The organism is Endozoicomonas sp. 2B-B, from assembly GCF_053470045.1.
Genome location: NZ_JBLZMU010000001.1, coordinates 5,988,357 through 6,046,027 on the forward strand (window position 1 = coordinate 5,988,357; position 57,671 = coordinate 6,046,027).

Sequence of the window (57,671 nt, forward strand, 5' to 3'; positions counted from 1 at the left end):
GATATTACAGAACAAAAAAAACAGGCTTTCTTGAACGCCGGGCTAGTTGATTATGATATTGAGAGCCTCACAGAAGTAGGAACCACGCCAGAAGAAGTCCTTCTTTTTGCTCAGGATACCCCAACAATCAGTCCAGACATTATTTACTATTATACTCACTTCAACATTACTCCGGGCGTTGCCGCAATGTTTCATCCCAGAGTCATTTCCAAGCCATTTTTTATTGCAGATATTCTCGAGGCAGGACTAACTCCTCAAACGGCTAATAGCTACATCGAGGCAGGGGTTAATCGTGCCAGCTCTATTATCGCTTACGTTAAACATGGAATACCTCCCAATCTTGCAGACACCCTAAACAGAAACGGCTTGTACATCGCCACGGATACTGAACAGAGAGATTTTCATGAAACATTCGAAAAAGGCTTAACAACAAAAGACCTGCCCAGATACATAGGGCTCGCCCGCACACCCTTTGAATTAAAAAAACTCTACTCTTCAAAAGTGCCTACATCTTTTATTCATGAAGCCATGAGCAAAAACATAACGCTGAGTGATGCAACTTCCCTCTACTTCCATGGCATTGACCTGGACACTTACCCTTCTCTAATCACAGACCAGCCAACCTGCAGTGTATACCCCGCTAATCATCTTGAATTTGAGTACATCGGTAATCTGGCGGGCTACCAGAGTAAAAAAGAGCCCATCCCTCTACCAAAAGATTTATTCTCCCAGCTTAACTCAATATACGTCTATAACAGCATGAACGTTTTTTCAACAGACGACCAAACGGAAATTTTCAAGTACGTTGAAAACATAGCCAAATATGTAAAAAGACCAACGATCTATAATTTGCTCTACCTGACAGCTCATATCGTTTCGCAAAAGCTTGACTACGATACCGTGGATGAAGGTGAGCTGGCATTGACTTTCCCGAAAGAGTGTTCAATCGCTGAATATTGGCGAAGGGAGATTGGCGACTGTGATAAATACACGGTACTGGGAATGGTTGTTTTTGCCCAACTGAAACAGCTGTTTCCTGACGTACTGGCAAATGTTTACCTGACCAGGGCATTGTTTTCACCCTACAAAACACATGCCTGGAATACTGTCGTTATTGCAGAAGAAGATCGCCTGATTTTCTCCTACATTGATATAACAAACTTCGACAATGATGCCGATAATCCAAACTCTGATTACCGGGATTTTCTGGAACAGAAAGAACTAGCTTACAAAAACCCGTTCAGAGACAGAAACGAAGCGCTGGGAGCCATGACCACAAAGTACTTCGATCATCAGTACTTTCTTAGCGAGTACGAGAAATATTTCTGTAAGCCTACGCATTAATTGAACAACGCTGGACATAAAAAAAGTGGCATTGAAGCCACTTTTTTTATTTTCCATTCTGACTGACCGATCACTTGCCCATATCGTCGAAGAACTTCTTAACCCCTTCAAAGAAAGAGGTTTTCTTAGGAGACTGACGATGCTCCCCTTCGGCAGCAAAGGTTTCCTTCAACTCTTCCATCAGCTCTTTCTGGCGTTCAGTCAGATGCACCGGTGTTTCTACCACAACACGACACATCAGGTCTCCACGACTACCGCCACGCACCGGTGTGACGCCTTTATCGCGCAGACGGAACAACTTGCCAGTCTGGGTTTCTTTTGGAATCTTGAGTTTTACCCGACCGTCGAGGGTCGGAACTTCCAGTTCGCCACCAAGGGCTGCATCAACAAAGGTAATAGGTACTTCACAGTAGAGGTGCTTGCCATCACGCTGGAAGATCCGATGGTCTGCTACGCTCACCTGAACGTACAGATCACCGGCTGGACCACCATTGAAGCCCGCTTCACCTTCACCAGCCAGACGAATACGATCACCGGTATCGACGCCGGCAGGAATTTTTACAGACAGAGTCTTATATTCCTGAACCCGACCTTCACCATGACACTCACGACAAGGGTCTTTTATCATCTTGCCGGTGCCGTGACAATCAGGACAGGTTTGCTGAACAGAGAAGAAACCCTGCTGCATACGCACCTGACCCATGCCTCCACAGGTGGTACAGGTAACCGGAGAAGTGCCTTTCCTGGCACCAGAACCGTCGCAGGACTGACAGGCTACCAGGGAAGGAATCTTGATTTTCTTGGTAGTCCCCTTAACCGCTTCTTCCAGACTCAGCTCCAGCTGGTAGCGCAGATCAGCACCTCGCTGAACAGAGCTGCGGGAGTGGCCGCCGCCACCAAAGATGTCTCCAAAAACATCACCGAAGACGTCACCGAAACCGCCAGCTCCACCGAAGCCGCCAGCTCCACTGCCGCCCATATTGGGATCGACACCGGCGTGACCGTATTGGTCGTAGGCGGCACGCTTCTGATCATCAGAGAGGATTTCGAAAGCCTCGTTTACTTCCTTGAAATTCTCTTCTGCCTCTTTGTCATCAGGGTTACGGTCAGGGTGGAACTTCATAGCCATGCGGCGGTAGGCCTTCTTGATCTCCTTGTCAGAGGCCCCCTTTTCTACGCCCAGTACTTCGTAAAAATCACGTTTTGCCATCAGTAACACCCTGTGGTCAGGTTCCGTCAGATCACCTGACCGAAATAATCCAAATCGCTTTCATACATCGGGATCGATCCCGATTTATTGAATCAGAGACTGTTTGGAAAATCAGCGAAACTTTTCAGACAGCCTCTTAAACACAAGAGCGCGGGAGAAAGCTCCCGCGCCGCCAAATCAACTCATACCGCAGCGCGGAATGGGTTTACTTCTTGTCATCTTTCACTTCTTCGAACTCGGCATCTACGGCGTCGTCCGCAGCGGAAGAAGATTCAGCTTCCTGAGCACTCTCAGCACCCGGCTGCTGGGCTTCAGCGTACATCTTCTGAACCAGACCGGAAGAAGCTTCAGAGAGTGCCTTGGACTTCTCTTCAATCAGATCCTTGTCGTCACCCTTCAGCGCTTCTTCCAGAGCAGTCAGAGCTTCGTTGATCGCACTCTTCTCTTCTTCAGTGGCCTTATCACCGGCTTCTTCCAGAGTCTTGCGGGTAGCATGTACCAGACCATCGCCCGTATTACGGACAGCCGCCAGCTCTTCAAACTTCTTGTCTTCAGCCGCGTTAGCTTCAGCGTCCTGAACCATTTGATCAATTTCATCGTCAGACAGGCCGGAAGAAGCCTTGATCACAATGGACTGCTCTTTGCCAGTAGCCTTGTCCTTGGCAGAAACATTCAGGATACCGTTGGCATCCAGGTCGAAGCTGACTTCAATCTGAGGCATGCCACGTGGAGCCGGTGGAATGTCAGACAGGTCAAAACGTCCCAGAGACTTGTTGGCAGAAGCCTGCTTGCGCTCACCCTGACAAACGTGAATGGTTACAGCACTCTGGTTGTCATCAGCAGTAGAGAACACCTGAGACTTCTTGGTCGGAATCGTGGTGTTCTTTTCAATCAGGGCAGTCATAACTCCACCCATGGTTTCGATACCCAGAGTCAGTGGAGTGACGTCCAGCAGCAGCACGTCTTTAACGTCACCCGCCAGAACCGCACCCTGGATGGATGCACCCATGGCTACCGCTTCGTCAGGGTTCACATCTTTACGAGGTTCCTTGCCGAAGAAAGCAGCAACTTTTTCCTGAACCATTGGCATACGGGTTTGACCACCCACCAGAATGACTTCGTCGATGTCAGACAGATCCAGGTCGGAGTCCTTAACCGCCAGACGACATGGCTCCAGAGAACGCTGAACCAGGTCTTCAACCAGAGACTCCAGTTTAGAGCGGGTGACTTTAACGTTCAGATGTTTAGGACCGGTTGCATCGGCAGTGATGTAAGGCAGGTTAACATCAGTCTGCTGAGCAGAAGACAGCTCAATCTTGGCTTTTTCAGCAGCTTCTTTCAGACGCTGCATGGCCAGAGGGTCACCTTTAAGGTCGATACCCTGGTCTTTTTTGAACTCTTCTGCCAGGTAATCGATCAAACGCATGTCAAAGTCTTCGCCACCCAGGAAAGTGTCACCGTTGGTGGCCAGTACTTCGAACTGGTGCTCGCCGTCAACATCGGCAATCTCGATGATTGAGATATCAAAAGTACCACCACCCAGGTCGTATACAGCGATGGTCTGGTCACCCTGCCTCTTGTCCATGCCGTAGGCCAGAGCAGCAGCAGTTGGCTCGTTAATGATACGCTTGACATCCAGACCGGCAATACGGCCAGCATCTTTGGTTGCCTGACGCTGAGCATCGTTGAAGTATGCAGGTACGGTAACCACCGCTTCAGTAACAGACTCGCCCAGGTAGTCTTCAGCGGTCTTCTTCATTTTCTTCAGGATTTCAGCAGAAATCTGAGGCGGCGCTTTTTTGTCACCTTTAACTTCAACCCAGGCGTCGCCATTGTCAGCTTCAACAATCTTGTAAGGAACCATCTGGATGTCTTTCTGAACCACATCGTCTTTGAAACGACGGCCAATCAGACGCTTGATGGCAAACAGGGTATTGTCAGGATTGGTAACGGCCTGACGCTTGGCTGGCTGACCTACCAGAGTCTCACCATCGTCAGTGAAGGCGATGATAGAAGGCGTTGTACGACCGCCTTCAGCATTTTCCAGAACCTTGGCTTTTTCACCATCCAGAATAGATACACAAGAGTTAGTGGTACCCAGATCAATACCGATTATTTTACCCATTGTTCAATCTCTCCATTGCCCTGATTCCAGGACGAAATTCTTTAGTTCAATTCTTTAATTCTTCAGCTGAGGGCTGCTTGCCAGTGTCTGGTGAGCAGCTGTTTTTGGCCTTTGAAATCAATATGGGATCAATCGATTTGATTTCAAGGCTGTTGAAATATTCTTTTTTGAATATTCCTCAGCAAAATCACTTATTTGGAAACAACAACCATAGCCGGACGAATCAAACGACCATTCAGCTTGTATCCTTTCTGGAAAACATCAATCACGGTGTTGGCTTCAACATCGGGATTCGGAACCATCGACATGGCCTGATGGAAGTTCGGGTCAAAAGGCTGACCACTGGGGTCTTCCTGAACTACCGCGAAGCGTCCCAATGCATCCAGGAACTGCTTCAGAGTCAGCTTCATACCTTCTACCAGGGCTTCGTGAGACCCTTCTGCCTGTTCGGCACTTTCAATGCCTTTTTCCAGGCTATCAACCACTGGAATCAGTGCGTCAACAAATTTTTCCAGAGCAAATTTGTGAGCCTTTTCAACATCCTGCTCGGCACGACGCTTAATGTTCTGCATTTCAGCAGCAGTACGCAGAGTCTGATCTTTCGCCCTGGCAAGTTCTTCGTTGAGTGCTTCCAGCTGACTCTCAAGGCCGTCGGTCAGATTACCTTCACTGTCGAGTCCAACACCACCCTCTTCGTTCAGCAGGCTTTCTTCTGCCTGCTGCTCTGTGGCTTCTTCCGTTACCTGCTCTTCAGGTTTGCTGCTTTCTACTGTCATTCCAGAATCTCCGACCGGGAGGCAATCATTTAGATGAAACGTATATTGGGTCACGAATTCCGGATTCAAGACCTGAAAAACAGTTTTTTTAACGCAAGCGATCATTTCGCAAAACACCGGGCCGCAAAACAAAATCACAACGGCCCCCATCTCATTCAGTTCAGGATCAGTGGATTTTTTCAGCTCTGACTTTACGAATCGCACACTTCAGGTTACTGTATATATAAACAGTAAAGCTACAGTAGCGGGTATTTATCATGCTGACCCAACTGTCCATCAGCAACTTCGCCATCGTTGACCAGCTGGATCTGGACATCCATTGTGGAATGACTGTCATTACCGGCGAGACCGGTGCCGGTAAGTCCATCATGCTGGATGCTCTCGGTCTGGCAACGGGTGACAGAACCGATAGTCACTGTGTTCGTCAGGGTACTGACAAAGCTGAGATTCACGCTTCTTTTGATATCAGCCAGTGCACTGCGGCAAAAGCATGGCTGCAAGAAAAAGATCTGGCCAGTGATGATGAGTGCATTCTCCGAAGAGTCATTACCAAAGAGGGACGGTCCCGTGCCTATATCAATGGGACTCTTTCTCCCCTTGCGGATCTTCGGGCCATTGGTGAACGGTTAATTGATATCCATGGCCAGCATGAAAGCCAGTCGTTACTGAAAAAAAGCAACCATCGACTGCTTCTGGATGATTATGCCGATATACAAAAACTGGCCTCCGAAGTGGCTCGCACTGCCCATCAGTTCAACCAGACACATGATGAACTGACCACTCTCAGCCATAATCGCAGGGAGCAGGATGAACGAGTGCAACTGCTCAGCTATCAGCTTCAGGAGCTGGAACAGCTATCACTTCAGGAAGGAGAGCTGGAACAACTTGAGCAGGAACTCAAACAGTTATCCCATGCTGAAGGCACTCTTTCCGTGTGTCACGAAATCAATGCTATCTGCTCAGACAACGAGGCAGGTAACATTCTCCAGAAACTCTCCACCTGCCTGCAGCGCCTGAGCGATCTGCAAATAGATCACCCAGCCATCAACAACACAATTGAAATGATGTCCTCTGCCCAAATTCAGGTCGAGGAAGCGGTAGGAGAAATCAATCACTTTATCGATCATTTTGATGCCGATCCCGCCAGAATGCGGGATGTGGATGAACGCCTCAGTGCTATTTACGACCTTGCGAGAAAGCACAGGGTTCAACCCGAAGCGTTATTGGAAAAACAAAGCACGCTTGGCTCTGAGCTGGAGAGCATCCAGTTCAGCGATGAACGGGTTGAAGCATTACAACAAAAGCTGATCGAACTAAAATCCGAGTTTCAGAACCAATGCGAAAAACTCTCCAGAAAACGTCAGTCTGCTGCCAGACAACTTGAAAAAAAAATCACTAGACGCATGGCTTTGCTCGGCCTGCCACACGGAGAGTTCATCATTGCCCTGACACCGATAGAGGGCAGCATGCTCTCAGCCAATGGTGCTGAAGAGGTCGAATTCCTGGTGACGACTAACCCGGGTCAACCACCCAGAGCACTGGCTAAAGTGGCCTCTGGTGGTGAACTATCGAGAATCAGTCTGGCCATTCAGGTGATAACCGCTCAAACCTCTCACATTCCCAGCATGATCTTTGACGAAGTGGATGTCGGCATTGGCGGTGGCACCGCAGAAATTGTCGGAGCCATGCTCAGGGAGCTGGGAGAAAGAAGTCAGGTAATTTGTGTCACCCACCAGCCTCAGGTAGCATCCCAGGGGCATCAGCATTTGCATGTCAGCAAGAAGGTTCGCAATGCTAAAACTTCCACTGAGATCGTCGGCCTGAAAGGCGATTGTCGTGTTAAAGAGGTGGCCCGAATGTTGGGCGGTGTAGAAATGACCGAGTCCACACTCAACCACGCAAAAGAGATGCTTAGTCTCTGTGTTTCAAGGTCTGCCGCCTGAAATTACCTTTGCAGCTCCTTAATCAGTAACCCCATTCCTTTAGCCAGTTCCTTCACGGCTTTGGGTGCATATTCTATTTCAACCCAACGTTCATCCTTATCGGGATATAAAATCCAGCAACGCTGCTCAATACTGGAACAGTCTGACTCCAAAGTATGGCCAACGCCGAACACTGTCAGGGTGTTATTGTTTCGGACCAGCCCCCGCTCCAGTTGCTGATGCCGAGTCACCACCAACTCCCCTTCCCGGTTGGCTCTTACAGAATACTCTATGGATGAGTTTCTGGCTCCACCTTTAATTGCGTTAGCCTTGAGCAGGCTGTTCAAATAAGACTCCAGCACGAGATCAGCCACAGCCGGATCAAAATCCTGCTGCATCTGCTCAACAAATGATTGGGGTTTTTCGGCAGGCTTCAGTTCCATTACCTTCTGCGCTTGTATTGCAAAGGGTAATAGCAGCAAGCCTGTAAGGATAAGTGTTTTCATTATTATCTGACTGTTCCACTGTCACTTCACATATTAATATCGAATAGTCAGTGGGAGACTGCAACCATTTCTTCTTAAAGCTGAGTCAATCAATGCTGCTGGTCTGGTGTCACTCTCATCACTTCTTCGATGGTTGTTAATCCTGTTGCTACTTTCTGAGCTCCGGAAAGGCGAAGACTGTACATACCTTCTTTGATGGATTGACGACGAAGGCTTTCTATATCAGAAGTCTCTGCCAGCATGTCCTTAAGAGATTGAGACATAGGCATTAACTCATAAACACCCGCTCGCCCCCTGTATCCGGTATCCCTGCATTCCAGACAACCCACAGGTTGAAAGATCTGCGAAGGCGCGGGGGCTGTCCAGGGACGAGTCAGGGATTTCCAACCAGACTTATCGAGTTTTACAGGCTGTTTGCAAGAAGGACACAGTGTTCTGACCAGCCTCTGTGCCATAACTCCCAGAACCGTTGCTTTGATCAGATAGTGGGGAACACCGAGTTCCAGCAGACGGGTTATTGCAGACGGCGCGTCGTTGGTGTGTAAAGTGGAAAGCACCAGATGCCCGGTCAGCGCCGCCTGAATCGCCATTTCAGCGGTTTCCAAATCCCGAATCTCACCCACCATAATGATATCCGGATCCTGACGAAGCAGCGCACGCAGGCCGCTGGCAAATGTCAGATCAATATTATGCTGAACCTGCATCTGATTGAAGCTGGACTCCACCATTTCAATAGGATCTTCAATAGTACAAACATTCACCTGATCAGAAGCCAGACTTTTCAGCGTCGAATAGAGCGTAGTAGTTTTACCTGAACCAGTAGGGCCCGTGACCAGAACAATCCCGTTGGGCTGCGCGGTCATATGAGTCCAGCGACGTTCGTCTTCTCTGGAAAAACCCAGCTCGCCAAATCCCTTGACCAGAACATCCGGATCAAAAATCCGCATCACCAGCTTTTCCCCGAAGGCGGTCGGCAGGGTTGAAAGTCGCAGTTCAACTTCATTGCCATCCGGGTTGCGGGTTTTAAGTCGGCCATCCTGTGGCTTTCTTTTCTCTGCCACATTCATACGACCCAGAATCTTAAGGCGACTGGTTACGGCAGCCGCCACCTTGGCAGGCATCTGGTAGATCAGGTGTAGCACCCCATCAATTCGAAAACGCAGGTGAGTCTGCTCTCGTCTGGGCTCAACATGAATATCACTAGCCCTTTGTTCAAAGGCATACTGGAGCAACCAGTCGACAATATTAACTATGTGCTGGTCATTGGCGTCCGGAGCCTTCATATTGCCCAGCTCAAGCATCTGCTCAAAGCTGTTCAACTGAGTGGACTGGACGCCGTTGTGTTCATTAGCACCCAGGACAGACTTTGCCAGTCGATAAAATTCCGAAGTGTATCTTCGAATATCGGTTGGATTGGCGACCACCCGCCGGATTTCCTTGCGGTTAATATGTCTGAGATTATCCTCCCAGCCAATGTGCCACGGCTGTGCTGAAGCGATCACAAGCTCGTCAGCCGAGACTTCTACTGCCAGAATCTGATGACGTATGGCATAAGCGTGAGACATGACCGGAGTAATGGCAGTAGCATCAATTTTCAGAGGGTCAATGTGAAAATACTCCTGGCCTGACAGATCTGCCAACCAATGCATCAGGGTATCGAGATCGAGAGAGCCGCCACTGCGGGCGTCCTTCAGATCCTGTGAGGCAATGTACTCCAGAGGGTGAAGCTTAAGTTGATCAGCATTTCGATGACGAGCCAATATTTCATTGGCTTCCGATTGCCTGATCCGACCCGTCTGAATCAGATCAGAGACCACTGTCTGCAGATCCAGAAGGAGTTCTCTGTTGTTGAGTGAGGCCCTGAATTTATTGGCGTTTGACTTCGGCTCACGGACACTGGACACTGTCGTTTCCTTTTACCTTGAAAAGCTTTCCATCTCGCTATTCTCCACTAAACCGTCAGCTTATGCCTATAAGAAAATTCAGGCTTTTAAGCAGAAGTTCAATTCAGCAATGGTTCAACTAAGTATATCGCCAGAATAAACCGCGACTGATGTCTGTTATAAATGGCTTTCTGGATACGAGGTGACCCATTCCCCTCTATACTGACTTTTACTCAATACCATTCTCTCAAGACACTCCGCTGTGGCCCCATCAATACTGCATAGTTTTCTGTTCATCCTTTCACTGACAGCCCTCATTCTGATATTGATTGGTCGTCTCAGGTTTTCGCCATTCATCGTCTTGCTGCTCAGTGCTTACGCCACAGGTTTTTTTTCAGGCCTGCCGATCTCTGAACTGACTCCCCTCATATCCCGTGATATGGGCAAGACGTTCGGCGACGTCGCTCTGCTCATCATTTTTGGGGGATTACTGGGAAATATTCTGGAGAAGTCGGGCGGAGCCGTCCTTCTCGCAGAGAAGCTGATTCTCTCTATCGCCAGGCGCTTTCCTGCGTTAGCCATGGGTATAGCCGGATATATTATTTCTATTCCCGTTTACTGTGACTCTGGATTTATCCTGCTCAACAGTATCAGGCAGTCTATTGCCCGGAGAGTGCAGTGCAACCCGATCTCTCTCAGCGTTGCTCTGGGTGGAGGCCTGTTTGCAACCCATTCTCTGGTCCCTCCCACACCCGGGCCCGCAGCGGCAACCCTGATTTTGGAAATATCTCCGAGCCTGACAATTCCCTGGGCGCTGGGAGTGGCTCTCCTGGTCACTTTTGTAGCTATTCTCTGGGGTAAATGGGTCACCCGCTGGCTGAATGATGAGAGCCAAGTAGTCAGTGACCCTCCTCAATCCCCCCCTGCTCATCAAAAGAATGTCTGGACAGCGATTATCCCTATCCTTCTGCCTTTGCTACTGATGTCCATGGCTAACTTTCAAACAGGCAATAAAGAGCAAAGCTGGACTGCTTTCCTTTCACAACCTGCCAATGCTCTGTTCCTGGGTTTGCTGGCCAGCCTGCCTTTGATTCGACACTGTAAGACCGGACTGACTGAGATGTTCAGTGAGAGTATTCACTCATGCGCGATGATTATCTTGATCATTACAGCCGGTGGGGCGCTTGCGGGAATGCTGGCTCAGACCGGACATATAGCCAGAATTGCTCAAGGACTGCCAGAGAGCCTTGGACTGATTTTGCCTTTTCTCGTAGCCGCTCTCTTCAAAACCGCCCAGGGTTCTAGCACCGTGGCCTTAATCAGTGCGGCTTCGATGATGGACCCCTTGCTGCCTGGCTTGGGTCTGGACTCCCAAAATGGTCGACTGTTGACCTTTTTGTCGGCGGGATGTGGCTCCATGATGGTTACCCATGCCAATGACAGCTATTTCTGGGTAGTCACCCAGTTTTCCGGAATCAGCCCGGCCACAGGCTTTAAGTCATTCACCCTGGCCACCCTGCTTCAGGCTTTTACTGGGCTGGCAACCGTGCTGGTGCTGGCTGGATTCCTGAAGATCTGAAGCAGTTCAAATCCTCTCTCGGCCTTGCTCTTGTCTGCAGGCTTCAAATCAATGGTTTTTGCCAGTTCATCGGCAATCATTTGCAGTGCATTTTCATCACCCTTCACCAGCTCGAGCTCCAACTCACAGATGACACTGCTCTCATCTCCTGAGCGGACAAACCCGTAATCCAGAGCAACTTCAACCCTGGCATCTGGCTCAGACCACTCCACCAGCCAGCAGGTACGATCAAAATCGGTCGAGAAAAGCGGTATCAGGGACTCTGGGGGAAAAGCTCCCAATGATTCTGGCCAGACTTTTTTTAACCCTTCCATATCCAGTTCCGGTCGCTCTATTGACCACTCCCACTCCCCCCGGCGAGTCAGTCCGTCAAGACTCTCACCTTTGGTTTTAAGCGTTTGAAAAAGCTGACCATTTTTCTCTCTGATACGCAAGGCAACCCGAGCCTGATTTAGTGTCAGAGAGGCCGTGTCAAAGTAGGTATTGCCCAAATGAAAGGTTTCAGGTGACGAGCTGGCGAACTTTTTCCAGAAAGTCAGTGTCTTAAGAAGAGGTATCTGCTCTTTTGGCAGCGACAACTTTAACTCTGTTTCAGTATTCATGGGTTATCTGACCGACGGCTTAAAAGGGTCATTTTACCTGTAACAACAAGGGCTTGTTATGAAAAATGAGCGTCAGAATGGCCACAGCACTTCCAGTGCAGGTGGCGTTTCAATGCATAATTTTCAGCCAGCTCCTATAATTTTTGGTCAGCCGCCCTCTTCCAGGGAACGGGATGCGATGTTAGTTCTGTAAGTCGTTCGCCGCAAACGACGAGGAGTCTGACCCCTAGAAATTTAATCCGACAGGTCTGCGACTATGCCAACCAGCAATCTACTCTCGAGTGTATTTGGCCGATCTCCTATTGGTCCGATACAAAAACACATAGCCAAGGCACACGAATGTGCCATACAGCTGGAACCATTTTTCAAAGCAGCATTTGATGGCGACTGGCTGGAAGTTGAAAGTATTCAGCAAACCATCGTAGAGCTGGAGCACGAGGCTGATCTCATCAAAAAGAACGTTCGACTCTCCCTTCCCAAAAGCCTGTTTTTGCCAGTGCCCAGAAATGATCTTCTGGAGATAGTGACGGTGCAAGATAAAGTAGCAAACAGGACCAAGGATATTGCCGGCATTGTGCTGGGCAGACAAATGATGATCCCCCAGGAGATGAGGGAGGCTTTTATGGACTACCTGAAACGCTCCATTGCCACTTCAGCGCAAGCAGTCAGGGCCATGGATGAACTGGATGAACTGCTGGAAACAGGCTTCAGGGGAAGAGAAGTCAATCTGGTGGAAGAGCTCATTGAAGAGCTCGACCAGATAGAAAGCGATACCGACAAGCACCAGATTGAAGTCAGAAAAATTCTGTTCAAACTGGAAAAGGACCTCCCCCCTGTGGAAGTCATTTTTCTCTACAAGATTATCGACTGGGTCGGTGACCTGGCAGATCGAGCCTCAAGAGTTGGCAGTTATCTTCAATTGCTGCTTGCCCGTTAACTCTAATGATTGGAAATAACATCCATGAGCATTATCGCTGAGTATGGAACGATACTGCTGATTCTCGCCTGCCTCTTTGGCTTTTTCATGGCCTGGGGCGTGGGAGCAAATGATGTCGCCAACGCCATGGGAACCTCGGTCGGTTCCAAAGCTCTGACCATCAGACAGGCCATTGTCATTGCTGTCTGCCTGGAGTTTATGGGTGCCTACCTGGCCGGTGGATCGGTTACCGATACGATCAGAAAAGGGATCATCGATCCCGACATGCCATTACTGCTGGAGCATCCACAGCTGCTGGTTTACGGAATGATGGCAGCCCTGCTGGCTGCGGGCACCTGGCTGTTAGTTGCCACCCATTATGGCTGGCCTGTGTCGACAACACACTCTATTGTCGGGGCAATTGTCGGTTTTGCCGTTGTCAACGTCTCGGCAGATGCCGTGAACTGGGGGAAAGTCAGCTCAATCGTAGCCAGCTGGATCGTCTCTCCCATCATGTCCGGCTTTATTTCTTTCATGATTTTCATGAGCGTCCAGAAACTAATACTGGATACCGACAACCCTTTTAGAAATGCCAAAGTTTACGTGCCCATTTATATGTTTCTGGTTGGCTTCATGATGGCTATGGTGACCCTGACTAAGGGGCTCAAGCATATTGGCCTGCCGCTGGATTATCAGGAAAGCAGCCTGATCTCGCTACTGATTGGCCTGCTGGTCATGCTGGCCGGAAAAATAGCGCTTTCCAAAATCAAGGAAGATGCACAGGCCGACAAAGCTTTCCATTTCTCCAGTGTCGAGCGAGTCTTTGGCGTAATGATGATCTTCACCGCCTGCTCGATGGCTTTTGCCCACGGTTCCAACGATGTTGCCAATGCAGTAGGCCCTCTGGCAGCAGTGGCCAGTATTGTTCTCAGTGGCGGAGAAATCGCAGGCAAGGCAGCCATGCCAAGCTGGGTTTTGCTTCTGGGGGCTGGAGGTATAGTGGTGGGTCTGGCTACCTATGGATATAGAGTCATGGCGACCATAGGCACAGCGATTACTGAGCTAACCCCCAGCAGAGGTTTTGCAGCAGAACTGGCAGCAGCGACCACCGTCGTTCTGGCCTCAGGGACCGGGCTTCCTATTTCCACCACACACACTCTGGTGGGTGCCGTGTTAGGGGTTGGCCTTGCCAGAGGAATTGGTGCACTTAACTTGAGAGTCATCGGCACTATTTTTATGTCCTGGTTAATCACACTGCCCGCCGGTGCCTTCCTTGCTATCGTCTTCTTCCATATTTTGAGGCTTATTTTTGGTTAACTAGAGGGCTCTTCTACGCATCCTCTTCCAGCATTTTCGTTTCAGTCTCTCGTACCTATCCCGAGGCAGGGCTGTTATCATGCTGAAAAAGGCTGTTAATTTCGGCACTGGAAGGTTGACAGCCAGATGATCTGGCAGATTTGATTTATGCCTATCCAATTTTCCAACAATTAGAACCAGGGGCCTGATAATGTCTGGAATCCAGCAACCTGATCTGAAAGCAGTCCTGTCGCGGTTGATAGAGATTCCCTCTGTCAGTTCCACACAGCCTGAGCTGGATATGAGCAATATGCCGGTGATTCATGAACTGGCAGGCTGGCTTGAAACCATGGGCTTTTGCTGTGAGATCATACCCATTCCGGAAGCACCGCTGAAAGCCAACCTGATTGCCACTCTGGGCTCAGGTCCTGGTGGATTAGTTCTGGCAGGCCATACCGATACCGTGCCATACAATGAAAATCTCTGGCAATTCGACCCTTTCTCACTCAATGAATCCGATAACCGGTTTTACGGTCTGGGCATCTGCGATATGAAGGGATTCTTTGGTCTCGTCATGGAAGCAGTAAAAGATTATCTGAAAGCACCTCTGAAGGCCCCCTTGATTATTCTGGCAACAGCAGACGAAGAATCCTCCATGAGTGGTGCCCGGGCCCTGGCTGCTGCAGGTAAACCCAGGGGGCGTTATGCGGTGGTGGGTGAGCCTACCGGTATGCAACCAGTCTATATGCATAAAGGTATCATGATGGAACGCATTCGGATTCTCGGACAGTCCGGTCATTCGAGCAACCCGGCCCTTGGCAGGAATGCAATGGAAACAGCTCATAAAGTAATCACTGAAATCATGGCGTTCCGGGAAGAGCTGGCCGGTAAATACAATAATCCCGGATTTGCTGTGCCTACCCCTACCATCAACCTCGGTTGCATTCATGGTGGCGACAACCCTAACAGAATCTGTGGCCACTGTGATCTGGACTTCGACGTGCGCCTTCTGCCTGGTATGGACAGCCGGGAGCTGAGAGAAAGCCTGAAACAGCGTCTTCTCCCCATCGCCAGAGCCGATAATGTAAAACTTTCTCTGAACGCGATTCACGACAGTATTGATCCATTTACAGGCTCTGCCGACTCTCCCCTGGTGAAAACCTGTGAAAATCTAACCGGCTATTCAGCAAAATCCGTTGCTTTTACTACGGAAGCGCCTTTCTTCAGCCGAATGGGGATGGATACAGTCGTGCTGGGTCCGGGTGATATCGATCAGGCTCATCAACCTGATGAATACCTTTCCATGGACAGAATTCACCCAACCATTGAGCTATTGAGATCTTTGATACGGCAATTCTGCCTCTGATTAACAGCGGGATGAAGATAAACAAACAGCCATGAACTTGAACAAGAACTACGTAAAATTTTTCCGACAGAGTTCGCCTTACATTCATGCCCATCATGGCAAAACGTTTGTCATTACTCTGGGCGGTGAAGCTCTGGCAAGCCCTAATCTGAACAATATCATCAACGATATTGCCCTGCTCAACAGCCTGGGCGTTCGACTGGTTCTTGTCCACGGTGCCCGACCTCAGATCGAGGAGCGTCTCAGAGCCAGAGGCCTTGAGTCCAGATTTCACAACGAAATACGGATTACGGATCGTCAGTGCCTTGAATGCGTGATGGACGCTGTGGGTAATCTTCGCGCACGAATTGAATCCAAGCTTTCACTCGGTCTGGTTAACTCTCCCATGCACGGGGCCAGCATTCGAGTCATCAGTGGCAATTTCGTCACCGCAAAACCTCTGGGTGTGATCGATGGGCAGAATTTTCTCCACACCGGTGCTATTCGCAAAATAGATAAAGAAGCAATCCAGCAGCAGCTCGACAGTGGCTACATAGTTCTTCTCTCCTGCCTCGGTCATTCACCGACTGGCGAGCTTTTCAACATGGAGGTGGAAGAAGTCGCTACCCACACAGCCATCCACCTTGAAGCCGAAAAACTACTTTTGTACTCAAGGTTTGAAGGTGTGCAGGATCGACAGGGGCAACAGATCAGCCGTCTTTCCCCCCAGGAAGCTGAAAAAGTCCTCAAGGACCTTCATGGTGAGGACAGAAGACTGCTTTCCTCAGCCATTACCGCCTGCCACGGCGGTGTGGAACGCTCACAGCTGATCAGCTTCGAGCAGGACGGTTCTCTGCTAATGGAGCTTTTTACCCGTGATGGATCTGGCACGATGGTTTCTCGTGATCGTTATGAAGAAATTCGTATGGCCAGCATTGAGGATGTGGGGGGAATCCTGGCGCTTATCAGGCCTCTGGAACAAAAAGGCATCCTCAGAAGGCGTTCAAGAAAAGAGCTGGAGCGTGAGATTCGGCTGTTCCGGGTCATTTCTCTGGACGGCATGATTATTGGCTGTGCGGCTATCCATTTGTTTGCGGGAGAAAAGGTCGCGGAGCTGGCCTGTCTCGTCGTACACCCTGATTACCGGAAGAAAAACCGTGGCGATCTTCTTCTCAGTGCTATAGAAGAACAGGCTGCCCAACAGGGAATGGATACGCTGTTTGTATTAACGACCCAGACCAGCCATTGGTTTCTGGAACGAGGTTTTTCTGAATCCACCCAGAAGTCTTTGCCTATGGAGAAGCGCAATCAATACAATGAGGAGAGACAATCCAAAGTTCTGGTCAAGAAACTCTGAGACACAAGAAAGTTTATTGCCCTCAAATAGAGGTCTGTGGGGGAATAATATGGCTCATTTTCTGATCCCAGGAAGCGGTTTTGGTCATAACGCTCTCATAGTATTTACCAATAGCTCCCATCATCATTTCAGAAATGATTTGATGGTGATATTGGCGTCGTAGAATTAACACAGCTGCCTCCCGATCATCCATATGATCAAACATGGGGGAGCCTGGGGTAATCTGACTCAACTGCTGTTGGAGCCTGACTTCTTTCATGATGTCTTTATGAGAGTCATGCAGTTTCAGCATACGATCAACAAAGTCTTCCAGCTGATCTTTAGCCAACCTTCTCATGGTATTCATTTCTTCCCGTCCGGTTCTTTTTCTCTGACCCTGCCAATCCCAGACCATACTTTTGCCTGTCTTCTTTCCAATAATACGTTCAAATCGCTCTTTGTTTACTGCCTCGTTGTAACGATCAACAAAAAGATCTGCCAGAAAGAAAAAACCAAAGATAATTAATCCGTCAACGGTGGGCTTGGGCACGTGAGGTGAAATTTCCAATGCTGGCCTCCTTTCGGAAGCATGCCAGACCACTTTAAAGCCATGAAGCATGGTTGATTTAATGGCTCCCTTCAACCAGACATTTAAATAAGTTCTGACACCATTCTCAGCCAGTATCAGTGCATTGGCCACCCTGTCGGCATGAGTGTTAAAGCGACTCTTTTCTTCTTCGCTCAGCTCTATATCGGGCATTTCTTCTGCCAGTATCCGCTCCAGCTCCTCCACAGCCTCTTTGGAAGTAATAGAGCCGTCACCGGTTAAATCATCGGTCATTTTCGGGAAGACTTTTTGCAGCCATCCCGTCTGTCTGGTCTTGAAGTGGTATGACTTGCCGATCACTCGAGGATCATTGGCCGCATCACTGAACAAGCGTTCTCTTTTCTCCGGGTCCATGTTTTTGAATTTACCGTTCCACAGCTGATCCAGAACCGGCTCCCATTCTTGATCCATTCTCTCAACGTCGCTGACGGCTGCTGTGTAGAAGCGCCTGTAGAGTTTGAAAGCATCTTGCAGGTTGCGTCTGCGATACAGGTATCGAGCTTTGCCTTCCTCCAGACGTATCACGGCTTCAAGATTGCTCTCATCTTTCTCTCTTTCCATCTCCAATCTCATCTGAGCGTCTTTTTCCAGCGCAGAATAGGCAGTGAAGATGCGGGTTAAGGTTTCATGACTGCAGATGTATCTCAGGCTTTTCAGGAAGACCCGAAATTTCTTGTCATCCATCTCTGACAAGACACCCAGATCATTCACCTCCAGTTTGTAATCAGCGGATGCTTCTGCCCTCTGTAAAGCCCTGATCGCTTTGGTCATCCGAATCAGCTCAGTACCACCACTCCATACACCGTACCAGGCAATATAACTGAATAGAGCCGCTGCAGCGGCAATCCCCCCTGACACCAGACCTATCAGCACGGTACTGACCACTATGGCAGCAGAATTAAGACTAAAGAACCTTTTATTCCTGAGAAAATGGCGTTTGATCCTGTCACGGGTATCCGTATTCTTTAGCTTGATACCCCCCCCTTTATCCACAACATTCTGAATATGGGTCCTGTCGACTTTATCCAGGTGGTAACGAGTCGCTTTGGGTCTTTCAAGTCCGGGAGGGGTTGCTGCAGGATTAGAAGGGTCAAACCTGCTGACGGGATCTTTTCCTCTTCTGCCCGGTGCCTGTTTGACCGGTGCGTGAGTCTCTGGTGCAAACCGCCAGCGCACCGCATTCTTGATTTCAAGAATACGTTCAAACGTGATGTCCGTATCGTTGAGCAGCCCTGTATCCTGTGCCAGTTTGACAATCGTAGCTTCCGCTGTGTCAGCATCCACATTGAAGTCTCTCACGGTGCTCTGAATTAAGTCCGGTATCAGAGCCCTTTTCAAAAAGCCAACGGGCAGAGTTCGATCTTCTGCAAGGTATTTATAAGTCAACTCAACGGTAGAACAGGAAACGGTTTTTCTGACTTCGGTGAGAACCTGTTCACTGATTTTTTCACTGCCTCCTGACAGCACCAGTTTCAATGCTTCGCCTTTTTTCTCTTCACCCAGCACACAAACACGGTGATAGGCCATGGCGCAAGCAATATGGTAGTCACGCAGACTGCGCTGGACAGGGGAAGAGAGTTCTTCGTGGGCAGCATAGCGGAATGAGTCGTAAACCCTGAGTGCCTTTGCTGCTGAGGGACCTCCGCCAAATAGACGCTTGATAAAACCGCCTATGCGCGAGAAAACAAAGCGCCCCCGCCATCGACCGTAATCAATCTGACCCAGGCTGGAATCTTCTGAAGTTCTAACGGTCTCTGTTCGCTCTGTAGCAGAGAGAGGAGAACCTCTTTGGTTCCTGATCTCTGATGGCATGCCTCTCAATCCCTGAGAAATAGATGATGAATCGAAACGTTTTTTATTAGATAAGATGATTAAAAAATACAAAAGCAATAATATTTAAACTATAGCCGCCTCAGGGCTGCTGTGGTTTTGTTTTACGCTTGTAATCACTAAAAACAGCTGTAAATAAGAAAAGCCAACTTGATTTAGCTGGCTTATACGGCAGGGAGACCAGGACCTCAGACGGACTTGCGATCGAGCACCTGATAACTGAACTCCAGGGCCTGATCATCTTCAGAGACCTGATCTTCCCTGGCGGTAATATCCCATTCACTGTCATCGATTTCCGGAAAAAATGCGTCACCATCAAACGATTTGAAGACTTTGGTCAGATAAAGCCGATCAGCTCTGTCCAGGGCCTGACGATAAATCTGCTCACCACCAATCACCATGATTTCTTCATTGCCATTGATCATGGATACATCTTCCGCCAAAGAAATGGCATCCTCAAGACTGTGCACCACCCTGACCCCCTCATGATGCCAGTCTTTGTCACGGGTAATGACAATATTGGTTCGACCCGGCAGAGGCTTGCGCAGTGAATCAAACGTCTTGCGTCCCATAATTACAGGCTTACCCATGGTGACAGCCTTGAAATAGCGGAGATCTCCGGGCAAGTACCAGGGCATTTTATTATTGATGCCGATGGCATGGTTTTTGGCAACGGCGGCAATCATGGCAATTTTCATCATCTTATCGGTTACTTTTTCCCTGGGTTGTAGACGCCGACATTCTCATGCCCTTCGTCACGAAGGTGCATGGCGTGCAACTGACTCATCACCCCTTTTTCGCAGTAGAGCAGGTAGTGCTTATCTTTATCCAGTTCAGCAAATTTTGTCCTGAGCTGATAGAAAGGAATCGTCAGTACTTCTCGGTCATTGAGATCAAAGGGCTTGATCTCTTCTTCATCCGGATGGCGGATATCAACAACAATGTCGTCTTGTTCCGCAGTCTCGAACACCTCAACTTCTTCACGAGTCAGGTCATCGGCAATGATATCAGAAACGGAAACCTTACGACGATCGACTACCGCCGCATCCAGAATGGAGAAATCAAAACGGGCTTCTTGCGCTGCAATTTTTTCCGGCTTGGCCCTGGTGGTCGGATTTTTCGAGATCACCGCACAATACTCGGGAATATTTTTTACCAATTCCTCTGAACCGATCCTGACTGAGATATCAATGATGTCCTGCTTATCCATGGCAATAAGCGGACGCAAGACCAGATGATCGGTAGCCGAATCAATAACCGCCAGGTTGGTGAGTGTCTGGCTGGAAACCTGGGCAACGGCTTCTCCGGTGACTACGGCTTCAACATACATCTCTTTTGCCACCCGGGTTGCAGCTCTCAACATCATCCGCTTGAGAACAACGCCCATCTGGGAGTTATCTACCTTGGTCAGAATCTCTTCGACAACCCCTTCAAAAGGAACCGTAACAAAGTTGACGTTATGGGACGAGCCAAAGCGGCTCCAGAGATAATAAGCCACCTCTTTCACCGCCAGCTCATGGGCATGGCCACCCAGATTGAAGAAACAGAAGTGGGTTCTGATACCCCGTTTCATGGTCAGGAAACTTGAAACTGTCGAGTCAAAGCCACCAGAGATTAGCGATAATACAGGCTCCATAGAGCCCAGTGGGTAGCCACCCAACCCATTACCACGGTTCGTGACCAGGAAATAACGGTCGCCCCTGATCTCAATTTTTACGACAACGTCCGGATTTTTGAGCTTGACACCCGCCGCTTCAGTTCGGGCATTCAGGCCACCACCCACGTATCGCTCCACATCAATAGACTGAAAGTCATGTTTACCTGAGCGTTGACAGGTAACCCGGAAGGTTTTCCCGGCCAGCAATTCACGATTCACTGCCAGAGCATTATGCATAATGTCATCCAGGTCAGTCAGCGGATACTCAACCACCTGTTGCCAGTACGCTATACCGGGAATATGGCTCAACAGATCGGAGACCTGAGCCACCAGCTGAGAATCATCATGACCAGTGGCCAGCTCGATAAAATCCCAGGTGCCAGCCACCTCAACGTCTTCATCAACCCGTTTGAGAATGGTACGAATATTCTTGCGCAGCTGCTTAATAAAACGCTTTCTCACCGGAGGCGTCTTAATGGTAATTTCAGGAAACAGCTTGATGATGAACTTCATAGAATTGTATGTCCGGTGCTCTCCCATCGGAAAAATGTCACCACAGAAAAGTGCCACTGCAAGTCAGGAAGAGAACCCGGTCCAGATGCCAGTTAGGAAAATTAAGAAACGAATCCACACGATTATACAGAAGACTCCCAGACACCGTTAACCCCGGCTGGTAGCAGACAATTCGCTTAGACACCTCGTAAAGGCCACATGGTTGTTAGTAGTCCCTGCAGATTCACGCTACACTGGGCTCCGCCTGGGAATGGTTTTGCGGATATTTAACGGGCAAATGCACCAAACCGAAACGCTCTCAAAGTCTGGCGCACTTTTTTTGTGCGCTTATTCGATTTAATGAGATTCTTTTCGGTGCAACCACCTGCATTCGGCTTATACTCAGGCATGTTCACGTTTTAGAACTCAGCAAAATCAACCGGTTTTCGATACTGGCACAGCAATTGCTGAGACGGTGTCGGCACAGCCGCCAATGCGGCACAATACGACTAAATGTTGGTAAACCGCCATAACGATTGACAAGTCTCTAGGAGCCTGACCGAGAATAGCGCCCGTAGCGAGGACGGCAGAAAATTGAGGATGAAAATTCGGTTTTGTGAGGAGAATAGCGAGCTATTTGACGAACAAAAGCGGATTTTCAGACCAATTTGCTGCCGCCGCAGTAGGGCAGTCTATTCTCGGTCAGGCTCCTACAATCGACCTGCGGTGCTCAACGAGAGCTATAGTCCTTTGGAGGAATAATAAATGTCCAAGACCCTGAATTTGATCAAGGATCACGATGTAAAATGGGTTGACCTTCGTTTTACCGATACCCGTGGTAAAGAACAGCATGTTTCCCTGCCGGTCGGCGAAGTCGATGCCGAATTCTTCGAGCTGGGTAAAATGTTCGACGGTTCCTCCATTGCTGGCTGGAAAGGCATCAATGAATCCGACATGATCCTGATGCCTGATGACAACAGCTCAGTCATCGATCCTTTTACTGACGAAACTACTCTGAACATTCGTTGCGACATCATCGAGCCTTCAACCATGCAGGGCTACGAGCGTGACCCACGTTCTGTTGCCAAGCGTGCTGAAGAGTACCTGAAGTCTACTGGTATTGCTGACACGGCTTTCTTTGGTCCGGAGCCGGAATTCTTCGTATTTGACGATGTTAAGTGGAACGTTGACATTTCCGGTGCTTCATACCAAATCAACTCTGAAGAAGCGGCCTGGTCTTCCAGCAAGTCTTTCGAAGGTGGCAATATCGGCCACCGACCAAAAGTTAAAGGCGGTTACTTCCCGGTTCCTCCCGTCGATTCACTGCACGATATTCGTGCTGCCATGTGCACAGCGATGGAAGCTCAGGGCCTGGGCGTTGAAGTACATCACCACGAAGTAGGTACTGCGGGCCAGTGTGAAATCGGTGTTAAATTCAACACCATGGTAGCCAAGGCTGACGAAGTTCAGATCCTGAAATACGCCGTACACAATGTTGCTCACGCTTACGGTAAAACTGCCACCTTCATGCCCAAGCCTCTGGTGGGTGATAACGGCAGCGGTATGCACGTTCACATGTCCCTGAGCAAAGATGGTGAAAACCTGTTTGCTGGCGATGGCTATGCCGGTCTGAGCGAAAACGCTTTGTACTACATTGGTGGTGTCATTAAACACGCTAAAGCGATTAACGCTTTTGCCAATGCTTCCACCAACTCCTACAAGCGTCTGATCCCGGGCTTTGAAGCACCTGTTATGCTGGCTTACTCTGCCCGTAACCGTTCTGCTTCCATCCGTATTCCTTACGTAAACAGCCCCAAGGCCCGTCGTGTAGAAGTTCGCTTCCCTGACCCAACAGCTAACCCATACCTGGCGTTTGCTGCTCTGTTGATGGCTGGCCTGGACGGCATCAAGAACAAGATCCACCCTGGCGACGCTGCCGACAAGGATCTTTACGACCTGCCTGCAGAAGAAGCGGCTGAAATCCCGACCGTTGCAGAAAGCTTCGAAGAAGCTCTGGCCGCTCTGGATGCCGACCGTGAATTCCTGACTACCGGCGGTGTATTCACTGACGACATGATCGACGCTTACATCGAACTGAAGAAAGAAGAGTGTGTACAGGTAAGCCAGACCACTCATCCTGCTGAGTTCGATCTCTACTACAGTGTGTAAACGAATAGGGCAGTAACTACTCCTGTTATCAAAAGCCCAAATGCCGGAGTGTCTATCGCTACAGATAGCACTCCGGCTGTTATTCAAGTCCCCTCTATTTCATATCCCCAATACTCGCTTTAAAGTCCTTTCATCGCCTTTTTTTGTCCTTTCTTTGTCCTTTCTTGACCGCACGGATGCAAACAGGTGCGCTCTACAGTACTCTAGGAGAACCCGGAATCAGCCTTAGATCACCATGAAAAGAATAATATTTATGTTATTGCTGGCCCTACCCCTGCCTGGACAAGCCTCTGAAATTTATAAAACGGTCGACAAGAATGGCAATGTCACATTCACTGACAGCCCTGGCGCCCGTGAAAAGGCTGAGCCGGTAGAACTCACTCCCATTACCAGCATACCCTCTACCCAGACAACAGGTCGCTCGTCCATCAAGCCGTTGAATAACCATAAAGAGGGCATTTATCCAGTCTTCACGATTACCGAACCTGCCAATGATTCAACCGTCAGAGATAATGGCAACTTCACCGTTAAAGTCAGCCTGAAACCAAGACTGGTAAAAGGTCACACTTTGTCCTTGTCAGTTGATGGCGTTCAGCAGGGCCCCCCCCAGAGAAACCCTCAATTCAAGCTGAAAAATGTCGATCGAGGTACTCACCAGCTGTCAGTGACCATTCTTGACCCTAAAGGCAAAACCTTAAAAACCGCCAAAAGCACTGTGCATGTGCAGAGAACGGTTTTCAGACCTCCCACACCGGTTCCAACACCAGCCCTCTGAAACTACTGATCGCACTATGTTGGTGCGCTTTGATAAACTGACTTATAATTCGGAGCCTCTCGACTCTTTTCAGTAGTGTGACCTGATGCAAAAAGGTCACACACTGAAAGAGATTGGCAACAGTTGGTTCAATTCTTGCGTAATGTTTTACCAGACCATGAAATAACAACCACCACTTATCCGGGTGTCAGTCGGTGATCAATGAATTTGTACTGGAAAATCTAAACACGGCCATTATTGCTCTGGATCAGGAGCTTCGTGTCTCCTTCATCAACCATGCTGCTGAAGCACTCCTGGATATCAGCGAAAAGAGCGGTCTGCAATTGCCCCCGCCGCAGTCGCTTGACCATGGCTCCATGATGAAAGACCTGCAGCGAGCCCTGGAGCAGAACCAGCAATTTACCCGCAGAGAGTCAGAAATAGTGATTCATGGAGCCCCAGTACTGGTTGATTACACGATTACTCCCGTGGAAAACCAGCACGCCTGCCTGCTGGTAGAGATTCACCCAAGAGACAGGTTGCAACGCATCACTCGTGAAGAATCTCTGATTGCCAAGCAGGAAACCTCACGTATTCTCGCCCGTGGACTCGCTCATGAAATCAAGAATCCACTGGGAGGTATAAGAGGCGCAGCCCAACTATTGGATAAACAACTGGATGACAAAGAACTCAGTGAGTTCACACAGATCATCATTGAGGAAGCGGATAGACTCAGAGACCTGGTTGACCAGATGCTCGGCCCCATCAAACCCCCGAGCATGAACAGTCTGAATATTCACGAGGTGCTGGAAAGGGTTATCCAGCTGATACATGCAGAGACCGGTGGTCAGCTGTCTATTGTGAAAGATTATGATCCCAGTATTCCTGATCTTCCTGCTGACAGGGAGCGGCTGATTCAAGCCATTCTCAACCTGGTGCGTAACGCCATGCAGGCCATAGAACAGCACATGCCTTTAAGTGATGGTCAAATAGCCATTCAAAGCCGTATATCCAGACAGTTCACGATTGGCAATCAACGACGGAAGCTCGTTTGTCGTCTGTCCATTATTGACAATGGTCCCGGTATTCCTGAGCACCTTAAGGAAAATATTTTTTACCCCATGATTAGTGGCAGAGCAGAAGGAACCGGCCTCGGGCTACCCATGGCCCAGTACATTATCAGCCAGCATCAGGGGTTAATTGAATGTGACAGTAAACCGGGGCAGACGTGCTTTCACGTCTATCTCCCGCTAACGATTAATCAGCCTTCATCCCAACCGTCTTACATCAGACAGTCTTCAGCGGATAAACAACAGGAGTAATTAATGAGTATGGACTCTAAAGTCTGGATTATTGATGATGATCGCTCTATCCGCTGGGTGCTAGAAAAGGCACTGGCCGGAGAGCAGATCGCAGTCGATGTGTTTGACTCTGCCGACAAGGCTCTGCGGGAACTGCAATACTCTCAGCCTGAAGCCATAATCAGCGATGTCAGAATGCCCGGTACCAATGGGCTGGAATTCCTCAAGGAAGTTCACGAAACCTACCCGGATCTGCCTGTCATCATTATGACCGCCCACTCAGATCTTGAAAGCGCTGTCTCCTCCTATCAGGGTGGCGCTTTTGAATATCTTCCCAAACCCTTTGATATAGACGATGCCGTTTCATTGGCCAAACGTGCCATTGAGCACAGCTGCCAGAAAAAGACAGAACAGGTGATTGAGGCGGTTGATAACGGTACAGAGATTATCGGTGAGGCACCTGCCATGCAGGAAGTCTTCCGTGCCATTGGCAGGCTATCGCAGTCCAATATTACTGTACTCATCAATGGTGAATCTGGCACAGGTAAAGAACTGGTTGCCCAGGCACTGCACAAGCACAGCCCCAGAGCCAATAATCCTTTTATTGCCCTGAATATGGCAGCCATACCCAGGGACCTGATTGAATCAGAACTCTTTGGCCATGAAAAAGGGGCATTCACCGGTGCCGGTGCCATGCGCAAGGGGCGCTTTGAACAGTCTCAGAACGGCACACTGTTTCTTGACGAAATAGGAGATATGCCCGCAGAAACACAAACCCGTCTACTTCGGGTACTTGCAGACGGTGAGTTCTATCGGGTGGGTGGTCATACTCCGGTAAAAGTCAATGTCCGCATTATTGCAGCCACTCACCAGAATCTCGAAAAACTGGTTGAGGAAGGCTCATTTCGAGAAGACTTATTCCATCGACTCAATGTGATTCGTGTTCACCTGCCAAGACTCAGAGAACGCTCAGAAGATATCCCTGTTCTGGCCAGACATTTCCTGGACAGGGCCGCCAAAGAACTGAACGTTGAGCCCAAAGTACTCACCCAGGAAACAGCGAAATTTATTGCCAGTCTGGAATGGCCCGGTAATGTCAGACAGCTGGAGAACACTTGTCGCTGGCTGACGGTGATGGCTTCAGGCCGGGAAGTACTGATCTCTGACCTTCCACCTGAACTGTTGAGCCAGCCCGACAGTGGCCCGGTCACTCCCCAGTCAGGCAACTGGGAGCAGCAGCTTCGTCTCTGGGCAGACAGAGAGCTTGCAGCAGGACACAGCGGCATTCTGGACAAAGCTATCCCGGCTTTTGAAAAGATCATGATTGAATCAGCTCTGCAACACACAGGAGGTCGAAAAAGAGATGCTTCCGAGCTATTAGGCTGGGGCAGAAACACCCTCACCCGTAAAATAAAAGAGCTGGAAATGTCCGACAAAGCTTTGACAGAATAACGCTCATGGAATCGGGGGGAGCCGTTTCTCTGACGGTATCCCTCCATTGGACACATCAACATGCCCGAATATCTTCCGCTACTACCCGATAAACTGTCCTGCCAAACAAGTCTCTGAGAATTTCTATACTCCACTTAGGTAACACCAGACAGGAAGTAGGTGTAATATGAAACTCTCAGCAATGGTCTGCAGAGGCTTAGTCGCCTCATTAGTTATTCTCATCACGTCTTCGAGTTATTCTGCGCAGCAGGGCAATATTGGAAAAACATCCACAGGTTCTTTCGGTATTCGCCTGGTTATAAAGCCTAACTTGCAAGCCTCCATAGCAACTCCCTCCACATCACAAACGGATGACACGAATTCAAACGCTGCCAACCTCAATGACGCAACATCAACTGTTGCTAAATTCAATGAGGTGGAGCCTATTTGCATCAAGGGTACGGGAATTAATCAGTACTCTGTTGTCACAGAAGGTTCAGGAACAGGTGGCTCCTATGCGCTCAGAAATGATCAAAGTTCCTATAACTATGAAGTCGACCTCTGGTCTTCTAATCGCGAAGCCCAGGCCCTTAACAGTGGACAGAACAGTAACCCGATCAATGCACTGCCACGCAGCTCAGACTGTAATAACAGTGAAACGGGTTTTATGGTGAAACTACCTCAAGACGTGGCTCAGCAGCCTCTTGAAGGTGAGCTAAACTTGATCATCAATGCCGAATAAGACGCTTTATCAAAGGCTGTTTACCACAGGCGATAGTACCCGTAGAATGAAGGCCGAAGACTATTGCCTGATATTCAAACTCTGGTTCCCGTGCTTTTAGACCCACTGGGTCAAAACCGGGAACCAGTCGTGATGAAAAAGAGATCACTTCAGTGACTGGATCAGATTACAGAAACACAAAAGCCCAACAGATGCGGTCGTGGCTTAAACTTTGTCGTCTATCGATATTATTGGCTTTGGCACCTCTGGCTATAACCCTCAATGCTTTCGGCGCCATGTCACTGGATAAAATGATTGTTTATTTCGAGCCGAACAAATCCCCTCGTCAGGACATAGTCGTTACCAATCCGGATAAGGAAAACCTGTATCTGCAGACTGAGGTCTACAAAGTCGTTAATCCCGGCACCAAACAGGAAGAAAGGGTTCGTATTACCGACCCTTCCGAGCTGAAATTACTCAGCACGCCACAGAAAACCATTGTTGCCCCCAACAGTCGAAAAACCGTTCGACTGGTCAGCCTTGAGACACCAAAAACAACTGAGTCAGTCTACAGAGTAACCTTCAAACCCGTCGTCGGTGATCTGGAAGCCACCCAGAATGCCATTAAACTGCTGATTGCCTACCAGGCTCTGGTCTTTGTTCGCCCGGAAAATCCGGAATACAAAGTGACAGCCAGACGAGAGAAAGACTCAATCACTTTCACCAACAGTGGCAACGTTAATGTGGTATTGCGCAATGGACAATTTTGCTCAGACCAGAAAGGCAAACGTCAGTGTTCTGATATTGATGAGATTAAACGACTGTATGCTGGTCAGAGTTGGACATTGAAAATTCCCAGCAGCAAAACCCAAGTGGAATACGGTTTGTTCAATGGCAGCACAGAGGAAAGGAAAAAGTTCTAACTTATAGAACGGTTACTGTTACCGTTACCGTATCTTTATAGATGCCGGGCTCAAGTCCTGATACTTCTGATGGAGGTACGGTAACCTCAAGATTCATATTGGAGCCACCGCCACAATACTGCTGAGTAGAACCTTTCCAGGGCTGCCCATCCACTCCCGGCGTCAGGGTTTCCAGAGAGCCCCCCTGCCCTACTCTTAACTGATAGCCCACCCGACCTGATAGTAGAAAAGTACTACTGAGTCCCATCGCTCTGACCTTGAAGTCAGATCCACTTTGAGTGTAAACACAAAAGTCCATATCCCCCTTAAGACTCTTGTCACTGAGTGACATGTCTTTCAAGCCACTGATCTGGATACGATCAGGAATTTTCACATCAAAGATAAGGTCACTATTATCTGTGTAAGGGATGAAACCACCACTTTCCATACCTTTGAGCTTTAATGTCGCCTTATAACTTCCGGGTTGACGCCCTTCTAAATCAATCGCATTCACCTTAACCGATACTTTCCCTCCTACCTGTCTCCAAGTCCTTGGAGTCAGGAATGTCGAACTCGTATCCGGAATATTACTGCCATCTTTTAGCAACAATGAATTTATGCCCTGCTCAAAGACCACACGAGACATTTCTATAGAAGGAGCGCTCCCTGAAGAGACGAAATCAAAATCGGTAGCTTCAATGGTGTAATCTTCAGCTCGCCGATACCAGCCACAACGAGGAAAGCGTGGCCCAAGACCGGTGCCATTGCACGATTGCAGCTGCAGAGGCAGGTCGATATCAACATCTCCACCGGTCCAGGTAACAGGCAGCGCAACATATTGCGGCTGACCAAAAACGAAAAAGCCTGAAGCTGTGTTAGCTAATGTCAGTGCAATTAGCACAAGTATTCCTCTGAGACATATCATAAGAAAACAACATCTGTTCTTATCTTGACTGGACCTTAACTCTAACCATCATAATATCTCCGTATGACCGAGTATTACTGATGCTCAGCCGCTGTCCTGTTCGCCATTGGTCAACTGCCTGACAGCTTGGGAACGCAATCATACTCGGAAAGATCCACGGTTCCCATTCTTAGTATGTATTGCTTATCATCCGTTTCAACGGGCACTGTGCATTGCAAACCATTCTCCAGTTCAACCCTCAACTCATGAATATCTGAACGGGCTTCTATCTGGAACATGCCAATATCGTCAGTGCTGGAGGGATAAAGTCCTCCGATAATCCGGGCTCTGTCCAGAGGCTCACCCTTCATTAACAAGCGACCAAAGAGCAGTTTCAGGGGGATAGCCTTATAGTCGAGTGTCACGACATTTCCGGGATACAGGGTGACCCGGCGCTCACGCTCATCAAAGCTGTAAAGGGTATCCCCTGAAGGCGACAGGGTAACGGTATATTGCTCAAAAGGCGCCAGCGGGATCACCGAAGGTCTGTCCGCTACGGCATAACCCCTTTTGTGACCATCAATGGTTACATCAAACACGTCGCCTTCACGACCTTCCAGATTGACCACCAGAGCACTCTCTGCCAACTGCTCTCCTCCCATAGCCACAACATTGCCATCGGTCAGGAAGCTGGTACTGAAACTGCCGTTATAATTAGTAACCTGGTTATCCTCTGTTGAGCTATGGTTAACTGTCAATGCGGCTTTGCCAAACCGGTTACCGTATTGCAAAACACCATCGAGTCTGCGTTCGCCACTGCCCGCTTCTGCAGAGACAGTAGAAGTCAGCTGACCATCATAAAGATCACCGTCATCCCAGGAAACTGACAGTCTCAATTTTTCTGTTCTGTCTTCTATGCCGTCAGTCTTCTGAACCTCAGCCCTGGGGTTAACCCGGAAAGTCCACCGATCCTCACGATATCTCCACTCCACACTCAACAACGCCACAGAGTTACCTTCTGACTCACTCACACTGAAAGTAACGTTTGTATCGTAATCCAGCGTTCTGAAAACTGTCGCGGTGTAACTCAATCCGTGGGTTTCCGTTCTGGCAGCGTTATTATTTCTATTGCTGCTGAACCGATAATTGGCACTACCTCTCCAGAGAGGTGCAGAAACAGAAAAATTGCTTTGCTCAAAAGCATCACCGATCAGTGCCGGGCGATCAGGATTTTCTACTTCGCTATCGTCTCTCCAGAGTCGACGATAACTGCCGAAGAGAGAGACGTTGCCCAACCAAACCTGGCCTGTCAGGGCCGTACCATAACTACCATTATCCGCCAGCATCACCGAAGGCGATAACTGATAACGATAACCCAACTTAAACAGACCCAGTTCAAGCAATGAAGTGTCTAAAGTCGCGGCGGCAGAGAGAGTCCCCGCCAGAGTATCAAAAATTCTTCGACTGACACCGGCCCGTGTCAACCACTGCTGGGTGCTATCAGGCAGAACCCCATCAAAAACCGATGTCATCACACGCCCCGTCTCAGCAAAAAGCAGCCATTCACCTTCAGGGGGTAGTTGAAACTGCTTGGCAAAAAAACGGGTTTCCTCAGACAGCAGGCTACCCTGCTCATCCAGAATCCGGATGTCTATATCATAGGCCCCCGTGGGAAAAGTGGTGGTATTCAGAGCCTGAAGACCGGCTTCCAGGAAATAAGAGGCAATCAGTCGTCCATCTTTTCTGACTTCAACCCTGCCCCTGAGCGGCATAAAGATATCAATCGGCATACCGCCACTGAAATCGGTGTCGTCTCTGGTGTTATCAGAACTCCGAAATCGAGCTCCAACAAGAGGCTGATCGGACGTAAAATTCAGGCCAAACCCCTGACTTGAAAGTAAGCCAAGATCGTATTCAAAGCCTTCAAAATCCCTCTGACCGTAGAGCTGATTGACCGAGAAGTCTTGAGACTCTGAATAGTCCCAACTCCAGAGCACACTGTTTTCACGATAAGACAACAGCGTCAGACCATACAAAGTGTAGTCACTGCTATTAGCGTCATCAGATGTACCGGTGGCGACTGCCGCAAAGTTCTGCATCATGGCAAAGCCCGAGTCAGAGGGAGGTAGGTATTTCCTGACATCGGCAGCTCGGGTTAACAGGAAACGGGGATTAACAAACACATCAACCCGGAAGCGGGATTCATCAAAAATCACACCGGCAACAGGAGGATTAAGAACACCGCAATCCCTGGTGACATTGGGCGGACAGATTGCCTCAGTATGGGTATTGAGCTCGCCCGATAAAGCCGAAGCCAAAAAAGCAGGATCATTCACCGAACCGATCAGACGAACCACTTCATTAACATTAGATAGGGCAATTTTACCGGGTTGGAAGGTGGCCAGCTGGGAAGTTAAATAGCGCTTGCCATAATAGATATCCACCAGCGACTTCTGAGGTTGACTGAGCGTCTCAAAACCCGCAGGTACTTTATTCTGGGCAAGAAAAAGCGTCTGACTGGCCATAGCTTTCGAGCAGATAAAAACCATGGGCAATGCAACGTATAAAATGTCAATGCATTTCCACTTTATCATGGCCCGGAACAATCCTTTTTGTTACTGCTCTGATGCTTAAGAAAAGGAAATTTATACCACAGGTTCGCTCAGGACATTTACTCACAGCAGCTTTATATACAGAAGGCCGACCGAGAATATACCGCCCCACGCGGCAATTGCTCCTGCGTTGCTCTAGTTTCTGCATCCATGCAGTCGCGTGGCGGCAGTAAACTGGTCTGAAAATCCGCTTTTGTTCGTCAAATAGCTCGCTATTCTCCTCATAAAACCGAATTTTCATCCTCAATTCCCTGCAGTCCTCGTTACGGGATCGCCCAGACGGGCGCTATTCTCGGTCGGCCTCTCAGGAAAGTCAGCGAAAATACCAGAGTCAACTGCGCTGGGTATCTGGAATTAGATAGATGAAACTGTCACTGTAACTGTGTCTGAATAAACACCTACATCTTTACCTTTGTAATCTGCTTCTATAATGTCTGCGGTAATTCTGGATTCCAGAGCCGCATCGCAAGTGTTACCACCAATGACGCCATCTCTTGTAAAACTTCCTGCCGCAACACCTGACCCCAAGTGACCTTTTCCCCAGATCTGATCCGCCGCACCCCCTTTCTGAGAATAGGTCAACGAATAAGGGATCTTAACAGTTGCCGTACCTGATCCTGGCACCAATGCGAAATCATTGCTGCTCGTCAGGCTAACTTCGTATTTTTCAACGTTTGAATCAACACAAGAAGGAGTAAAACCGGTGAGATCACCAGTAGTGGCAGAGGCAGTATTGAAAGATACATCCTCCAAACCAAAGAGCCTTATTTGAACATCGTTTCTAAGAACGATGTCAAACTTGCCGGTAGACGAGTTTGCTGTGGGTCCTGTTGGGTTATCAGCCGCCTGCAGCCAGACAGAAGCCATGGCTGCCGATAGCGCAACAGCTGTAGTTACTTCTTTAACTCCATCTCTTCACCCTTCACCTAACCAGTTCGTAACCTGCTATACATCTTATGCCAAAAGCGCTTTAAGACATCCTGACATCGGAGCTTCTTTTCAAGCTCCGCTTGAGTAGTGTAGCAGACATACAGAAATGCACATGGGCTCAACAGATATACTCATATCATAAACTTTGTCGTTTACCTCAATAATTAACCAGTGTTTTATTCCACAATGGGCATTTCTAGAGACCGGGACAACAGACAACAGCGATTGCTTATATCGTGGTTTGGCTAAGGACTATTACTTGTAGGCATTCTCATTTCTTGGAAAACCAGCGAAGATACCGAAGTCAAGTTCACTGGCTATTAGAGATTAGATAGACGAGACCACCACTGTAACTGTGTCTGAGTAGACGCCGACAGCTTTACCAGTGTAATCCGCTTTTTTAATGTCTACAGTAATCTTAGATTCTAAAACACTGCAAATGAGTTCAGCATGTATAAGGCCATCTGTCTGAAAATCGCCCGCTGTAGCACCTGACGCCAGGTGGCCAGCCCCCCAGACCTGATCTTTTGCACCCAGCTTCTGAGAATAGGTAAGCAAGTAAGGGATATTGCCCGCTGCTGCACCTGACCCTGCCATCAATGCGAAATCATTGCTGCTTTCCAAGCTGACTTGGTATCGATAAACGTTTGAATTTACACAAGAAGGAGTAGAACCTTTGAGATCACCGCCAGAAGTGGTGTCGAAAGTCACGTCCACCAGACCGAAGAGCTGTATTTGAACATTGTTTCTAAGAACGATGTCAAATTTTCCGGTAGATGAGTTTGCAGTGGGTCCTGTTGGGTTTTCAGCTGCCTGAAGCCGGGAAAAGGCCAGTCCTGAAGATAGCGCAACAGCAAATACTACTTCTTTAATTCCATCTCTTTCTCCTATATCTAACCTGATCGCCAATCTGTTTTGCTTCTATATTTCAGGGGCTCTATGACGACCCCTAAGCCTCAGTTCAGACTCTATCCAGAGCAGTTTAGCAGACACACAGAAGCAATCAGGCTTAACAGATGCGGCCACAAATTAAATATTGTCGTATATGACATATCATTGGTTTATGTGATCTCGCGCAGTAGATAGTTTAGCTCATGCCAGAGCGACAAACGCCGGTGTTGTAACATTTATAATATTAAAGGACGAGCAAAACTGAACATTGAAAACCCCGGCTGCAACATCGAAGACGAATGCAGTGTTTTCAATGGCAGCACAGAAAAGAGATTGGCATTTTAACTTATAGAACCGAGACCGTCACCGTTACCGTATCTTTATAGATGCCGGGCTGAAGTCCAGACACTTCCGATAAAGGTACTGTAATTTCAAGATCCATATTGGCGCCGCCGCCACAATACTGTTGAGTAGAACCAGTCCAGGGCTGCCCATCTATTCCCGGCACCAGGGTTTCCATAGCGCCCCCTTGCCCTACTCTTAACTGATAACCCACCTGACTCGATAAAAGAAAATCATTATTCAGCCCGGTAGCCCGGACAGTGAAGTCAGATCCACTTTGAGTGTAAACACAAAAATCTATATCACCCTGAAGACTCTGGTCAGTGAGCGCCAGGTCGCTCAGGCCGCTGATCTGGATGCGGTCAGGAATGTTCAGATCAAAGATGAGATCGCTGTTATCGGTATAAGGTATAAAACCACCGCTCTCCATGCCTGTGAGCTTTATTACAGCCTGATAATTTCCGGGTTGACGACCCTGTAACTCGATAGCATTCACCGTAACCGATACGTTCCCATCTACCTGCCTCCAAGTCCCCGGATCTAAAAATGTCGAACCCGTATCAGGAACATTGCTGCCATCTTTTAGCAACAATGAATTGCTCCCCTGCTCAAAGATCACCCGGGACATTTCTATAGAAGGGACACTCCCTGAAGCAATGAAATCAAAATCAGTCGCTTCAATAGTGTAATCTTCAGCTTGTCGAAACCAGCCACAGCGGAGAAAACTTGATCCAGTACCGATACCATTGCACGACCGCAACTGAATAGGCAGATCGATATCAACATCGCCACCGGTCCAAATAACAGGTGTCGCAGTATATTGCTGCTGACCAAAAACGAAAAAGCCTGCAGCCGTATTAGCCAATGTCAGTGTAATTAGCGAAAGTATCCATCTGACATATATCATAAGAAAACAACATCCATAGTTATTTTTATCGCGCCCTTACTGTAACCGTCATGGTATCGCTGTATACACCCGAATCGATATTATTAAGAGCACTCTGCATGATCCTGACCTGCAACGTCATGTTATCCTGACCACCGCAATCCTGCTGATTACTGGCATTCCAGATTCTGTTAGGTCTTTGCCCCTGACGGCTATAAGTCCGCCGAAACTGGCCGGGCGTCTGGACCCTGATACGATAATCAACACAATCCGAAGGGTTCACGCATTGTCCCTGTTTACTCAGCATAAAGTTACCGCCCGGATTACTGCTGCTATCGAAGTCTACAGAAACGCCACCTGTGTTACTGAATACGCAGACACCAAATTGAGCTGTCAGGTTATTACCAGAAAGATCATTAACATCCAAGGCAACATCTTCCAGACCTGATATTTGCACGAACTCAGGTACAACGATCGGAATAGTTACCAGAATACTGTCCAGATGGCGTGTATCGAACATGTCTTCGCCAGCAATATAAAAACGGAAGTTGTATGTGCCAGCTTCAAGTTGTTGCAGCCGATTCTGGTTGAATGTAAAAGTAAACGAACCCATCACTGTGCCATTGGTAGTAGTCTGAAAAAATGAGGATGAGCTATCGGAATGTGTCCACTGACCGGGTACTAAACTCCCCTGATTTTCCAGCTGACTATATTGAGCACTGATCAAAAACTCTGACAACTCATCCGCCTGATAACTATCAGGAACATTACTCGAAGGGCTCTGGCTGCCGGGATCAGAATCAGAGAGAGCCAACCGATAATCCTGACCTACACAGCCCGAATTACAAAATGCACTGAAGGAAACCGTGAAGTTATAGGTGGGGTTTGCACTGCCCGAGGAGACGTTGAGCGGGTCAGCGACAAAACCTGAGAAATCAAAGAACGCCTGTGACCCTGACGAAAAGAATATTAGTACAGCAAAAAACACCTTGATAAAATACTTCAATGTCTTCAATCCCGGGCCTTTATACGACAGACCTTCTTGTAATCAATGCACCTGAACACTGCAGGATCCCATTATCCTGTTATCTATTTTTTTCTGAAAATCCCGCTCAGGAATCGTCCCGTTTACCGATGGCCAGCTGACCTTCCAGCTCGGGAACACAATCAGACTCGGAAAGATCCAGAGTTCCCATTCTCAATATGTATTGCTCATCATCCGGTTCAACGGGTACGGAGCATTGCCAACCATTCTCCAGCTCAATCCTCAACTCGTTGATGTCTGAGCGGGCTTCTATCTGGAACATGCCAATGTCGTCTGAGCTGGAAGGATAAAGCCCTCCGGTTATCCGGGCTCTGTCCAGAGGTTCACCATTCATTAACAGACGACCAAAGAGCAGTTGCAGGGGGATAGCTTCATAGTCCAGTGTCACCACGTTTCCCGGATACAAGGTAAAACGGCGCTCCCGCTCATCAAAACTGTAAAGGGTATCTCCTGAAGGCGACAGGGTAACGGTATATTGTTCAAAAGGCGACAGTGTGATCACCGACGGTCTGCCCGCCACGGCATAACCTCTTCTCTGGCCATCAATTCTCACATCAAAAACGTCGCCTTCACGACCTTCCAGATTGACCACCAGAGCACTTTCAGCTCTTTGCTCTCCCCCCATGGCAACAACATTGCCATCGGTCAGGAAGCTGGTACTGAAACTGCCGTTATAGTTAGTAATCCGGTTAGCTTCTGTTGAACTGTGGTTTACCGACAATGCCGCTCTGCCAAACCGGTTACCATACTGCAAAGTACCATCGAGTCTGCGTTCGCCGCTGCCCGCTTCTGCGGAGACACTGGAAGTCAACTGGCCATCAAAAAGATCACCGTCGTCCCAGGAGGCTGACAGCCTCATTTTTTCTGTTCTGTCTCTAACACCGTTATTGTCTTGAACCTCAGCCCGGGGGTTAACCCGGAAATTCCAACGGTCCTGACGGAATCGCCACTCAAAACTGAACAGCGCTACAGTGTTACCTTCTGATTCACTCAAACTGAAGGTCGCACTGGTGTCGTAATCCAGTGTTCTGAAAACGTTAGCGGTGTAACTCACTCCGTGGGTTTCTGTTCTACCGTCGCTATTATTTCTGTTGCTGCTGAATCGGTAATTGGCGTTACCTCTCCAGAGGGGTGCAGAAACAGAAAAACTGCTTTGCTCAAAAGCATCACCGATCAGTGCCGGGCGATCCGTGTTTTCCTCTTCACTGTCATCTCTCCAGAGTCGGCGATAACTGCCGTTGAGAGAGACGTCGCCCAACCAGGTTCTGCCAGTCAGGGTCATACCATAGCTGCCGTTATCTGCTACCATCACCGACGGTGATAACTCATAACGATACCCCAGATTAAACAGACCCAGCTCAAGCAATGCAGTGTCCAGAGTAGCGGCAGCAGAGAGAGTACCTGCCATAGTATCAAAAATTCTCCGACTCACACCGGCCCGGGTCAGCCACTGCTCGGTACTTTGAGGCAGGGTGCCATCGAAAACCGATGTCATCACACGCCCTGTTTCGGCAAAGAGCTGCCATTCACCTTCAGGGGGTATTTGGTACTGTTTTGAAAAGAAACGGGTTTCCTGAGACTGCAGGTTACCCTGTTCATCCAGAATACTGATTTCTATATCGTAGGCACCACTGGGAAAATTAGTGGTATCCAGAGCCTGAAGACCCGCTTCGTGGAAATAAGAGGCAATCAGTCGTCCATCTTTTCTGATTTCAACCCTGCCTCTGAGTGGCATAAAGATTTCAACCGGCATACCACCGCTGAAATCGGTGTCGTTCCGGGTATTATCAGAACTCTGAAAGCGGGCTCCCACAAGAGGCTGGTCGGACGTGAAATTCAGGCCAAACCCCTGACTTGAGAGCAAGCCAAGATTGTATTCAAAACCTTCATACTCCCTCTGACCATATAGCTGATTGACCGAGAACTGCTGTGACTTTGAATAGTCCCAGCTCCACAGCACACTGTTTTCATAATAAGACAACAGTGTCAGACCATTCAGAGTGTAGTCATTGCCATTAGCGTCTTCAGTGTTACCCGTGGCCGCTGCCGAAAAGTTCTGCATCATGGCAAAGCCTGCATCGGATGGCGGCAAATATTTTCTGACATCTGCAGCCCGGGTTAACAGAAAGCGGGGATTAACAAACACATCGACCCGGAAGCGGGACTCATCAAAAATCACACCGGCAATGGGAGGATTAAGAACACCACAATCCTTCGTGACATTGGGCGGACAGATCGCCTCGGCATGGGTATTCAACTCGCCCGATAAAGCTGTCGTCAAAAAAGCAGGATCATTCACCGAACCAATCAGGCGAACCACTTCATTAACATTGGAAAGGGTAATTTTACCGGGTTGAAAGGTGGCCAGCTGGGAAGTTAGATAGCGGTTGCCATAATAGATATCCATCAGCGACTGCTGGGGCTCGCTGAGCGTCTCAAAACCTTCGGGGACTTTATTCTGAGCAAGGAAAAGCGGCTGACTGGCCACAGCTTTCGAGAAAATAAAAACCATGGGCAATGCAATACATAGAATGTCAATGCATTTCCGCCTAGTCATGACCCGGGAAAGTCCTTTTTGTTACTGCTCTGATTCTTCTACCGTGGGTTGGCTCAGGGCTATTACTCACGGCTGTTTTTTATTTTTTTGGAGAGCCAGCGAAGATACCGGAGTCAACTTCGCTGGCCATGTGGGATTAAATAGCTGAAACCACCACTGTAACCGTATCTGAATAAACACCTACATCTTTACCGGTGTAATCCGATTCCAGTATGTCCACGGTAATTTTAGAGTCCAGAGCAACACTGCAAGTGTCACCACCTATTGTGCCATCTCTTGCAAAATCACCCGCTGCATCACCCGAGCTCAGGTTGCTATCACCCCAGATCTGGTCTGTCGCCAAGTTCTGTGAATAGGTCAGCAAATATGGGATATCACCTGATGCAGGGCCCGATCCAGCTATCAATTTGAAATCATTGCTGCTTACCAGGCTGACTTCATATCGTTCAACGTTTGAATCAACACAAGAAGGAGTAAAACCTGAGAGATCACCGGTAGTGCCAGAGTCGGTATCGAAAGTTACGTCGTCCAGGCCGAACAGTTTTACTTGAACATCATTTCTAAGGACAATATCAAAATTGCCAGTAGATGAGTTTGCAGTCGGCCCCGTTGGGTTATCAGCCGCCTGAAGCCCGGAAGAGGCCAGCCCTGCAGACAGTGCTAAAGCCACAGCTACTTTTTTAAATTCCATCACTTTCTCCAATATCTAGAACTAGTCCGTTGTCTATTTTTCTTCTAAGCTCCAGGTGTGTTCCGACACCTGATCTCGAAGCCACTTTTCAGGCTTCTTTCGGAACATCAAGGCAGACATGGAGAATGACAAAAAGAACTAAACAACCACTGTCTTTTTATTATTCTTATGACTGACTTTCCCTGAAACCGATACTTCTTATTTTCTCTACACGCTTTAGTTAGCCCAAGGCTGACTAATGTACGTATTTTCCGATAAGGCTAACATAAATAATTGCTCACAAAAACATCTATTGGAGATATATTGATCCATGTCAATACCTCATATTCAAAGATTTTGAAAACAGGTACTTCCCGCATAAATGCAAGCGGATACATCAATATAAATTTATATATCAAACTTTTGAGTAGACTTTTTTAGATAAACATTTATTTTCAGGTCGTCAACGTAATCGTAACTACACGACATCACGTCTCACGTTTAATTCATCAAGCAAACGATCCATATCAAAGTCTTTTACAACCGGGCTGTTACGACCGGCTTCTATTTTGTCCTTCAGAACCTGTAACCTGGCTTCATATTCTTGCTCTTCTTTTTCAAAGACCCTGAGCGCTGCCCTAACCGCCTCACTAACAGACTGAAAACGACCCTTTTCTATAAGATCATTGATGAAGTCTTCGTAATGCTGGCCTAATGTTACCGATGTTGTTCTTGCCATAGCTCCGCACCATTTGTGTTAATAATTAACACATATTACTACATCTGGCGATTCTGCTTTCTATTCTTTCGTTGGGTTGAACGCACAAGACGCCAAACGAGCTTAAGGTGATCCGATTTCTGCTACCAAGCAACTGGCAGCCTGTCGGACTTGAGATTGTCCTTCGCGGTAAGTGAGGAAGATGAGCGCAAACACACTATAAAATGAACTTTTTCCCGGTGAGGAACTCAGAATGAATATGATTTATTTAAAGGGAGTCGATAATGGATCCACTAACCACTACACAGCAGCAATCGGGCCTGAGTACTGTCTCACCTGAAAACAAGCCCTCTGCTGACATTGAATCGTCAAAGTACCTTCCTGACGCCAGTAACGCAGAAACTGGCAGTGAAACATCTCTTGTAAGCCGAAAAACAGAGCTGGCTCCTGAAAGCCTGTTGAAGGGTGCTCCTTTACCTTTGTACGTAAGTAAGTTTGCTAAAGACAATATGCTGCTTCCTGCTGTATTGAACACACCTGCGACTTCCTCCTTACTCAGGCCACTGGTTCAGTCACAGCAAACCGGTCAGCTGCCTAAGTTGACAGCGGCTTTATCTACGGCCGGCTGGGCTCCAGCCATAGCCCGCACTGTTACTCGTTACGCGATTGCCGATACGGTTCGAACAGTATCTGCGCAATTGCTTTATGGCGTGTCTTCTACAATGGAGCTGCCTGAAGACACCCAGGTTAAAGCTAATTTTGCAGTCAACGGCACTACTGCCACACTAATGACAGTAGCCAGCCAGCCTTTTGCAGCGATGCAAATTAAACAGCAGATGAGAGATCGCAATGTAAAAAAAGCTCAGGAATCTAAAACTATTCTGCAACGAGGCTTCAAAAGAACGCTAACATCGCATTTTCGAGGAGCTACTAGCAATTGCCTTTCCGCTCTGCTGATGTTTTCGATGGATTCAATGGACAGGCAGCAGGTTAAACGACGGGATGAAGGGAAGCTTGGTGATTTTGAAATGAGGGCAACACAGTTTGGTGTGGGTGCAACAGTAGGTTTTATCAATAATATTCTCAAAACCCACGCCAATGGCCGGATACTGGGCAAAACCCATCAGGAGATTTTCAGACAACTGGCTGCTACTGCCGCTAAAAACCCCAGGGTTTTTGTTGCCCAGTTAGCTTACGCAACGGCCATGGGAGGTGTCTCCAATCTGATGTGGAGCGGCACTCTTCAGGCACTGGCTGCTGCCCATGAAAAGGTTGCTGAACATTACGCTTCGAAAGATAAAAGCTGACTGTTCCGGATGGCCCTGTCGGCGGCATTTCCGGTATTCCAGCAGTCGCTGATAATCCTTGTTGTGAGACAGGTTGATCAACACCCGCACTTCCTCCGGGGTGAGGTGAGCTGGATTGAGCATACATTTTATTGAACACGCCAGAAAAGCAACACTTGTTAAGAAAACCCTGTAAAACCCCCGGAAAAATAGTATTATCCCGACAGATTTATAAGGGCAAGAAATTTTCTTTCGGCCCTGACAAGCTTTACTAATATTAATTGTGTAGCTTCCAAGGCAGAGCAGTATTCGAAGCGTGTATCAGCAAACCCTCAGGAAATTTAAAGAGGCTTCTGAAGATGAATCTGTCACCTTACGACCAATGCCGCTGCGATGAAAAACAATGTAGCGTCGGACGCAGCTGTAACATTGTTGCTCTCTTGTTAACCATGGTTCTGATCTCAGGTCTGGCTCAGGCTTCTGTCTGAAAGGTTAACAACCGTTTCTGTATCCATCGCCTTTAAAGATGTAGTGATGGGTATAGATTCACTCACAACCCAAGCTAAAAGCCTTATAATTCCACCTCGATGTACTGAATCAGTTCCTGCGAGCATGCTTGATATCGTTCTCTACCAGCCAGAAATTCCTCCCAATACAGGGAATATCATCCGACTCTGTGCCAATACAGGTTTTCGCCTGCATCTGATCAGGCCTTTGGGTTTTGATCTCGATGATCAGCGTCTGAAAAGGGCCGGGCTGGATTACCATGAGTACGCCAATTTGCAGATTCATGATCACTATCAGGACTTTCTTCAAACAGTGAAACCCAAAAGAGTTCTGGCTTTGAGCACCAAAGGTACCACCCGCTACTCGGAACATGCCTTTGAACCCGGAGATGCCTTGATGTTCGGCCCGGAAACCAGAGGCCTGCCAACCGATATTTTGAATAGCCTGCCAAAGGATCAGGTACTGCGTTTACCGATGTTGCCTGAAAGCAGAAGCCTGAACTTATCCAATACTGTGGCCGTTATGGTTTACGAGGCCTGGAAGCAGCTGGAATTTATTGGCGGTGAGTGAGAGAAGAGTGTGCCGGTCAACGCCCGGCACCATCTATTTATAAGCTATCAGTCCGTCAGTTAACGGTAGCTTCCTGCTGTTCAAGCGCCTGCAGGTAGAGGGCGTCAAAATTGACAGGTGCCAGCATCAGCGGAGGGAAGCTGCCACGCAGAACCAGGTTATCAATGGCTTCACGTGCGTATGGAAACAGAATGTTCGGGCAGAAAGCACCCAGAGTGCGGTGCAATTCCTCATCACCCAGTCCTTTGATGAGGAAAACTCCCGCCTGCTGAACTTCAGCCAGGAAAGCCGTTTCCTTCTCTTCTTCAGTGCCGTTCTGGACAGTAATGGTCAGTGACAGTACGACTTCATACATGTCATCGTGCAGCAGACGGTTAGTGGTGTTCAGGTCCAGCTTAACTTCTGGCTGCCACTGCGCCTGAAACATTTCCGGAGACTTTGGCGATTCAAAGGACAGGTCCTTTACGTAAATACGCTGCAGCGCAAACTGCGCCTGATCTTGCTGCTGATTCTCAGCCATTATCTTTTCCTTAAAAACATCGGTTCTAAATTCGCTTCCCACCTATTAGTGGGGATAAAAATACCAGTATCAAGTCTGGCAACCAGCTACTTTCAAAAACGGGCCCGATCCCATGAAGCTTCAGGATACGAGTCCATTTTACTTCAGCAAGTCATCCAGTCTGCCAGCAGATTCCAGAGCATACAGGTCATCACAACCCCCCACGTGGGTGTCGCCAATCCATATCTGGGGAACTGTGCACGCACCTGCCTTGCGTGTCATCTCCTGACGGACATCGGGCTTACCGTCGACGCTGATAGTCTGGTAGCTGACCCCTTTGCTGTCCAGCAGCCTGAGCGCCTGATGGCAAAAGGGGCAATAAGCAGAAATATAAAGGGTAACCTGAGCCATCTGTTTTCCATTGTTGCTGACAATGATTCACTCGTCTATCCGGGAGTGAATCATTCTCTGTTAATCTACTTCTTAACCAGAGGGAGACTATCGGCCGTCCAGGTGCCAATACCACCTTTCAGTCGGACAACTTGCTCAAACCCGGCGTCTTTCAATTGCTTGCCAACGGTACCAGCGTGCTGCCCCATGGCATCGACGATAACAATCGGCTTGTCTTTGTGTTTGTTCAGCTCGCCGATACGCTCAGCCACTTTGCCATAGGGCATGCTCACGGCATCAACGATATGACCTTTGCTAAAGTCGGTTTTTTCCCTGACGTCAAGTACTATAGCCCCCTGGTGGTTAATCAGCTGAGTCACTTCCTGAGAACCGACGCTCTGTCCGCCCTTACGCATCTCGGTAAAGAGCAGTGCACACACCAGAGCCACCAGAGAACCCACCAGCAGAGGGTGATTGCCTATAAATTCAATAATCTGTTCCATACCGAACCAGTACTAATATGCCTTAACGAGGGGAAAACAGCTTACTGTCTCTCTATTTAAGGAGAGAACCGTGCCAGTTTTCGTAATTATTTTCCTTGAGGCGACAAGTATACAGGCTGCTAAACAGAGTTACGACTGTGTGAACTAAAAGTGCTCGCTAGTAAATGTCAGCATAACAGGTTGTGTATACCCCTCTGAAAGCAGAGAAAATCAGGCTTTGGCGAAAACAATTGTTCTATTCTGCAAATTGTGAATTTCTATCTATCTGTCTCTGGAAACCAGCCGTAAAGCAGGTAGAATTCAAGGCCTTCACCTCTCAAAACAGTCCTGAGCCAAAAATGCTGCTCAACCCGGTTTCTGAGAATAGCTGCAACGTTTGTAAAAGCAGTATTTCAAAGACACTATTTTGATCACCATTTTGGCCTTTATGCCCAAGGTTTGATCCATGACTGACAAGCGCAAAACCACCGCCCTGATCATCCTCGATGGTTACGGTTACCGAAAAGAACCTGATTCCAACGCTATCCTGGCTGCCAATACACCGGTCATGGACCGACTCCAGAAGGAGCATCCTTTCAGTTTTGTCTCAGGCTCCGGTATGGATGTGGGCCTGCCCGATGGTCAGATGGGTAATAGCGAAGTCGGCCACATGAACCTCGGTGCCGGTCGGGTGGTTTACCAGGACTTTACCCGTATTACAAAGTCCATTAAGGACGGTGACTTCTTCGAGAATAAAGCATTTACAGACACTATCGACAAAGCTGTCTCAGCAGGAAAAGCGGTTCACATCATGGGACTGTTATCTCCTGGCGGTGTTCACAGTCACGAAGATCATATCAACGCCATGGTGGAACTGGCTGCCAAACGAGGCGCCAAAGAAGTCTATGTTCACGCATTTCTGGATGGCCGCGATACGCCACCACGCAGCGCCGAAGCTTCTCTGGCAAAAGCCGACGCTCTCCTGAAGGAAAAAGGTATTGGCAGAGTGGCCAGCCTGATCGGTCGCTATTACGCAATGGATCGTGATAACCGCTGGGAACGAGTCCGGGAAGCCTATGACCTGATGACTCTGGGCAAAGCAGACTTTTCTGCCAAAACTGCTGTAGAAGGACTGCATGCGGCTTATGAGCGTGATGAGAACGACGAATTTGTAAAAGCTACCACCCTTGGTGAAAGCCCGGCCACCATCAATGACGGTGATGCGGCTCTGTTCATGAACTTCCGTGCCGACAGGGCCCGTGAAATCACCCGAGCCTTTGTAGAAAAAGATTTTGACGGTTTCCCACGCTCCAAACAGCCCGCAATGGCCGGATTCGTGATGCTGACTCAGTATGCTGCCAACATCGATACGATCTGTGCCTACCCACCGTCAGAACTCCCTAATACTTTGGGTGAATACATAGAAAAGCTGGGTAAAACACAGCTGCGTATTGCCGAGACTGAAAAATATGCCCACGTCACCTTCTTCTTCAGTGGCGGCAGGGAAGAGCCTTACAAAGGAGAAGAAAGAGTTCTGGTTGCTTCACCCAAAGTAGCCACCTACGACCTCAAGCCTGAAATGAGCGCTCCGGAAGTGACTGAAAAACTGGTCGCTGAAATCAAGAGCGGCAAGCATGACCTGATTGTCTGCAATTACGCTAACTGCGACATGGTGGGTCATACCGGCGTTTTTGATGCCGCTGTGAAAGCCGTGGAAGCCGTCGATCAAGCCATTGGCAGAGTTATTGCCGCGCTGGATGAAACCGGTGGTCAGTGTCTGATTACCGCCGACCACGGTAACGCTGAGCAGATGGTTAACCCTAAAACCGGTCAGGCTCACACAGCCCACACCTGCGAGCTGGTCCCTCTCGTTTACTTTGGACCCAAAGCCATTGACTTGAAAGACGGTATTTTATCTGACATTGCCCCTACCCTGCTGGACCTGATGGGTCTCGAGCAACCTGAAGAGATGACCGGTAAGTCGCTGGTGGGCTGATCCTTCCAGAATATTGGCAAAACAGGACTGGAAGCAGGACGCTGCCAGTCCAAAGCTGTTGTCAGGAAACAGCCAGCAGCTCAACTTCAAAGACCAGAGTTGCATAAGGGCCAATAGCACCACCTGCACCCTGGGTACCGTAAGCCAGATTGTATGGAATAAACAGTTTCCATTTGGAGCCGACGGTCATCAGCTGCAGGGCTTCTGTCCAGCCTGCAATAACGCCGTTAACAGGGAATTCGATAGGCTCACCGCGATCAACAGAACTGTCAAACACAGAACCGTTGAGCAAAGTACCATGGTAGTGAGTGCGAACAGTGGAGTTGGGTCCCGGCTTTTCGCCATTCTCATCACCGGCTACCAGCACTTCGTACTGCAGGCCTGATTCAGTAACAGTAACCTCCTCACGCTTGGCATTTTCAGCCAGGAACTTTTCACCCTCAGCAGACAGCTCCTTGGCTTTCTCGGCTTCCCTGGCCTGGATGCGCTGATGCATTTCATTGAACGCTTCCTGCAGAGCAGAATGCTCAACGGCACTTGGAGCCCCATTCAGGGAGTCAGCCAGACCGGCCAGAACGGCATCGATGGACAGACCTTCAACAGGATTGCTGGCCAGCTGGTCGCCCATTTGACGGCCAATACCATAGCTTACGCGCTCTTCGACACTTGTATATTCGGACATTGAATTATTCACTTTGGGTGAAACAGGTGTAAGCGATTCACATCGCTCAAGCTGACGCCACAAGCCTGCCTTTTCAGTATTCTTACGGCGAAAGGAAGCCATTGTACCACGAACCTGCCCGACTTAAGACTTAAAACCATAAAACAAGAATGTCGACAACAGCGGAACTAAAAGCCTGAAACTCCCGTCCAATCTTCGAGTCTTTAATAATTTTATAAGGAGTAACTCATGATTATCAGGAAAGTGACTATTTTGTTCGTGGCCGTGTTATCCATAAGCTTCAGTGCCATCCTCCAGGCTCAGGAAGAACTGGTCTATGTACTCTGGAGCCTGGATTCCCGTGCCGAAATGTATCTGGTTCAGCGTCTGGACAATGACAAACCCAGAGTTCTGGTCTCAATCAAGCGGGACATGTACATCGACGATGCGTATCTGGACCATGTTGGGAACATTGCTTACAAACGAACCCGCAGCGACATGGAGAGCGGTAATTATGACCCCTCTAGAAACGCTGTGGCTGTGGCCAGAAAAATGGCTCGGGAAATGCTTGCACAGCAGAAGCCGGTATTGGCCCAAAAGGGAATAGACCCTGCAAAAACACCCGCTTCGCTCCTCTATGCTGTGGCTGGCTTTGATGCCGCCACGTCCAAAGAAGGAGATTTACTGCAGGTCTTCTATGACCCACAGGATGTTATCGTCGTTCAGGAACATGCAGAAAAAGCCATTAAGGAAACCTTTCGGAGTAGCGGAATAGCTCTGACAGACATCAGGACTACCCACCATACCGCATTGATCGGGGAAGCTATGAAACTGATGAACGCAGAAGATGAGCTGTTCGTTTTTAAAACCACCCACGATGTGTTGTGTTCTATGGAACAGGGCGAGTTAAAAACCGTTGATATGAAAATGCTCTACAGGGATGACATAGAGCGTGCCGCTAAAACCCTTAGCATGCCAATGATCGCTGCCAAACTGCCCCTTCCCAGTGGCAGCGTTCACAGTATCGGGGCCTTCGCCAGTGACGAGTTTTTTGCCAATGCCGAAACAACATATTGCGAAGACACTTATACGGCATGTAAGGCAAAGCAGACACAATGGAAAGAGAAACTGGCACAATCAGAAGAATCTATCTCTCTCCAACAGTACCGGGAGATGGATTCAGAATTATCAGCCTGCGACGCCGATTTAAAGGCCTGTCTGATAGAACAGAGACTGATACTAAGCCGCCAGTATCTGAAACAACAAATTGATCCAGAGGCGTCAGACACTGAGTTCTTTGACCGCTATTCGCAACGCAAGAGAAATAATGAGCTGGGCTACAAAATCCTGATGCTCAGACTGCAGGATGCAAAAGCGCCAACAGCTCTCAAAATGTGGTATGTTGCTCAAATGAAAGACAACATGATACCCACTCTGAGACAGATAAAGAAACGCGCTGCAAACATGATTGCCAAAGCGACAGAAAAGGGAATATCCAATCCACCCAATGTCTACTTTCTTGGGGAGTACGCCGAAATCATCGAGATTGATTTTGTCAATGCCTTGTTCAGAGAGTTCCTTGAGAATTTGGGGCTGACATACTCCTACATCAACAAGCAGGAGACTGATCAATTGATAGCGGCTGGAGCTCTGAGGATTATCGACTCACTCCGTCAGGCTAATCGCTGAGCCCGATAAGCGGGAGAGGTGCTATGAAGCTCTTCCGCGTTATTCCATTCGAGTCAGTTTTCTTTCCCTGTCCAAAGCCCATAATCTGAGTCTTAATGCTTTTGACACCATTCTGGTTACACTCTAAACTGTCACCAATATGGTTACGGTGATTTCATGGCAATACAGACATTTCTTCACAAAGGTTTGGAAGATTATTTTTACGATGGCACAACCAAAGGGATAACCCCGAAACATAAGAATCGTATAGCCCGATTGCTAGATATTCTTGATCAGGCAAAGAAACCGCATGATATGAGAATTCCAGGCTTCAACTTTCACAAGCTGGAGCCAAAAACAGCAGGTCGTTATTCGGTCCATGTAAACGGGCCTTGGTGCATCACCTTTGAGTTTGAAGGGCAGGATGCAATCAGAGTTGATTATGAGCAGTACCACTGAGGAAAAAATTATGTCCAAGAGAATCAGAAGTAGAAAGCCGACCCATCCCGGTCAGATTGTAAAAATGGATGTGCTTGAGCCTTTGAATCTTTCGGTCACAGAAGCGGCAAAAGTTCTGAATGTTTCCAGAAAGCACTTATCCGCTTTCGTGAACGAACGAATACCATGCAGTAAGGATATGGCCAAGCGGTTGGCTATTGCTCTGGGTACCTCTGTAGATGTATGGCTCGGAATGCAAAATGCTCTGGATATTTGGGAAATGGAAAACAGTGATGATGAGTGCTATCAGGCCGTCGGAAAACTGGCTACCGGCTGAAACAAATTCTGCACAGTCATCCACATTACTACAAACTTCAGCTCTATGTTTTACGAGCCAAGTGTTTCTGATCCCTGCTGCTTATTCCAGGCTTGCGAATTCATTCCGGTGGGCTTCAGATGACGTTTCGAGTAAATCTGACGTAAAAGTAATTTTGCAGGCCGGACATCCCGAGAGGGATAAGGAATCGAACTCATAACAACCGCGTCCAGTCTTTCAGGATTACCGCACAGTCTCCCGGACTGGGTTCCGGGAACCTGTCATTATACTTATTCAGTAGTTATAATGACAAAACGTTAATACAACAAAGGTGTTGGATATGGCCACATTGACCAAGAGGGCTACGGTCTATCTAGACCCGGCAGTTCATCAGGCTTTAAAGATGAGAGCAGCCAGTTCTGAGACCTCTATCTCAGACCTGGTTAATGAGGCTGTAAAGCGCCTTATGAGCGAGGATAGGGAAGACCTTAAAGCCTTTGATGATAGAGCTGGAGAGCCTGAAATTACTTATGAGAATTTATTGGAGCAGTTAAAGGCTGATGGCACTCTATAAGATCACGTTTAAGCCGTCGGTAGCGAAGGACTTAAAGGGGCTACCACGCAAGGATGTAGAGCGCATTATCAAGCGTATTGATGCACTGAAAGAAACGCCCCGGGTGCAAGGTTGTGAAAAGCTCTCAGGCAAAGAGCGCTACAGAGTCCGGCAAGGGGTCTACCGCATCCTCTATGAAATTAGAGACAGCGAGCTTGTGGTGACCGTGGTGAAGGTAGGCCACCGATCAGCGGTCTACCGAGCATGACTGGATGTTGCTGCTTGCAAACAAAAACCATTTTGCCTGCAAAATTACTTTCACGCCATAAAATAACTATAACTGATTGATTTTCCCTGTGATCATGGAAATCGAGTAGAGTCGAAAACCTCCTGCTCAGAGTTATTATTCCACTCTCAACACGACAATTGTTTCTCGACTGCTGTTGTCAGGAGACAGCCAGCAGTTCATTACGCGCTCTTCGACACTTGTATATTCGGACATTGGATTATTCACTTTGGGTGAAACAGGTGTAAGCGATTCACATCGCTCAAGCTGACGCCACAAGCCTGCCTTTTCAGTATTCTTACGGCGAAAGGAAGCCATTGTACCACGAACCTGCCCGACTTCAGACTTAAAACCATAAGTGTTGGTAAAACAAAAATGTCGACAACGGGGGAACTAAAAGCCTGAAACTTCTGTCTGAACTTCGAGTCTTTAGCAATTTTAAAAGGAGTAACTCATGATTATCAGGAAAGTGCCTATTTTGTTCGTGGCCGTGTTATCCATAAGTTTCAGTGCTATCCTCCAGGCTCAGGAAGAGCTGGTCTATGTACTCTGGAGCCTGGATTCCCGTGCCGAAATGTATCTGGTTCAGCGTCTGGACAATGAAAAACCCAGAGTTCTGGTCTCGATCAAGCGGGACATGTACATCGACGATGCGTATCTGGACCATGTTGGGAACATTGCTTACAAACGAAGCCGCACCGACATGATGAGGGGGGATTATGACCCCTCCCGAAGCGCTGTGGCTGTGGCCAGAAAAATGGCCCGGGAAATGCTTGCAGAGCAGAAGCCGGTATTGGCCCAAAAGGGGATAGACCCTGCAAAAACACCCATTTCGTTCCTCTATGCAGTGGCTGGCTTTGATGCCGCTACGGCCAAAGAAGGAGATCTACGACACATATTCTATGACCCACAGGATGCTATCGTCGTTCAGGAACATGCAGAAAAAGCCATTAAGGAAACCTTTCAGAGTAGCGGAATAGCTCTGACAGACATCAGGACTACCCATCATACCGCATTGATCGGGGAAGCTATGAAACTGATGAACGCAGAAGATGAGCTGTTCGTTTTTAAAACCACCTACGATGTGGTCTGTTCTATGGAGCAGGGCGAGTTAAAAGCCCTCGATATGAAAATGCTGTACAGTGATGACTTGGAGCGTGCCGCTGAAACCCCTGGCATGCCAATGATGATTCCCAAACCCGTTCCCAGTGGCAGCGTTCACAGCATCGGGGCTTACGCCAGTGACGAGCTTTTTGCCAATACCGAAACAACAATAACATCTTGCAAAGACACTCTAACGGCATGTAAGACAAAGCAGACGCAATGGAAAGAGAAACTGGCACAATGGAAAGAGAAACTGGCACAATCGGAAGAACCTATCTCTCCCCAACAGTATCAGGAGATGGATTCAGAATTATCTGCCTGCGACGCCGATGTAAAGACCTGTCTGGGAGAAGTGGATCTGCTGCTAGGCCACAAGTATCTAAAACTACACATTGATCCAGAGGCGTCAGACACTGAGTTCTTTGACCGCTATTCGCAACGCAAGAGAAATAATGAGCTGGGCTACAAAATCCTGATGCTCAGACTGCAGGATGCAAAAGCGCCAACAGCTCTCAAAATGTGGTATGTTGCTCAAATGAAAGACAACATGATACCCACTCTGAGACAGATAAAGAAACGCGCTGCAAACATGATTGCCAAAGCGGCAAAAAAGGGAATGTCCAATCCGCCCAATGTCTACTTTCTTGGGGAGTACGCCGAAATCATCGAGATTGATTTTGTCAATGCCTTGTTCAGAGAGTTCCTTGAGAATTTGGGGCTGACATACTCCTACATCAACAAGCAGGAGACTGATCAATTGATAGCGGCTGGAGCTCTGAGGGTTATCGACTCACTCCGTCAGGCTAATCACTGAGCCCGATAAGCGGGAGAGGTGCTATAACGCCCTTCCGCGTTATTCCATTTGAGTCAGTTTTCTTTCCCTGTCCAAAGCCCATAATCTGAGTCTTAATGCTTTTGTTCACTACCCCCCCCCGATGGGTTGTACCACGAACCTGCCCGACTTCAGACTTAACACCATAGGTATTGATAAAACAAGAATATCGACAACAAAGGAACTAAAAGCCTGAAATTCCTGTCTAAACTTTGAGTCTTTATGAATTTGTAAGGAGTAATTCATGATTATCAGAAAAGTACCTATTCTGTTCGTGGCCCTGTTTTCCATAAGCTTCAGTGCCATCCTCCAGGCTCAGGAAGAGCTGGTCTATGTACTCTGGAGCTTGAATTCCCGTGCCGAAATGTACCTGGTTCAGCGTCTGGACAATGACAAACCCAGAGTTCTGGTCTCGATCAAGCGGGACATGAGTATCGACGAAGCGTATCTGGATCATGTTGGGAACATTGCTTCCAAACGAACCCGCACCGACATGAAGAGCGGTGATTATGACCCCTCACGAAACGCTGTGGCTGTGGCCAGAAAAATGTCCCGGGAAATGCTTGCAGAGCAGAAGCCGGTATTGGCCAAAAAGGGCATAGATCCTGCAAAAACACCGGTTTCGTTCCTCTATGCAGTAGCTGGCTTTGATGCCGCCACGACCAAAGAAGGAGATTTACTTTACACCTTCTTTAACCCACAGGATGTCATCGAGATTCAGAAACAGGCAGAAACTGCCATTAAGGAAACCTTTCAGGATAGCGGAATAGCTCTGACAGACATCAGGACTACCCGCGATACCGCATTGATCGGGGAAGCTATGAAACTGATGAACGCTGAAGATGAGCTGTTCGTTTTTAAAACCACCTACGATCTGGTGTGCTCCATGGAGCAGGGAACCTTAAAAACCGTTGATATGAAAATGTTCTATAGAGATAGCAAAGAGGATTTCAGAGATAGTTTCAAGATGCCAGTAATGAGGGTTCCCAAGCCACGCAAGCCCCCCAAATCCGTTCCCAGTGGCAGCGTTCACAGCATCGGAGCCTTCGCCAGTGACGAGTTTTTTATCAATACCGAAACAGATTGCAAAGACAATTTACAGACATGTCGGGCAAAGATGAAACGATGGGAAGAATACAAGTCTGAACAACAGTTCCAGGAGATTACTTCAGATGCATATGCTTGTCTTGAAGGAACAAAAACCTGTATGGAAGAGCTGAAACTGAGATCAAATAAGAACGCTGCCTACTTCTATCTGAAGCAAAATATTGATTCAGAGGCATCAAGCCCGGAGTTCTTTGACCGCTACTCCCAACGCAAAAGAAAAAATGAGCTGGGCCATAGAATCCTGTTACTCAGACTACAGGATTCAGAAGCACCAGTGGCTCTCAAAGAGTGGTATGTTGACCATATGAAAGCCACCATGGAACCCACTCTGAGAGAGATACAGAAACGTGCTGCAGGCATGATCGCCAAAGCGGAAGAAAAGGGGAAATCCAATCAGCCCCATGTTTACTTTCTGGGAGAGTACGCCGAAATCAACGAGATTGATTTTGTCAATGCCTTATTCAGAGAACGCTTTAAGGAATGGGGGCTGACTTACTCCTACATCAACAAGCAGGAGACTGATCAATTGATAGCGGCTGGGGCCCTGAGGGTTATGCACTCACTCCGTCAGGCTAATCACTGAGACCGATAAGCGGGAGAGGTGCTATAAAGCTCTTCCGCGTTATTCCATTCGAGTCAGTTTTCTTTCCCTGTCCAAAGCCCAACAGGCAAAATCTTCAGCCAACTCAATCTGCCCACCGAAAACCGATTGAGCTTCGCTTCTGAGTGCTTCAACCGATGAGGCAAAGTGAGACGCATGTTTTCGATAACGACCACTGATGTGAGTCAGGATGATATGACTGACTCCACCTTTTTCCGCTGCTTCACCCACCATTCTGGCGGTACTGTGCATATATTGGGGTCCGACTTTTTTCAGAACAGGTTCCGTAAAGGTGGCTTCATGCACCAGCACATCAACACCTTTCATGGCGTCTATCAGCAGATCAGGCTGGTCATTATCGCCACCAATAATAGCCACCCTGCCTGACCGGGGCGGCTGCCTTACATCTCGAGGATGAATAACCCTGCCATCCGGTGAGGTAACACTATTGCCATTTTGCAATGCACCCCAAAGCGCTCCCCTTGGCACGCCCAACGCTTCCAGTTTGTCCTGATCCATTGATTGAATAACAGGCTTCTCTGCGAAGCGATAGGCATAGCTGGGAACGCGATGGGACAGCTCATGGGAAGTCACTTTAAAATTCTTATCCTGAAAGTGAAAACCCGATTGATCACTGCGAATAAAATTCAGTTCAAAGGGCATATTGCGAACGGCAGCACATTTGAGTGAGTGTCTGACAAAACTTTCCACACCTTCTGGTGCACAGATCGTTAAGGGGGCTCTTCTGCCCTGCATACTGGCACTGGTGATCAAGCCTGGCAGTCCAAAAATATGGTCACCATGAACGTGGGTAATGAAAATACCTGCAAGATTGGAGAGTGTGTAACGGTTCTTTGTTCGCTGAAGGCTCTCTGTTCGCTGAGGGCCCTTTGTCAACAGTCGCTGCTGAGTTCCTTCACCACAATCAACCAGATACCAGTCTCGACTTTCATCCAGAGCCAGGGCCATTGCGGTCACATTTCTGTCTGCGGTAGGAGACCCTGCCGAGGTTCCGAGAAAAGTAAATCTCATAAAATCGTCGTTTACCTGCACAGTATTCCCAGATGGGTTATGCCGTCTTTCTGCTTTTGAAACAGCATAACACGTTACAGGGAGCGGAAAACAAATCGGAAGCAACCTGCATATAAGTATGTGAAAGCCCGATCATTCAGGGCATACTGAAACATCTACTAAAAAAATCAATGGCATTTGAGTATGAGAATCACGGCTGCAAACCTGATGTTCGCCGTAGTCCTGACTCTGTTCAATTTTATGAACAGCGGAACGGCCCACGCAGAATCCGTGGAAAAAGAATCACCCCAGACTCAGCTGGAGGCGATCAACGGGGACATTAAACATCTGAAAAAGCTGCTGGACAAGCTCAACAACGAACGCTCATCTGCCGAGAGGCACTTGCAATCTACCGAAACAGAAATAAGCCAGCTGCAAAACTCTATTCGTAAAATAGAAAAAGCTCTTGAGCAGGGGCAAGCCGACATAAAAAAGCTCGAAAGCCGTCAGCAGGCTCTGACGGCGCAGAAAAATAAAGAAAAAAGTCGCATCGCCAACAGTGTACGCTCCATTTATTTTGCCAGCCGCGACAATCGGCTGAAGTTACTATTGAATCAGGAAGATCCGGAAGAAGTATCCAGACACCTGACCTACCTGAAGCATCTTCAGAAAGCTCAGCTGGAGGCTATCGAAGCTTTCGAGAAAACGCTGACCGACATAGAAGACAACAGACAACAGCAGCAGGCTCTGAACGACAGACTGGAAAAACAGCAAGCGGACCTTACCCAAAAACAGGACCGGTTGATTAAATCCAGAAATGACCGGAAGCAGTTAATCTCCAGAATCAATGATCAATTCAAAAGCAATGACCGGGAGCTGGACTCTCTCAATCGACAAAAGCAACAGCTGCAGGCACTTCTGGCCCAACTGGCTGCCAGAAAACCAGCCAGTTCTCCTATTCAGCAGTCCAGGGGAAAACTTTCCTGGCCGGTTAAAGGTCGGGTTTTGTACGGTTTCAACCAGCAGCGACCAGATACCCGAATTCGCTGGAAGGGGATTCTTATTTCGGTAAAAGCCGGAACCAAAGTCAATGCCATACACGACGGCACTGTCATTTTTTCTAACTGGCTAAGAGGTTACGGTCAGCTGATTATTGTAGACCATGGTAATCACTACCTGTCGCTGTACGCACACAACCAATGGCTACTGAAGAAAGAAGGTGAGACAGTTCTGGCCGGAGAGGAACTGGCACTCAGCGGTCAGTCAGGGGGGCAGAACGAACCCGGAGTCTATCTGGAAATCCGACACAGGGGAAAACCGCAGAATCCAGTTCCATGGTTATCAAAATTGTAACAGAGGAATCATAAAACATCGTCCCATAAAAGATTGCAGAAACGGTGGGTTGAACCGATAAAACAGAGAGCTTTGGGTTTTCTTATCCCTTATTTTTCCGGCTGAACCTGAAGCTTGAAAGACAGTGCACAGCGCAGTCTGTTAAATAAAGCTGCCTATACTTCAGTACCGGACCACCGGGATGCCGGACCACCGGGATGCCGGACCACCGGGATGCCGGACCACCGGGATGCCGGACCACCGGGATGCCGGACCACCGGGATGCCGGACCATCCAAACCACGAACATTGCCGCAGGATCAGAAATAGCGGCATTTTCACCATAAATGTGCAGGGAGAATTCATGACAACATCTTTTTCTACTTCCCGGCAGCCGATGCCACAATGGATAAAAGCCGCTGTGCTGGCATTGGCATCCGGGTTTGCCCTGCAAGGCTGGTCAGCCCCTGTTGACCGGGGAGATAAGCCCGCCCCGGCAGCGGTTGAACCCGCCGAGTCAGAAGCCGATGCCAAAGCGGCAAAGGAAGAGAAGAAAGGCGCACTGCCACTGGAAGAATTGCGTACCTTCACCGAGGCCCTGCAACTTATCAAAAGTGCCTATGTTGAAGATATAGATGACAAGACGCTTCTGGATAATGCCATCCAGGGTATGGTTTCAGGCCTGGACCCCCATTCCTCTTACCTGAAACCAGACGAATTTAAAGAACTTGAAATCAATACCTCCGGCAAGTTTGGCGGACTGGGTATCGAAGTCGGAATGGAAAATGGTTTTATCAAGGTCATCGCTCCTATTGATGACACCCCGGCCCAGAAAGCCGGTGTAAAGGCAGGCGACCTGATCATCAAGCTGGATGACACTTCCGTGAAAGGTATGACTCTGATGGAGTCTGTCGATAAGATGCGTGGCAAGCCCGGAGAGCCTATCAAGTTAACGATAGTTCGTGAAGGGGCGCCCAAACCCATTAACCTGGTTGTCAAACGCGACATCATCAAAGTACAGAGTGTCAAGTCCCGGGTTCTGGAGGATGGCTATGGTTACATTCGCCTGAGCCAGTTCCAGTCTGAGTCTGACAAGGAGCTGGTTGAACACCTTGACAAACTCAAAAAATCTCAGAACGGGAAACTGAAAGGTCTGGTACTGGATCTTCGAAATAACCCCGGCGGTGTTCTTCAGTCAGCAGTGGGAGTTGTAGACGCCTTTATCAAAGAAGGACTGATCGTCTACACCAAAGGAAATATCCCCAACTCTCAGCTCAGCTTCAAAGCCAGCAAAGATGATCCTTCCGAAGGTATGCCCCTGGTAGTGCTGATCAATGGTGGTTCAGCATCGGCTTCTGAAATCGTCGCTGGAGCCCTGCAAGACCATCACAGAGCCGTTCTGGTCGGCACCGAATCTTTCGGCAAAGGCTCCGTTCAAACCGTACTACCTCTGAGAAATAATAAAGAGAAAGGTCTGAAACTTACTACGGCTCTCTATTACACGCCCAATGGTCGTTCAATTCAGGCCGAGGGTATAAAGCCTGATATTTTTGTACCAAGGGCTAAAGTGACACCTGAAGAAGACGTATCCGATTACAAGGAGGCGGACTTGCAGGGTCATCTTACCAACGGCAATAAAAAGACTGAAAAAGGCAAACACAAGAAAAGCAAACAGCTCAAAGACAAGCAGAAGGACGAGTCGGGTTCTCTGGCCGAGCAAGATTATCAGTTAAGCCTGGCTCTTAATGTTCTTAAGGGCATTCATATAAATGCT

49 protein-coding genes (2 of these 49 cut by a window edge) are annotated in these 57,671 nt (G+C 48.4%); 25 read left to right on the forward strand and 24 right to left on the reverse strand.

All coding sequences use genetic code 11. The annotated features are described in order from the left end of the window. Positions 1-1,344, forward strand: the 3' portion of a protein-coding gene (locus ACOMHB_RS22165; protein WP_448218239.1) for a hypothetical protein. Its footprint begins 72 nt before the window's first position; only the last 1,344 of its 1,416 coding nucleotides appear in the window; its start codon lies off the left edge, out of view; it ends in the stop codon at positions 1,342-1,344. Positions 1,345-1,414: 70 nt separating this feature from the next. Here the strand turns inward: ACOMHB_RS22165 and dnaJ are convergent, their stop codons facing one another. The 3 genes from dnaJ to grpE form a co-directional block, all read right to left on the reverse strand. Then, complete coding sequence (gene dnaJ, locus ACOMHB_RS22170) at positions 1,415-2,554, reverse strand: molecular chaperone DnaJ (RefSeq protein ID WP_448218240.1); 1,140 nt, start codon at positions 2,552-2,554, stop codon at positions 1,415-1,417. Between the two features lie 205 nt (positions 2,555-2,759). Continuing rightward, positions 2,760-4,679, reverse strand: coding sequence for a molecular chaperone DnaK (gene dnaK / locus ACOMHB_RS22175; protein ID WP_422138871.1), 1,920 nt, complete (start codon positions 4,677-4,679; stop codon positions 2,760-2,762). 191 nt (positions 4,680-4,870) lie between these two features. After that, the gene (grpE, locus tag ACOMHB_RS22180; protein WP_448218241.1) at positions 4,871-5,455 is read right to left on the reverse strand and encodes a nucleotide exchange factor GrpE; all 585 of its coding nucleotides are present in this window, start codon (positions 5,453-5,455) and stop codon (positions 4,871-4,873) included. Positions 5,456-5,712: 257 nt separating this feature from the next. Here grpE and recN point away from each other — a divergent pair, with 257 nt between their 5' ends. Then, entirely contained in the window at positions 5,713-7,398 is a 1,686-nt protein-coding gene (gene recN / locus ACOMHB_RS22185; RefSeq protein WP_422135283.1) for a DNA repair protein RecN, read from the forward strand. Positions 7,399-7,400: 2 nt separating this feature from the next. On the opposite strand, the gene ACOMHB_RS22190 is transcribed toward recN, so the two are convergent. Both ACOMHB_RS22190 and tfpB read right to left on the reverse strand, forming a co-directional pair. Continuing rightward, positions 7,401-7,883 carry a hypothetical protein gene (locus ACOMHB_RS22190; protein WP_448218242.1) on the reverse strand — a complete coding sequence of 161 codons (483 nt, stop codon included), beginning with the start codon at positions 7,881-7,883 and terminating at the stop codon, positions 7,401-7,403. Between the two features lie 89 nt (positions 7,884-7,972). Next, the gene (gene tfpB / locus ACOMHB_RS22195) at positions 7,973-9,715 is read right to left on the reverse strand and encodes a type IV pilus assembly ATPase TfpB (protein WP_487247192.1); all 1,743 of its coding nucleotides are present in this window, start codon (positions 9,713-9,715) and stop codon (positions 7,973-7,975) included. 313 nt (positions 9,716-10,028) lie between these two features. Between tfpB and ACOMHB_RS22200 the strand changes: the two genes are divergently transcribed. Next, complete coding sequence (locus tag ACOMHB_RS22200; RefSeq protein WP_422411063.1) at positions 10,029-11,345, forward strand: GntP family permease; 1,317 nt, start codon at positions 10,029-10,031, stop codon at positions 11,343-11,345. On the opposite strand, the gene ACOMHB_RS22205 is transcribed toward ACOMHB_RS22200, so the two are convergent. Then, the gene (locus ACOMHB_RS22205) at positions 11,288-11,947 is read right to left on the reverse strand and encodes a CYTH domain-containing protein (protein WP_422135286.1); all 660 of its coding nucleotides are present in this window, start codon (positions 11,945-11,947) and stop codon (positions 11,288-11,290) included. The two genes, ACOMHB_RS22200 and ACOMHB_RS22205, sit on opposite strands and share 58 nt — an antisense overlap. A 256-nt stretch (positions 11,948-12,203) precedes the next feature. Here ACOMHB_RS22205 and ACOMHB_RS22210 point away from each other — a divergent pair, with 256 nt between their 5' ends. The 4 genes from ACOMHB_RS22210 to argA all read left to right on the forward strand — a co-directional run bounded on the left by ACOMHB_RS22210 (position 12,204) and on the right by argA (position 16,861). After that, positions 12,204-12,884 carry a TIGR00153 family protein gene (locus ACOMHB_RS22210; protein ID WP_317145111.1) on the forward strand — a complete coding sequence of 227 codons (681 nt, stop codon included), beginning with the start codon at positions 12,204-12,206 and terminating at the stop codon, positions 12,882-12,884. 24 nt (positions 12,885-12,908) lie between these two features. Further along, positions 12,909-14,180 carry an inorganic phosphate transporter gene (locus tag ACOMHB_RS22215; protein ID WP_422135287.1) on the forward strand — a complete coding sequence of 424 codons (1,272 nt, stop codon included), beginning with the start codon at positions 12,909-12,911 and terminating at the stop codon, positions 14,178-14,180. A 190-nt stretch (positions 14,181-14,370) separates the two neighbouring features. Further along, positions 14,371-15,525, forward strand: a complete 1,155-nt coding sequence (gene argE / locus ACOMHB_RS22220) for an acetylornithine deacetylase (protein ID WP_448218243.1) — start codon at positions 14,371-14,373, stop codon at positions 15,523-15,525. A gap of 31 nt (positions 15,526-15,556) precedes the next feature. Then, complete coding sequence (argA, locus tag ACOMHB_RS22225; RefSeq protein WP_448218244.1) at positions 15,557-16,861, forward strand: amino-acid N-acetyltransferase; 1,305 nt, start codon at positions 15,557-15,559, stop codon at positions 16,859-16,861. A 22-nt stretch (positions 16,862-16,883) separates the two neighbouring features. On the opposite strand, the gene ACOMHB_RS22230 is transcribed toward argA, so the two are convergent. The 3 genes from ACOMHB_RS22230 to thiI form a co-directional block, all read right to left on the reverse strand. Next, positions 16,884-19,259 (reverse strand): hypothetical protein, encoded by a 2,376-nt coding sequence (locus ACOMHB_RS22230; protein WP_448218245.1) that lies wholly within the window; start codon positions 19,257-19,259, stop codon positions 16,884-16,886. Positions 19,260-19,465: 206 nt separating this feature from the next. Then, complete coding sequence (locus ACOMHB_RS22235) at positions 19,466-19,978, reverse strand: dihydrofolate reductase (protein WP_422452513.1); 513 nt, start codon at positions 19,976-19,978, stop codon at positions 19,466-19,468. A gap of 8 nt (positions 19,979-19,986) precedes the next feature. Further along, positions 19,987-21,447 (reverse strand): tRNA uracil 4-sulfurtransferase ThiI, encoded by a 1,461-nt coding sequence (gene thiI / locus ACOMHB_RS22240; protein WP_422472339.1) that lies wholly within the window; start codon positions 21,445-21,447, stop codon positions 19,987-19,989. A 744-nt stretch (positions 21,448-22,191) separates the two neighbouring features. Between thiI and glnA the strand changes: the two genes are divergently transcribed. The 6 genes from glnA (at position 22,192) to ACOMHB_RS22270 (ending at position 28,725) form a co-directional block, all read left to right on the forward strand. Beyond that, a complete protein-coding gene (glnA, locus tag ACOMHB_RS22245; RefSeq protein WP_422135295.1) occupies positions 22,192-23,595 on the forward strand; it encodes a glutamate--ammonia ligase in 1,404 nt (467 codons plus the stop codon). Between the two features lie 253 nt (positions 23,596-23,848). Then, positions 23,849-24,370, forward strand: a complete 522-nt coding sequence (locus ACOMHB_RS22250; RefSeq protein ID WP_422135296.1) for a DUF4124 domain-containing protein — start codon at positions 23,849-23,851, stop codon at positions 24,368-24,370. 194 nt (positions 24,371-24,564) lie between these two features. After that, positions 24,565-25,671, forward strand: coding sequence for a nitrogen regulation protein NR(II) (glnL, locus tag ACOMHB_RS22255; protein ID WP_422135297.1), 1,107 nt, complete (start codon positions 24,565-24,567; stop codon positions 25,669-25,671). Between the two features lie 3 nt (positions 25,672-25,674). Then, on the forward strand, positions 25,675-27,102 hold the full coding sequence (ntrC, locus tag ACOMHB_RS22260; RefSeq protein ID WP_448218246.1) for a nitrogen regulation protein NR(I): 1,428 nt from the start codon (positions 25,675-25,677) through the stop codon (positions 27,100-27,102). Between the two features lie 166 nt (positions 27,103-27,268). Further along, positions 27,269-27,823: a hypothetical protein gene (locus ACOMHB_RS22265; RefSeq protein WP_422410953.1), complete on the forward strand. Its 555-nt coding sequence runs from the start codon at positions 27,269-27,271 to the stop codon at positions 27,821-27,823. 152 nt (positions 27,824-27,975) lie between these two features. After that, positions 27,976-28,725 carry a fimbrial biogenesis chaperone gene (locus ACOMHB_RS22270; RefSeq protein ID WP_448218247.1) on the forward strand — a complete coding sequence of 250 codons (750 nt, stop codon included), beginning with the start codon at positions 27,976-27,978 and terminating at the stop codon, positions 28,723-28,725. A gap of 1 nt (position 28,726) precedes the next feature. Here the strand turns inward: ACOMHB_RS22270 and ACOMHB_RS22275 are convergent, their stop codons facing one another. The 9 genes from ACOMHB_RS22275 to ACOMHB_RS22315 all read right to left on the reverse strand — a co-directional run bounded on the left by ACOMHB_RS22275 (position 28,727) and on the right by ACOMHB_RS22315 (position 40,280). Next, the gene (locus ACOMHB_RS22275) at positions 28,727-29,605 is read right to left on the reverse strand and encodes a hypothetical protein (protein ID WP_448218248.1); all 879 of its coding nucleotides are present in this window, start codon (positions 29,603-29,605) and stop codon (positions 28,727-28,729) included. A 134-nt stretch (positions 29,606-29,739) separates the two neighbouring features. Then, positions 29,740-32,202, reverse strand: coding sequence for a TcfC E-set like domain-containing protein (locus tag ACOMHB_RS22280; RefSeq protein WP_448218249.1), 2,463 nt, complete (start codon positions 32,200-32,202; stop codon positions 29,740-29,742). A 372-nt stretch (positions 32,203-32,574) separates the two neighbouring features. Next, positions 32,575-33,087, reverse strand: coding sequence for a hypothetical protein (locus ACOMHB_RS22285; protein WP_448218250.1), 513 nt, complete (start codon positions 33,085-33,087; stop codon positions 32,575-32,577). A gap of 390 nt (positions 33,088-33,477) precedes the next feature. Further along, complete coding sequence (locus ACOMHB_RS22290; RefSeq protein WP_448218251.1) at positions 33,478-34,059, reverse strand: hypothetical protein; 582 nt, start codon at positions 34,057-34,059, stop codon at positions 33,478-33,480. 328 nt (positions 34,060-34,387) lie between these two features. Continuing rightward, positions 34,388-35,290, reverse strand: coding sequence for a hypothetical protein (locus ACOMHB_RS22295; RefSeq protein WP_448218252.1), 903 nt, complete (start codon positions 35,288-35,290; stop codon positions 34,388-34,390). A 25-nt stretch (positions 35,291-35,315) separates the two neighbouring features. After that, positions 35,316-36,275, reverse strand: a complete 960-nt coding sequence (locus tag ACOMHB_RS22300; RefSeq protein WP_448218253.1) for a hypothetical protein — start codon at positions 36,273-36,275, stop codon at positions 35,316-35,318. 106 nt (positions 36,276-36,381) lie between these two features. Continuing rightward, positions 36,382-38,871 carry a TcfC E-set like domain-containing protein gene (locus ACOMHB_RS22305; RefSeq protein WP_448218254.1) on the reverse strand — a complete coding sequence of 830 codons (2,490 nt, stop codon included), beginning with the start codon at positions 38,869-38,871 and terminating at the stop codon, positions 36,382-36,384. Positions 38,872-39,007: 136 nt separating this feature from the next. Next, positions 39,008-39,562: a hypothetical protein gene (locus tag ACOMHB_RS22310; RefSeq protein ID WP_448218255.1), complete on the reverse strand. Its 555-nt coding sequence runs from the start codon at positions 39,560-39,562 to the stop codon at positions 39,008-39,010. A 457-nt stretch (positions 39,563-40,019) separates the two neighbouring features. Then, on the reverse strand, positions 40,020-40,280 hold the full coding sequence (locus ACOMHB_RS22315; RefSeq protein WP_448218256.1) for a type II toxin-antitoxin system ParD family antitoxin: 261 nt from the start codon (positions 40,278-40,280) through the stop codon (positions 40,020-40,022). Positions 40,281-40,543: 263 nt separating this feature from the next. Here ACOMHB_RS22315 and ACOMHB_RS22320 point away from each other — a divergent pair, with 263 nt between their 5' ends. Continuing rightward, a complete protein-coding gene (locus ACOMHB_RS22320) occupies positions 40,544-41,566 on the forward strand; it encodes a hypothetical protein (protein ID WP_448218257.1) in 1,023 nt (340 codons plus the stop codon). 591 nt (positions 41,567-42,157) lie between these two features. After that, complete coding sequence (gene trmL / locus ACOMHB_RS22325) at positions 42,158-42,622, forward strand: tRNA (uridine(34)/cytosine(34)/5-carboxymethylaminomethyluridine(34)-2'-O)-methyltransferase TrmL (protein WP_448218258.1); 465 nt, start codon at positions 42,158-42,160, stop codon at positions 42,620-42,622. 55 nt (positions 42,623-42,677) lie between these two features. Here trmL and secB read toward each other — a convergent pair whose 3' ends face one another. From secB to ACOMHB_RS22340, 3 genes are all read right to left on the reverse strand, one after another. Continuing rightward, entirely contained in the window at positions 42,678-43,142 is a 465-nt protein-coding gene (gene secB, locus ACOMHB_RS22330; RefSeq protein ID WP_448218259.1) for a protein-export chaperone SecB, read from the reverse strand. 138 nt (positions 43,143-43,280) lie between these two features. Then, entirely contained in the window at positions 43,281-43,532 is a 252-nt protein-coding gene (gene grxC, locus ACOMHB_RS22335) for a glutaredoxin 3 (protein WP_448218260.1), read from the reverse strand. A gap of 65 nt (positions 43,533-43,597) precedes the next feature. After that, positions 43,598-44,014 carry a rhodanese-like domain-containing protein gene (locus ACOMHB_RS22340; RefSeq protein WP_422135317.1) on the reverse strand — a complete coding sequence of 139 codons (417 nt, stop codon included), beginning with the start codon at positions 44,012-44,014 and terminating at the stop codon, positions 43,598-43,600. A 445-nt stretch (positions 44,015-44,459) separates the two neighbouring features. On the opposite strand from ACOMHB_RS22340, the gene gpmM reads away from it, so the two are divergent. Further along, a complete protein-coding gene (gpmM, locus tag ACOMHB_RS22345; RefSeq protein ID WP_448218261.1) occupies positions 44,460-45,989 on the forward strand; it encodes a 2,3-bisphosphoglycerate-independent phosphoglycerate mutase in 1,530 nt (509 codons plus the stop codon). Positions 45,990-46,050: 61 nt separating this feature from the next. On the opposite strand, the gene bamJ is transcribed toward gpmM, so the two are convergent. Further along, on the reverse strand, positions 46,051-46,671 hold the full coding sequence (bamJ, locus tag ACOMHB_RS22350) for a BamJ family beta-barrel-assembly machinery protein (protein WP_448218666.1): 621 nt from the start codon (positions 46,669-46,671) through the stop codon (positions 46,051-46,053). 228 nt (positions 46,672-46,899) lie between these two features. Between bamJ and ACOMHB_RS22355 the strand changes: the two genes are divergently transcribed. The 5 genes from ACOMHB_RS22355 (at position 46,900) to ACOMHB_RS22375 (ending at position 49,893) form a co-directional block, all read left to right on the forward strand. Next, positions 46,900-48,339 (forward strand): hypothetical protein, encoded by a 1,440-nt coding sequence (locus ACOMHB_RS22355; protein WP_448218262.1) that lies wholly within the window; start codon positions 46,900-46,902, stop codon positions 48,337-48,339. Between the two features lie 156 nt (positions 48,340-48,495). Beyond that, a complete protein-coding gene (locus ACOMHB_RS22360) occupies positions 48,496-48,777 on the forward strand; it encodes a type II toxin-antitoxin system RelE/ParE family toxin (protein WP_448218263.1) in 282 nt (93 codons plus the stop codon). Between the two features lie 10 nt (positions 48,778-48,787). Beyond that, on the forward strand, positions 48,788-49,093 hold the full coding sequence (locus ACOMHB_RS22365) for a HigA family addiction module antitoxin (RefSeq protein ID WP_422410935.1): 306 nt from the start codon (positions 48,788-48,790) through the stop codon (positions 49,091-49,093). A gap of 319 nt (positions 49,094-49,412) precedes the next feature. After that, positions 49,413-49,646, forward strand: a complete 234-nt coding sequence (locus ACOMHB_RS22370) for a ribbon-helix-helix domain-containing protein (protein ID WP_448218264.1) — start codon at positions 49,413-49,415, stop codon at positions 49,644-49,646. Beyond that, positions 49,633-49,893, forward strand: coding sequence for a type II toxin-antitoxin system RelE family toxin (locus ACOMHB_RS22375; protein WP_448218265.1), 261 nt, complete (start codon positions 49,633-49,635; stop codon positions 49,891-49,893). The genes ACOMHB_RS22370 and ACOMHB_RS22375 overlap by 14 nt, the downstream gene beginning before the upstream one ends. Before the next feature lie 135 nt (positions 49,894-50,028). On the opposite strand, the gene ACOMHB_RS22380 is transcribed toward ACOMHB_RS22375, so the two are convergent. Further along, positions 50,029-50,229 (reverse strand): hypothetical protein, encoded by a 201-nt coding sequence (locus tag ACOMHB_RS22380; RefSeq protein WP_448218266.1) that lies wholly within the window; start codon positions 50,227-50,229, stop codon positions 50,029-50,031. A gap of 136 nt (positions 50,230-50,365) precedes the next feature. Here ACOMHB_RS22380 and ACOMHB_RS22385 point away from each other — a divergent pair, with 136 nt between their 5' ends. Then, the gene (locus tag ACOMHB_RS22385; RefSeq protein ID WP_448218267.1) at positions 50,366-51,829 is read left to right on the forward strand and encodes a hypothetical protein; all 1,464 of its coding nucleotides are present in this window, start codon (positions 50,366-50,368) and stop codon (positions 51,827-51,829) included. Between the two features lie 262 nt (positions 51,830-52,091). Then, a complete protein-coding gene (locus ACOMHB_RS22390) occupies positions 52,092-53,537 on the forward strand; it encodes a hypothetical protein (RefSeq protein WP_448218268.1) in 1,446 nt (481 codons plus the stop codon). 39 nt (positions 53,538-53,576) lie between these two features. Here the strand turns inward: ACOMHB_RS22390 and ACOMHB_RS22395 are convergent, their stop codons facing one another. Continuing rightward, positions 53,577-54,587: an MBL fold metallo-hydrolase gene (locus ACOMHB_RS22395; RefSeq protein WP_448218269.1), complete on the reverse strand. Its 1,011-nt coding sequence runs from the start codon at positions 54,585-54,587 to the stop codon at positions 53,577-53,579. A gap of 183 nt (positions 54,588-54,770) precedes the next feature. Between ACOMHB_RS22395 and ACOMHB_RS22400 the strand changes: the two genes are divergently transcribed. Both ACOMHB_RS22400 and ACOMHB_RS22405 read left to right on the forward strand, forming a co-directional pair. Beyond that, a complete protein-coding gene (locus ACOMHB_RS22400; protein ID WP_422135324.1) occupies positions 54,771-55,919 on the forward strand; it encodes a murein hydrolase activator EnvC family protein in 1,149 nt (382 codons plus the stop codon). A 342-nt stretch (positions 55,920-56,261) separates the two neighbouring features. Next, on the forward strand, positions 56,262-57,671 hold the 5' portion of the coding sequence (locus ACOMHB_RS22405; protein ID WP_448218270.1) for a S41 family peptidase. 75 nt of this gene lie beyond the right edge of the window; the window shows 1,410 of its 1,485 coding nt (coding positions 1-1,410); it begins with the start codon at positions 56,262-56,264; the stop codon falls past the right edge of the window.

Excerpts from the sequence above, each read along its gene's own strand:
- ACOMHB_RS22285 (WP_448218250.1), bottom strand. The coding sequence starts at position 33,087 with ATGGCTTCTGTCTGGCTGCAGGCGGCTGATAACCCAACAGGACCCACA.
- ACOMHB_RS22230 (WP_448218245.1), bottom strand. The coding sequence starts at position 19,259 with ATGCCATCAGAGATCAGGAACCAAAGAGGTTCTCCTCTCTCTGCTACA.
- ACOMHB_RS22305 (WP_448218254.1), bottom strand. The coding sequence starts at position 38,871 with ATGACTAGGCGGAAATGCATTGACATTCTATGTATTGCATTGCCCATG.
- ACOMHB_RS22355 (WP_448218262.1), top strand. The coding sequence starts at position 46,900 with ATGATTATCAGGAAAGTGACTATTTTGTTCGTGGCCGTGTTATCCATA.
- ACOMHB_RS22320 (WP_448218257.1), top strand. The coding sequence starts at position 40,544 with ATGGATCCACTAACCACTACACAGCAGCAATCGGGCCTGAGTACTGTC.
- ACOMHB_RS22235 (WP_422452513.1), bottom strand. The coding sequence starts at position 19,978 with ATGATGAAAATTGCCATGATTGCCGCCGTTGCCAAAAACCATGCCATC.
- ACOMHB_RS22360 (WP_448218263.1), top strand. The coding sequence starts at position 48,496 with ATGGCAATACAGACATTTCTTCACAAAGGTTTGGAAGATTATTTTTAC.
- ACOMHB_RS22315 (WP_448218256.1), bottom strand. The coding sequence starts at position 40,280 with ATGGCAAGAACAACATCGGTAACATTAGGCCAGCATTACGAAGACTTC.
- ACOMHB_RS22210 (WP_317145111.1), top strand. The coding sequence starts at position 12,204 with ATGCCAACCAGCAATCTACTCTCGAGTGTATTTGGCCGATCTCCTATT.
- ACOMHB_RS22365 (WP_422410935.1), top strand. The coding sequence starts at position 48,788 with ATGTCCAAGAGAATCAGAAGTAGAAAGCCGACCCATCCCGGTCAGATT.
- trmL (WP_448218258.1), top strand. The coding sequence starts at position 42,158 with ATGCTTGATATCGTTCTCTACCAGCCAGAAATTCCTCCCAATACAGGG.
- grxC (WP_448218260.1), bottom strand. The coding sequence starts at position 43,532 with ATGGCTCAGGTTACCCTTTATATTTCTGCTTATTGCCCCTTTTGCCAT.
- ACOMHB_RS22215 (WP_422135287.1), top strand. The coding sequence starts at position 12,909 with ATGAGCATTATCGCTGAGTATGGAACGATACTGCTGATTCTCGCCTGC.
- ACOMHB_RS22310 (WP_448218255.1), bottom strand. The coding sequence starts at position 39,562 with ATGGAATTTAAAAAAGTAGCTGTGGCTTTAGCACTGTCTGCAGGGCTG.
- ACOMHB_RS22295 (WP_448218252.1), bottom strand. The coding sequence starts at position 35,290 with ATGATATATGTCAGATGGATACTTTCGCTAATTACACTGACATTGGCT.
- gpmM (WP_448218261.1), top strand. The coding sequence starts at position 44,460 with ATGACTGACAAGCGCAAAACCACCGCCCTGATCATCCTCGATGGTTAC.
- argE (WP_448218243.1), top strand. The coding sequence starts at position 14,371 with ATGTCTGGAATCCAGCAACCTGATCTGAAAGCAGTCCTGTCGCGGTTG.
- ACOMHB_RS22265 (WP_422410953.1), top strand. The coding sequence starts at position 27,269 with ATGAAACTCTCAGCAATGGTCTGCAGAGGCTTAGTCGCCTCATTAGTT.
- thiI (WP_422472339.1), bottom strand. The coding sequence starts at position 21,447 with ATGAAGTTCATCATCAAGCTGTTTCCTGAAATTACCATTAAGACGCCT.
- ACOMHB_RS22370 (WP_448218264.1), top strand. The coding sequence starts at position 49,413 with ATGGCCACATTGACCAAGAGGGCTACGGTCTATCTAGACCCGGCAGTT.
- ACOMHB_RS22385 (WP_448218267.1), top strand. The coding sequence starts at position 50,366 with ATGATTATCAGGAAAGTGCCTATTTTGTTCGTGGCCGTGTTATCCATA.
- bamJ (WP_448218666.1), bottom strand. The coding sequence starts at position 46,671 with ATGTCCGAATATACAAGTGTCGAAGAGCGCGTAAGCTATGGTATTGGC.
- ACOMHB_RS22250 (WP_422135296.1), top strand. The coding sequence starts at position 23,849 with ATGTTATTGCTGGCCCTACCCCTGCCTGGACAAGCCTCTGAAATTTAT.
- grpE (WP_448218241.1), bottom strand. The coding sequence starts at position 5,455 with ATGACAGTAGAAAGCAGCAAACCTGAAGAGCAGGTAACGGAAGAAGCC.
- ACOMHB_RS22390 (WP_448218268.1), top strand. The coding sequence starts at position 52,092 with ATGATTATCAGAAAAGTACCTATTCTGTTCGTGGCCCTGTTTTCCATA.
- ACOMHB_RS22280 (WP_448218249.1), bottom strand. The coding sequence starts at position 32,202 with ATGATAAAGTGGAAATGCATTGACATTTTATACGTTGCATTGCCCATG.
- dnaK (WP_422138871.1), bottom strand. The coding sequence starts at position 4,679 with ATGGGTAAAATAATCGGTATTGATCTGGGTACCACTAACTCTTGTGTA.
- ACOMHB_RS22375 (WP_448218265.1), top strand. The coding sequence starts at position 49,633 with ATGGCACTCTATAAGATCACGTTTAAGCCGTCGGTAGCGAAGGACTTA.
- ACOMHB_RS22400 (WP_422135324.1), top strand. The coding sequence starts at position 54,771 with ATGAGAATCACGGCTGCAAACCTGATGTTCGCCGTAGTCCTGACTCTG.
- ACOMHB_RS22395 (WP_448218269.1), bottom strand. The coding sequence starts at position 54,587 with ATGAGATTTACTTTTCTCGGAACCTCGGCAGGGTCTCCTACCGCAGAC.
- argA (WP_448218244.1), top strand. The coding sequence starts at position 15,557 with ATGAACTTGAACAAGAACTACGTAAAATTTTTCCGACAGAGTTCGCCT.
- dnaJ (WP_448218240.1), bottom strand. The coding sequence starts at position 2,554 with ATGGCAAAACGTGATTTTTACGAAGTACTGGGCGTAGAAAAGGGGGCC.
- glnA (WP_422135295.1), top strand. The coding sequence starts at position 22,192 with ATGTCCAAGACCCTGAATTTGATCAAGGATCACGATGTAAAATGGGTT.
- ACOMHB_RS22205 (WP_422135286.1), bottom strand. The coding sequence starts at position 11,947 with ATGAATACTGAAACAGAGTTAAAGTTGTCGCTGCCAAAAGAGCAGATA.
- ntrC (WP_448218246.1), top strand. The coding sequence starts at position 25,675 with ATGAGTATGGACTCTAAAGTCTGGATTATTGATGATGATCGCTCTATC.
- recN (WP_422135283.1), top strand. The coding sequence starts at position 5,713 with ATGCTGACCCAACTGTCCATCAGCAACTTCGCCATCGTTGACCAGCTG.
- ACOMHB_RS22380 (WP_448218266.1), bottom strand. The coding sequence starts at position 50,229 with ATGGCTTCCTTTCGCCGTAAGAATACTGAAAAGGCAGGCTTGTGGCGT.
- secB (WP_448218259.1), bottom strand. The coding sequence starts at position 43,142 with ATGGCTGAGAATCAGCAGCAAGATCAGGCGCAGTTTGCGCTGCAGCGT.
- ACOMHB_RS22340 (WP_422135317.1), bottom strand. The coding sequence starts at position 44,014 with ATGGAACAGATTATTGAATTTATAGGCAATCACCCTCTGCTGGTGGGT.
- ACOMHB_RS22190 (WP_448218242.1), bottom strand. The coding sequence starts at position 7,883 with ATGAAAACACTTATCCTTACAGGCTTGCTGCTATTACCCTTTGCAATA.